The organism is Paenibacillus sp. V4I7 (genome assembly GCF_030817275.1).
In the GTDB taxonomy this organism is placed as follows: domain Bacteria; phylum Bacillota; class Bacilli; order Paenibacillales; family NBRC-103111; genus Paenibacillus_E.
This window is the reverse complement of the sequence record NZ_JAUSZD010000002.1, coordinates 4,783,851-4,841,521: the sequence shown is the minus strand read 5'-3', so window position 1 is coordinate 4,841,521 and position 57,671 is coordinate 4,783,851. Positions and strand designations below refer to the sequence as shown.

The 57,671-nt window shown below is 43.8% G+C and carries 45 protein-coding genes and 1 pseudogene (2 of these 46 cut by a window edge); 32 read left to right on the top strand and 14 right to left on the bottom strand.

The features are described from left to right. The 3 genes from QFZ80_RS23015 to QFZ80_RS23005 form a co-directional block, all read left to right on the top strand. On the top strand, window positions 1–607 hold the 3' portion of the coding sequence (locus QFZ80_RS23015; protein ID WP_307553799.1) for a phosphoenolpyruvate hydrolase family protein. Its footprint begins 224 nt before the window's first position; only the last 607 of its 831 coding nucleotides appear in the window; its start codon lies off the left edge, out of view; it ends in the stop codon at window positions 605–607. 90 nt (window positions 608–697) lie between these two features. Beyond that, window positions 698–1,636, top strand: a complete 939-nt coding sequence (locus tag QFZ80_RS23010) for a hypothetical protein (protein WP_307561237.1) — start codon at window positions 698–700, stop codon at window positions 1,634–1,636. A gap of 85 nt (window positions 1,637–1,721) precedes the next feature. Then, entirely contained in the window at window positions 1,722–2,279 is a 558-nt protein-coding gene (locus QFZ80_RS23005; protein ID WP_047675026.1) for a helix-turn-helix domain-containing protein, read from the top strand. Between the two features lie 203 nt (window positions 2,280–2,482). Here the strand turns inward: QFZ80_RS23005 and QFZ80_RS23000 are convergent, their stop codons facing one another. From QFZ80_RS23000 to QFZ80_RS22980, 5 genes are all read right to left on the bottom strand, one after another. Further along, window positions 2,483–4,096 carry a UDP-N-acetylmuramoyl-L-alanyl-D-glutamate--2,6-diaminopimelate ligase gene (locus QFZ80_RS23000; protein ID WP_307561235.1) on the bottom strand — a complete coding sequence of 538 codons (1,614 nt, stop codon included), beginning with the start codon at window positions 4,094–4,096 and terminating at the stop codon, window positions 2,483–2,485. Window positions 4,097–4,311: 215 nt separating this feature from the next. Next, the gene (locus tag QFZ80_RS22995) at window positions 4,312–6,171 is read right to left on the bottom strand and encodes an ABC transporter permease (RefSeq protein WP_307553806.1); all 1,860 of its coding nucleotides are present in this window, start codon (window positions 6,169–6,171) and stop codon (window positions 4,312–4,314) included. Continuing rightward, on the bottom strand, window positions 6,161–6,916 hold the full coding sequence (locus QFZ80_RS22990) for an ABC transporter ATP-binding protein (protein ID WP_307553807.1): 756 nt from the start codon (window positions 6,914–6,916) through the stop codon (window positions 6,161–6,163). Before QFZ80_RS22990 ends, QFZ80_RS22995 begins: the two co-directional genes overlap by 11 nt. 154 nt (window positions 6,917–7,070) lie before the next feature. Next, window positions 7,071–8,069: a sensor histidine kinase gene (locus QFZ80_RS22985; RefSeq protein WP_307553809.1), complete on the bottom strand. Its 999-nt coding sequence runs from the start codon at window positions 8,067–8,069 to the stop codon at window positions 7,071–7,073. Window positions 8,070–8,082: 13 nt separating this feature from the next. Beyond that, the gene (locus QFZ80_RS22980) at window positions 8,083–8,775 is read right to left on the bottom strand and encodes a response regulator transcription factor (protein WP_307553811.1); all 693 of its coding nucleotides are present in this window, start codon (window positions 8,773–8,775) and stop codon (window positions 8,083–8,085) included. A gap of 754 nt (window positions 8,776–9,529) precedes the next feature. Here QFZ80_RS22980 and QFZ80_RS22975 point away from each other — a divergent pair. Further along, window positions 9,530–10,057 (top strand): P-loop nucleotide/nucleoside kinase family protein, encoded by a 528-nt coding sequence (locus QFZ80_RS22975; protein ID WP_307553813.1) that lies wholly within the window; start codon window positions 9,530–9,532, stop codon window positions 10,055–10,057. Window positions 10,058–10,158: 101 nt separating this feature from the next. On the opposite strand, the gene QFZ80_RS39130 is transcribed toward QFZ80_RS22975, so the two are convergent. Continuing rightward, a complete protein-coding gene (locus QFZ80_RS39130) occupies window positions 10,159–10,389 on the bottom strand; it encodes a winged helix-turn-helix domain-containing protein (protein ID WP_373460430.1) in 231 nt (76 codons plus the stop codon). Between the two features lie 209 nt (window positions 10,390–10,598). After that, on the bottom strand, window positions 10,599–11,075 hold the full coding sequence (locus QFZ80_RS22970) for a YqeG family HAD IIIA-type phosphatase (RefSeq protein WP_307553814.1): 477 nt from the start codon (window positions 11,073–11,075) through the stop codon (window positions 10,599–10,601). 1,193 nt (window positions 11,076–12,268) lie between these two features. Between QFZ80_RS22970 and QFZ80_RS22965 the strand changes: the two genes are divergently transcribed. The 4 genes from QFZ80_RS22965 (at window position 12,269) to QFZ80_RS22950 (ending at window position 16,456) form a co-directional block, all read left to right on the top strand. Further along, a complete protein-coding gene (locus tag QFZ80_RS22965) occupies window positions 12,269–13,480 on the top strand; it encodes an MFS transporter (RefSeq protein WP_307561232.1) in 1,212 nt (403 codons plus the stop codon). 663 nt (window positions 13,481–14,143) lie between these two features. After that, window positions 14,144–14,584 carry a C40 family peptidase gene (locus tag QFZ80_RS22960; RefSeq protein ID WP_307561231.1) on the top strand — a complete coding sequence of 147 codons (441 nt, stop codon included), beginning with the start codon at window positions 14,144–14,146 and terminating at the stop codon, window positions 14,582–14,584. Between the two features lie 274 nt (window positions 14,585–14,858). Next, entirely contained in the window at window positions 14,859–15,425 is a 567-nt protein-coding gene (locus QFZ80_RS22955; protein WP_307561229.1) for a DUF4309 domain-containing protein, read from the top strand. A gap of 263 nt (window positions 15,426–15,688) precedes the next feature. Further along, entirely contained in the window at window positions 15,689–16,456 is a 768-nt protein-coding gene (locus tag QFZ80_RS22950; protein WP_307561227.1) for an SGNH/GDSL hydrolase family protein, read from the top strand. A 106-nt stretch (window positions 16,457–16,562) separates the two neighbouring features. Here the strand turns inward: QFZ80_RS22950 and QFZ80_RS22945 are convergent, their stop codons facing one another. Next, window positions 16,563–16,838 carry a hypothetical protein gene (locus tag QFZ80_RS22945; protein ID WP_307561224.1) on the bottom strand — a complete coding sequence of 92 codons (276 nt, stop codon included), beginning with the start codon at window positions 16,836–16,838 and terminating at the stop codon, window positions 16,563–16,565. 784 nt (window positions 16,839–17,622) lie between these two features. Here QFZ80_RS22945 and QFZ80_RS22940 point away from each other — a divergent pair. The 10 genes and pseudogenes from QFZ80_RS22940 (at window position 17,623) to QFZ80_RS22895 (ending at window position 29,946) form a co-directional block, all read left to right on the top strand. After that, window positions 17,623–18,957, top strand: a complete 1,335-nt coding sequence (locus QFZ80_RS22940) for a DUF2252 domain-containing protein (RefSeq protein WP_307561222.1) — start codon at window positions 17,623–17,625, stop codon at window positions 18,955–18,957. 378 nt (window positions 18,958–19,335) lie between these two features. After that, the gene (locus QFZ80_RS22935; protein WP_307553829.1) at window positions 19,336–19,425 is read left to right on the top strand and encodes a YjcZ family sporulation protein; all 90 of its coding nucleotides are present in this window, start codon (window positions 19,336–19,338) and stop codon (window positions 19,423–19,425) included. A 558-nt stretch (window positions 19,426–19,983) separates the two neighbouring features. Next, window positions 19,984–20,249: pseudogene (locus QFZ80_RS22930) on the top strand (hypothetical protein); the annotation flags it as partial. 224 nt (window positions 20,250–20,473) lie between these two features. Continuing rightward, complete coding sequence (locus tag QFZ80_RS22925) at window positions 20,474–21,454, top strand: endo-1,4-beta-xylanase (protein WP_307553830.1); 981 nt, start codon at window positions 20,474–20,476, stop codon at window positions 21,452–21,454. A gap of 155 nt (window positions 21,455–21,609) precedes the next feature. Further along, a complete protein-coding gene (locus QFZ80_RS22920) occupies window positions 21,610–23,217 on the top strand; it encodes a response regulator (protein WP_307561220.1) in 1,608 nt (535 codons plus the stop codon). Further along, window positions 23,189–24,976, top strand: a complete 1,788-nt coding sequence (locus QFZ80_RS22915) for a sensor histidine kinase (protein ID WP_307553834.1) — start codon at window positions 23,189–23,191, stop codon at window positions 24,974–24,976. The genes QFZ80_RS22920 and QFZ80_RS22915 overlap by 29 nt, the downstream gene beginning before the upstream one ends. Window positions 24,977–25,072: 96 nt before the next feature. Beyond that, on the top strand, window positions 25,073–26,758 hold the full coding sequence (locus QFZ80_RS22910; protein WP_307561218.1) for an ABC transporter substrate-binding protein: 1,686 nt from the start codon (window positions 25,073–25,075) through the stop codon (window positions 26,756–26,758). A gap of 99 nt (window positions 26,759–26,857) precedes the next feature. Beyond that, complete coding sequence (locus QFZ80_RS22905) at window positions 26,858–27,832, top strand: ABC transporter permease (RefSeq protein WP_373460142.1); 975 nt, start codon at window positions 26,858–26,860, stop codon at window positions 27,830–27,832. A gap of 35 nt (window positions 27,833–27,867) precedes the next feature. Continuing rightward, a complete protein-coding gene (locus QFZ80_RS22900) occupies window positions 27,868–28,788 on the top strand; it encodes a carbohydrate ABC transporter permease (RefSeq protein ID WP_307564203.1) in 921 nt (306 codons plus the stop codon). Between the two features lie 12 nt (window positions 28,789–28,800). Next, on the top strand, window positions 28,801–29,946 hold the full coding sequence (locus QFZ80_RS22895; RefSeq protein WP_307561216.1) for a family 8 glycosyl hydrolase: 1,146 nt from the start codon (window positions 28,801–28,803) through the stop codon (window positions 29,944–29,946). Window positions 29,947–30,049: 103 nt separating this feature from the next. Here QFZ80_RS22895 and QFZ80_RS22890 read toward each other — a convergent pair whose 3' ends face one another. After that, on the bottom strand, window positions 30,050–30,850 hold the full coding sequence (locus QFZ80_RS22890; protein ID WP_307561213.1) for a helix-turn-helix domain-containing protein: 801 nt from the start codon (window positions 30,848–30,850) through the stop codon (window positions 30,050–30,052). Between the two features lie 459 nt (window positions 30,851–31,309). Between QFZ80_RS22890 and QFZ80_RS22885 the strand changes: the two genes are divergently transcribed. The 8 genes from QFZ80_RS22885 to QFZ80_RS22850 all read left to right on the top strand — a co-directional run bounded on the left by QFZ80_RS22885 (window position 31,310) and on the right by QFZ80_RS22850 (window position 44,021). Then, window positions 31,310–32,239 (top strand): ABC transporter permease, encoded by a 930-nt coding sequence (locus QFZ80_RS22885; protein ID WP_307553842.1) that lies wholly within the window; start codon window positions 31,310–31,312, stop codon window positions 32,237–32,239. 66 nt (window positions 32,240–32,305) lie between these two features. Beyond that, window positions 32,306–33,127, top strand: a complete 822-nt coding sequence (locus QFZ80_RS22880) for a carbohydrate ABC transporter permease (protein ID WP_373460429.1) — start codon at window positions 32,306–32,308, stop codon at window positions 33,125–33,127. 109 nt (window positions 33,128–33,236) lie between these two features. Further along, entirely contained in the window at window positions 33,237–34,895 is a 1,659-nt protein-coding gene (locus QFZ80_RS22875) for an ABC transporter substrate-binding protein (RefSeq protein ID WP_307553846.1), read from the top strand. A 193-nt stretch (window positions 34,896–35,088) separates the two neighbouring features. Next, window positions 35,089–38,529: a glycoside hydrolase family 2 TIM barrel-domain containing protein gene (locus QFZ80_RS22870; protein WP_307561209.1), complete on the top strand. Its 3,441-nt coding sequence runs from the start codon at window positions 35,089–35,091 to the stop codon at window positions 38,527–38,529. A gap of 28 nt (window positions 38,530–38,557) precedes the next feature. Then, window positions 38,558–40,618 carry an alpha-glucuronidase family glycosyl hydrolase gene (locus tag QFZ80_RS22865; protein ID WP_307561207.1) on the top strand — a complete coding sequence of 687 codons (2,061 nt, stop codon included), beginning with the start codon at window positions 38,558–38,560 and terminating at the stop codon, window positions 40,616–40,618. 98 nt (window positions 40,619–40,716) lie between these two features. Continuing rightward, entirely contained in the window at window positions 40,717–41,511 is a 795-nt protein-coding gene (locus tag QFZ80_RS22860) for a Nif3-like dinuclear metal center hexameric protein (RefSeq protein WP_307561205.1), read from the top strand. A 248-nt stretch (window positions 41,512–41,759) separates the two neighbouring features. Then, entirely contained in the window at window positions 41,760–42,911 is a 1,152-nt protein-coding gene (locus QFZ80_RS22855; protein WP_307564201.1) for a Gfo/Idh/MocA family protein, read from the top strand. Between the two features lie 21 nt (window positions 42,912–42,932). Beyond that, entirely contained in the window at window positions 42,933–44,021 is a 1,089-nt protein-coding gene (locus tag QFZ80_RS22850; protein ID WP_307561203.1) for a Gfo/Idh/MocA family protein, read from the top strand. Here the strand turns inward: QFZ80_RS22850 and QFZ80_RS22845 are convergent. The 5 genes from QFZ80_RS22845 to QFZ80_RS22825 all read right to left on the bottom strand — a co-directional run bounded on the left by QFZ80_RS22845 (window position 43,999) and on the right by QFZ80_RS22825 (window position 49,375). Then, window positions 43,999–44,904, bottom strand: coding sequence for an AraC family transcriptional regulator (locus QFZ80_RS22845; protein ID WP_307561201.1), 906 nt, complete (start codon window positions 44,902–44,904; stop codon window positions 43,999–44,001). The two genes, QFZ80_RS22850 and QFZ80_RS22845, sit on opposite strands and share 23 nt — an antisense overlap. Before the next feature lie 80 nt (window positions 44,905–44,984). Then, on the bottom strand, window positions 44,985–45,839 hold the full coding sequence (locus QFZ80_RS22840; RefSeq protein ID WP_307553858.1) for an SDR family oxidoreductase: 855 nt from the start codon (window positions 45,837–45,839) through the stop codon (window positions 44,985–44,987). Further along, window positions 45,839–46,924, bottom strand: coding sequence for a mannonate dehydratase (gene uxuA, locus QFZ80_RS22835; protein ID WP_307553861.1), 1,086 nt, complete (start codon window positions 46,922–46,924; stop codon window positions 45,839–45,841). The genes QFZ80_RS22840 and uxuA overlap by 1 nt, the downstream gene beginning before the upstream one ends. Before the next feature lie 18 nt (window positions 46,925–46,942). Then, window positions 46,943–47,620 carry a GntR family transcriptional regulator gene (locus QFZ80_RS22830; protein ID WP_307553863.1) on the bottom strand — a complete coding sequence of 226 codons (678 nt, stop codon included), beginning with the start codon at window positions 47,618–47,620 and terminating at the stop codon, window positions 46,943–46,945. A 705-nt stretch (window positions 47,621–48,325) separates the two neighbouring features. Then, window positions 48,326–49,375: a LacI family DNA-binding transcriptional regulator gene (locus QFZ80_RS22825; RefSeq protein WP_307561199.1), complete on the bottom strand. Its 1,050-nt coding sequence runs from the start codon at window positions 49,373–49,375 to the stop codon at window positions 48,326–48,328. A gap of 324 nt (window positions 49,376–49,699) precedes the next feature. Between QFZ80_RS22825 and QFZ80_RS22820 the strand changes: the two genes are divergently transcribed. From QFZ80_RS22820 to QFZ80_RS22795, 6 genes are all read left to right on the top strand, one after another. Next, the gene (locus QFZ80_RS22820; RefSeq protein WP_307561198.1) at window positions 49,700–51,133 is read left to right on the top strand and encodes an L-fucose/L-arabinose isomerase family protein; all 1,434 of its coding nucleotides are present in this window, start codon (window positions 49,700–49,702) and stop codon (window positions 51,131–51,133) included. Window positions 51,134–51,189: 56 nt separating this feature from the next. Next, on the top strand, window positions 51,190–52,035 hold the full coding sequence (locus tag QFZ80_RS22815) for a transketolase (RefSeq protein ID WP_307553868.1): 846 nt from the start codon (window positions 51,190–51,192) through the stop codon (window positions 52,033–52,035). 2 nt (window positions 52,036–52,037) lie between these two features. Continuing rightward, window positions 52,038–52,973 (top strand): transketolase family protein, encoded by a 936-nt coding sequence (locus QFZ80_RS22810; RefSeq protein WP_307553870.1) that lies wholly within the window; start codon window positions 52,038–52,040, stop codon window positions 52,971–52,973. Between the two features lie 11 nt (window positions 52,974–52,984). Continuing rightward, window positions 52,985–54,493, top strand: coding sequence for a glycerol kinase GlpK (gene glpK / locus QFZ80_RS22805; RefSeq protein WP_307561195.1), 1,509 nt, complete (start codon window positions 52,985–52,987; stop codon window positions 54,491–54,493). Window positions 54,494–54,496: 3 nt separating this feature from the next. After that, window positions 54,497–56,236: a DUF5605 domain-containing protein gene (locus QFZ80_RS22800; RefSeq protein ID WP_307561193.1), complete on the top strand. Its 1,740-nt coding sequence runs from the start codon at window positions 54,497–54,499 to the stop codon at window positions 56,234–56,236. Window positions 56,237–56,386: 150 nt separating this feature from the next. Next, window positions 56,387–57,671: the 5' portion of a sensor histidine kinase gene (locus tag QFZ80_RS22795; protein ID WP_307561191.1), read on the top strand. The gene runs 461 nt beyond the window's last position; 1,285 of the gene's 1,746 nt are visible here — the first part of the coding sequence; it begins with the start codon at window positions 56,387–56,389; the stop codon falls past the right edge of the window.

Here is a 57,671-nt window from a genome sequence, read left to right as displayed (position 1 = left end):
AATGGGAGGCGAGGTTCTTCCTATTGTCGAGGATACACCTGTGCTGGCAGGGGTTTGCGGCACAGATCCGTTCCGTCTGATGGATGTCTATTTGAAGCAGTTGAAAGAAATGGGCTTCTCCGGCGTTCAAAACTTCCCGACGGTAGGTCTGATCGACGGGACGTTCCGGCAAAATTTAGAAGAAACCGGGATGGGATATAGCTTGGAAGTGGAGATGATCCGTAAAGCTCATGAATTGGATTTATTGACTACTCCATACGTTTTCAACGAAGAGGATGCCATCGTAATGGCTAGGGCTGGAGCGGATGTGCTTGTTGCGCATGTTGGTCTGACGACCAAAGGAAGCATAGGAGCGAAGACGGCATTATCGCTCGATGAATCGGCTGACCTCGTTCAGCGCATCTATGATGCCGGGAAAAGCGTGAATCCGGATATACTGGTTATCTGTCATGGCGGTCCGATCTCGGAGCCGGAGGACGTAGACTACGTTCTTAGCAAAACCAAAGGGATTGCCGGATTTTTCGGAGCATCCAGCGTAGAACGGCTTCCTACTGAAATAGCGATCACCGAGCAGGTGAAAAAATTTAAAAGTTTAAGCAAAAAATAATGGGTAGACATACCCGGAATCGTCGTCCTATATACTTTATGGGGCGATTTTTGTAATTTAAGTGGACAATTTGGTTAAGGAGGGTATTCGATGAATCTTGAAGAACAAAGTAAATTAAACAGAATAGTTCGTGATTTAGGCATTGAAAACATAGTGGACTTATTAATTGAACAAATTCCTGGGTCAGATTTAAATACTCTGTTACTCGAAGCATTTAGAAGAAAAACAAAGAAATCATCTGCCAGCGACTTACTAAGAAGATACGAAGCAAACACATTTGTGCAAGCAGCAAGAGTTAATCCAATAGAGTTAAAACAACTAGAACTAGATACACTGAAAATAGCTCAAAATCACTCATATATTCCTTTGCAAATGTCGCCTGTAGCGCCTTTGGGTTCTTGTTCAATAGTAGCTGCGGTGGACCAAAATAAGATCATATCAGCGCTGAGAGGTACGGAAGTAGTTGCGGATGCTACAAACCTCTTAGCCTTACATATCAGCGATTGCTTAAAGTCAGGAAAATTGAACAATGAAGATGATTTTATTAGATTTTGCACGACTCATAGACATGTAAGGGCACAAAATACTCATAAAGTCCCAGGAATATTATCCCATTTTCAATTGTTTTGTATGGTTACATCCGGTAAAGATAAGGGATCTTACTCCTTTGAAAAGCAATCATTTTGGGAGCACATTAACGTTTATAAAGACATTTTCCAAACGTTGTTTCGTTCAGATTTGGAAGTTGTACTTAGCGTTCGTAGTGGATATAAGGATTCTGAAGGGCTAGTTCAAAGGATATTGCTATACGGAGAAGAGAAATCGATGCATGTCGTTACATCCGAAGGCTCAACGAATACTGAAAATCAATACTACAAAGGACTACAGTTTACCATTATTGCAACTATCAATGGACAAGTACTCAAGATAGGAGACGGGGGAATCGTTGATTGGCCCCAACAGTTATTAGGAAACAAGAAAGAACGGATGATGATAAGTGCCATCGGTTTAGATAGATTGCTGTTATAGTGAATAAACTCCTCCTGTTGACGATTACACAGTGTATCGTTATGATAAACATAGTTGAACAATATGAAATAGGAGATCTCTGAAGATGCAACTTGGGGATAAAATTAAGAAGCTGCGGAAAGAACAAAATTGGAATTTGACAGAGATTGCCGATATTTGCGGGTTTTCTAAAAGCTTGTTGTCCAAAATAGAAAACGGGAAGACGATGCCGCCTATTTCAACCCTGATCAAGATCGCCGACGCATTAGGAACTACAGTCTCAATTCTTTTGGATGATCAACAGCAATCAGGCACGATTCATACAACAAAAGAAAAAAGCCAATCCAAATTAGTGAAAACGGAAAAAGGCTATTCCTTTTTCGCATTTGCCGTTGAGCGCGGAGACAAGCTTATGCAGCCGTTTCTATTTGTCTCAAGGAAAGATGAACATGACAGCAGACATATTTTCAGTCACAATGGGGAAGAGTTTATATTTATTCTCGAGGGCCAAATGAAATATAAAGTCGGAAACGTAGAATATACCTTGGGTCCGGGAGACAGTCTGTATTTCGATTCGATAGAAAAGCATACCATAAGTCCAATTACGAGCGAAGTAAAGTATGTAGCTGTGTTTACCCAATCCAAGTTGGGTACTAAGATGTAGCCTTGAGCCATGCAACCATCGGAAGACGTATTGGATTAGGTGCAGATCAATATTGAGGACAGTGACTTTTGTAAGAAACATGGGCATTCAATCCGTGAAGATGTGCTGGTTTTTTGCACTTCAAAAATATTATTTTGAAGTAACAAATAAAGTCTTGAAGTAGACAATAATGTTTTGAAGTAGACAATAATGTTTTGAAGTAATTAGGCGTTCACTCTACTGGGTGAACGCTTTTTTATAGCAGGGTGGAGGAGGTGTCTTTCTTTGTTAGGCGGGGTTGTCATATGACGGCCACCCCTTATTGCTTCAGCATGCTCATACCCGGTTGACGGGCACATTGTACATATCAATTCCACAGCAACTTCAATATCGTTAAATGGAATATGTTCATTTTTAATGATCTGATGTGTTTCGTGGCCCTTTCCTGCAATAATAATACAATCGTTTGCATCCGTGGCGAATTCAATTGCTTTTCGAATGGCTTCTCTTCGATCCGGAATCGTAATGTAACGGTCTTCTGATATGTTGTTTGACCTAAGGCCTTCAAGTATGTCATTGATAATGGTATTTGGGTTTTCCGAGCGTGGGTTATCCGATGTGAAAATAGCTTTATCCGAATAAGTAACTGCAATATTACCCATAATAGGACGTTTAAACTTATCCCGATCACCTTCGCAACCTACAACACAATACAATTTCCCCTTAGTAAGTTCTCTTGCAGTTTTTAATACATTTTCTAATCCGTTCGGATTGTGAGCGTAATCCACGATTAATGAAAAATTTTGTCCGGCAAATACGGGTTGGAATCTTCCATCAACCCCATGAAATGCTTCCAAGCTATTTTTAATACCCTCTAATGGAATATGTTCAACAATTCCTACGGATATTGCTGCAAGCGCATTATATACATTAAATTTCCCGAGAAGTTTCAAATGGATTGTCATACTTCCTATTAAAGTATCAACAGTCAAAAAGGTGCCTTCTGTTCTTAATTCGATATCTCTTGCTTGCACATCTGCTTTAGCTTCAATTCCGTAAGTTAAGACTTGAACAGCTGATTTTTTAGCCAAATTTTTAGAAGCAGGGTCATCGGCATTTAATACTGCAAATTTAGGTTCATCTGTGTAAGTATTTCCCATTTGGGAAAAAAGCAAAGATTTAGCATCAAGATAATTTTCTAAGGTTTGATGATAATCCAAATGATCGTGCGTTAAATTTGTAAAAACAGCTGTTTTAAAGTTACAGCCTCTAACCCTCCCCATTTCCAGAGAATGAGAGGATACTTCAAGGACGGCATACTGGGCTTTTAACTCTAACATCATGTTAAAATATCTTTGAATTTCAATCGCTTCTGGCGTTGTATTAACTGTTTTTTCAACAAAATCGCCAACTTTCGTATACAGAGTACCGATAAGTCCGGCTTTTTTTCCGTTGTCCGATAACATTTTTTCAATTAAATGGGTTGTAGTTGTTTTTCCATTCGTGCCTGTAATACCAATCAGCTTTAACGGATTCGAACATTGACCATAATAATAATCAGATATAATTGCCATCGCTCTCCTGGTATCTGGGACATGAATAAGCGTAACACCAGGAGGACATTTCACTTCAATTTCTACTAATATCGAAATAGCTCCATTGGAAATCGCTTCAGTGATAAACTGATGCCCATCCATTTGAGTTCCCGTCAAACAAATAAATAATCCGTCAGGTTTTATTTTTCGAGAGTCGATTGCGATATTTGTAATTTCTATATTAGTAGTGTCGCCTTTTATTTGCTTTACAAATAACCGTTCTAATAGAGCAGTGAGCTTCAACGAGGTCCCCCCTTATAATGTATCCATGTATATGTTTTGCAATTAGTTGAAAATAATTCATAATATTATATGGACAGCGGGGGCTTATTTGACGCGAGGCTTTATCTTCTCAGCTCTAATTTAATAGATTCATCATCAAAGTACTAAAATAAAACCAAGCAGCAAAAAAAGGCATCCAATTACTCCTAATGGATGCCTTTTAATATAAATCTGACTCAGCTAAAGGTTAGATGCTTTTTTATCACATTCAAATAATTCCTTCTAATGAACAAGAAATAAACGATCTGAAGGAGCAAGAAGATGCCCATAACGGTAACCGCTGCTGCGCCGACTTCTATTTTAAATAGCCTTTGCAGAGCTCCTAAAGCAACGGCGGAATGCATGGTTGCCACGATGTACGGAAACAAGAACAATACGCCAATTTCGATCGAAACAACTTTTTTTATTTCTTTAAACGTTACACCGATTTTATGCAATTGCTTATATTTCTGTTTATCGGTTTCCTGATCCATGTAAAATTTGTTGTAGATAAAGCTTCCTGAAGCCACGAAGAAGATGATGCCTAAGAATATCGATAAGAACATAATCGTGCCGTATGCTCTTTTTTCAGTTTCATAAATATGGGATTTGGACAAAAATAGCGAAGTCTGATTATCTCCATATTTCTTCTCATATTCGTCATAGACGACATAAGTGCCGGACCAATCCTTGACATGAAACTCATACTGAGGCTGGGATTCTTCTGTGGCTTCAATGCGATCAAATAGCCGATCGTCAACGACATATATCGCATAAAATTGATCATGCAATAGCTTCGCACGTATTTCTTCTGTTATTCGGATGCTATTTCCTTCAATCGCTAGGCGGTTTATGCCGTCGTTTTCCTCGGGGGGTACGATTATAATCGCTTCTTGTTCACGGATAGACACGGTTTTCAAGTTTAATTGCTTGGCGAATTGATTATAAACGCTTGCTTTCATTAAGGGTAAACCAGACCCGTCCTCTTGGATAAGATATTTAATGTCTACAACTATTTTTTCATATGGAAAATGGTTTTTCTTTAACTGATCTTCAATAAATCGGATCTCCTCAGCGGCGGAAGGATTTTTACCGAAAATTTGATAAGTAAAAGCCAGCGGATGTCGCTCTTCTATATCATTTAATGTATTCGTCCAAAAGGCATAGGAGGCGCCGCTCAATATTACAGCAGCTGTAGATGTGATGGTAATGATGAAAAACATCCTGGCATTGTCCCGTATTCGATAGAACAAATTGGATACCCAGATCAGATTGGTGTTTCTTAAATAATAGGACCTGTTCTTTTTTAATAAAGCGATCGCAAAAACGCTGAACTGCGAAAATAACAAATAAGTAGCTATGACGACCATGCCTATAATAAATAAAATAAAATTCCCTAGATTTCCTTTTATTGGAACAAATGATAATGCATATCCGGCAATTAGTAGAAGGAAGCCAAAAACCGCAATAAGTTGAGAAAATTTAGGAGCGGGCTTAGGGGCCTTCGTTGCTTTAAGCAGACGTAAGATATCTTTTTCCTTTACGATCCATGATGTGAATAATGAGACGAACATGCCGAGCAGCAAGAAGCATACAAGCGTAATAAGAATCGCTTTTATCGGAAAATAAAACGGCAAGGAAGGAAGCCTCAGCAGCTTCTCGATGATCGTCAAAAATAGTTTTGAGAACACCAGACCCGTAACGATGCCGCCGATTGTTGCCGCGACACTGATGATCATATTTTCAATGGAGATCATCTTGAGAAGCTGCCTCCTCGATGTGCCTAGCATATATAGGATGCCGAATTCCTTATACCTCTTTTTTAATAATACACTGATCGAATAAAAGACAAAGAAAAACAAAAATAAATAGGCAATCATTTCCGCACCCAAAAGGGATACCTTGATATAGGATTTGAATGTTCCTTTATCGGGGTGAAGAATAAACGTGGTCAGAGAGAAAAATAAGGTAACGGATATAATTGTACTTAAGAAATAAGCGAAATAGGCCTTTCCGTTGCGCAGGACATTTCTCGTCGCAAACTGTTTAAACTCCATGAGCAGCTCCTCCTAAAAGCGAAAGTACATCGATGATCTGTTGATAGAACAGCAGCCTGCTCCCTCCGCTATGAATTTCATTATAGATGGTGCCGTCTTTAATAAATATGATCCGGCCGCAATAACTGGCTGCCACAGGGTCATGCGTCACCATAATCGTGGTCAGCTGCTGTTCTTTATTGATCTTCTCAAAAAGTTCCATGACGGTTCTTGCTGTTTTGGAGTCCAAATTTCCGGTTGGTTCATCTGCCAAGAGGAGAGAGGGATTATGAATGATGGCTCTGGCAATAGCCGCTCTTTGAGCTTCGCCTCCGGAGACTTCATAGGTTCTTTTGTCCAGCAGATGCTCTATGCGCAGAGTTTTGGCGATTCTGTGCAGTCTTCTATCCTGCTCTGTAACCGAGATCCCATCCAAGGTAAGGGGCAAAACCACATTCTCTCCAATGGTTAAAGTATCGAGCAAGTTAAAATCTTGAAATACAAAACCAAGCTCCCTGCGTCTAAAGAGAGCTAGTTTATCTCCCTTAAAATGTAACGGATTGAGACCTTTAATCAGAATGTCTCCTGTTGTGGGTTGATCGACCGTAGAGATCATATTTAACAACGTAGTCTTGCCGCTGCCCGATGGTCCCATCACTCCGACAAATTCTCCAGGTTCAATGGAAAAGCTTATTTGATTTAAAGCATGATACATCACTTCTTTGCCGTAGGTTTTACTTAAATGGCTGACTTTTAACATTTCCATTACAACGACTCCTTTTTATTTGGCTTTCATATACACAATACTTCGTCACATCCCTTTAAGCGATTCATCTTTCTTACTCGATTCTTACATTGTTGTAAGGTTGGAAGTAAGCAAAAAGAACATGCATTAGGAATAAGGCACGTTCTTGATGGTATTAGTTATGATCCGTTTGGATATGTTCAAACAGAATACTGACTTTTGTACCTCGGTTCACTTCGGATTGAATATAAATCTTATGATTTAAGTTTTCGCATATCTTTTTTGCAAGATACAGACCCATTCCCGTAGATTCTCCCAAGATTCTTCCGTTTTCACCGGTAAAGAAAGGATGAAAGACTCTCCTAATATCCTTAGGATGTATGCCAATGCCCTCATCTACGACTTCCAGCACAGTATGATCTTCTGTTTTATAGGCGGAAACAGTCAAATATTTTCCTTTTCCCTTGGAATATTTGATGCCGTTTGTTATCAATTGCTCGATTACAAATTTTATCCATTTTACATCGGTGTAAACCTCAATGGTGTCGTCGACGTCTGCTTTAGGCAACATATGATTTTTAATGAACAGCTTTTTTTCTTGGCTGATGCTGTCCAAAATTAACGGCTTCAAGCGTATCCTTTCGATAACAAAGTCTCTTTCAAAAGCATCGATCCGCGCATAATATAAGGCCATATTCAGGCCCTTTTCCATTTTATAAACCTCTTCGCTCATACCGTGCGCATAAGGTTCGCCTGCGTGGGCTTCAAGCTGAAGCCGGATGACCGAAAGCGGTGTTTTCATTTGATGCACCCATTGATTGATAAAGGTTAAATGCTCTTGATGGTTTTTGTTGATTTGCTGCATGTTCCTTTCGTATAATCGGTATTGCTGCTTTAATAGAGCAGATATATGGTGGCCCCAAAAGGAATCACCTTGATCCAAGGAGGATTCCTCGATGGCATCGAAGTTACTATCTAGTAATACATAGACGTTTTTAGTATTAACATATTTCCAGCCTAAAAAAACAAGAAGAATAAAAGAATTGAATAAGAAAGCGTATAAAACATCTAAAAAAGTAAAATCGCTCGCAAGGAAACAATAAAAAGTGGTTAAACTCACGGAAAAATAATAAATAACGATATAACTCTTGTGCTCCTTTAAAAATAAACTCATATGACATCACCTCCTACCAGCTCTTGTTTAATTTGTAGCCCATGCCTCTTATCGTTTCGACCCCATTCTCAATATCAAGGTCTTGCAGTTTTTTTCTTAGCCTTGTGACATTTACGTTGAGCGTGTTTTCTTCAACAAAATCGGAGTGATCCCACATTTGTTCCAAGAGATAGTTTCGGTTAACCACCTTAGGGTAAGTCTGAATCAGACTTTCGAGCAAAATTGCTTCTTTTTTAGTCAGAATGGCAGTCTTTCCTTGAAACTCCAGATCTAATCTTTCCGGGTATAATTTTAATCCTTCCCATTCGATTACCCGCTCGCCTATAGCATGGGCATAATCTCCAAAGACCCGTCTAATATGGCTGTTTATTTTGGCCATCACTACCTCGTAAGAGAATGGTTTCGTAATATAGTCATCCGCACCGTTTTCAAGAGCTCTCACTTGATCTATCCCGCTCTCTCTAGCGGATATAAAAAGTATAGGAACCTTGGATGTTTCCCGTATCCTCCTACACCAATAAAATCCATCAAACTTAGGCAAATTAACATCTAGCAGGACGAGATGAGGTTTGAGGAGATGAAATTCTTCCATTATGCTTTCAAAGTTTTCCGCAACTGTTGCTGAAAGTCCATATTTTTCAATATGTTCTTTAAGTAGACGACTTATTGATAGATCATCTTCAATAATATAAATCGTATATTTCATAACAAACGTCGCCTCCAAGTTTAGGAACACTGATATTTGATTACTTGTAAAACAATGTCACTCCATTTTATCATTTTAACCAATCGACTTAACAATCTTAAGATCCTGCCTTTTTCCACCCATCCATTTTAAAATTTTGATTTACCATGAATGCTTCCCAAAAAGGGAGCGACAATCTGTGATGCACCGTGGTCGTTGGAGTCAGACTAATGGATGGACTCTAAGGCACTTAGTTCATCGACCTTCCTCTCCCAGCCATAGTAGCAGTATTGACGGATTTCTAAACATTTTCATCATCTATGGTTCAGCGTTTGCGCTGCATGGATGGCTAACGGGAAACTATAGCTAAATAAACATCAAGGGAAGGCTGCCACAGCATAGAACGGGTAGCCTTCTCAGCTATTGGGCAGGTTAGTTCCAATGACTGGGGGGAAAGCACCATTATTTGGTACAATCTTGCAAATTAGATATAATGATACCTAAGGATATTAAGGAGGCCCCCCACTTTACCCAACGGACCTGGCAAATTACTTAATGTCCTGCCCATCATGAAAAAGTCCGCTATCGATGATTTTAGCGGTGGACATACGCAACTGAGTTTTATGGTTATTCCGCGTCTGCCCGATAGTATAGAGAAGTTAAAATTCAGATTGATTCCACATGCTCATCCAATGGAGTCTCCGCCTAAAGACATAATTTTAGACAAAGAGATATCATTTGAATGAATACGCTAACGGGGGAGGGGATTATCCATATGCATTTCACCAAAAAATCAGTAACCGTCTATCTTATCTCTGGTCCACTTGGTGTAGGGAAATCAACCGTCTCCAAGACTCTGGCCAACACGATGAACCAATGTGTGTTGATTGAAGGTGATCTGCTTCTCCATGTTTACCGAGGGGAGACCGAGCCGACCTGGGAGGAACGACTCCGACTGGCTTGGCTTAATATTGCTGCGGTGACGCGGAATTTTCTCCTGGACGGGCTAGACGTGGTTATCGATTTCGTCGTCGAAGATGAACTGCAATGGTTCTTTGACCAACTATCGGACCTCGAGGCGACGCTACACTATGTTGTGCTGCACGCGGAACCGAACACCCTTACCGCTCGACTCCATCAGCGAGGAGATGCACAATATATCCACCGTTCGCTCTTCCTTCGGAACAAGTTGATGGCATCGCCGACCAATGAGCCATTTCTGCTGGATACCGATCGTAAGCAGCCGGATGAACTTGCTGAGGAAATCATTAATAATTCCAGATTTCGGATACACTTGAAGTGAGAAAATTATTTTGTGACAATTGAGGTAACGGATTACGTTTTGCTCATTAATGACACGAAGGCAGCCATCGAGATTAAAAACAAGCGCATTGCCATCACATCCTACCAGTTCTTGTTTAATTTGTAGCCCTTGCCTCTGTTCGTTTCGATCCCATTATCAATGTCAAGGTCTTGCAGTTTTTTTCTTAACATTGTGACATTTACGTTAAGGGTGTTTTCTTCAACGAAATCGGAGTGATCCCACATCTTTTCCAGAAGATAGTTTCTGTTAACAATCTTAGGGTTTATCTGAATCAAACTTTTGAGCAAGTTAGCTTCTTTTCTTGTAAGAATCGAAGTCTTGTCTTTAATTTCCTCCTGTTATCCAATTTATGGGGATGATTAATTCCAAAAGACCGTTCGACTCCTTAACATATCGCAGGAATGTCGGTTGTTGAAATCCCACGTTTTGCAGGCTAGGCATTAGTAGCCCCTGTACTACGTAAAAAGGCCGGTCAATTGACCAGCCTTACAGTAAGGAGTATTCCACTTCATTGTATCCTTTACACTCGAAGTACTTTTACCATTAACCGTTTAATTGCACCAATAAATCGGAATTTTGTCCATGAATGAGAAACAAAAATCGTATACATCCCTAGTCGATTTCCACCCCATAAATCAGTAATAATACCATTGCCAATAACGGCTGTCTCATTTTTTCGGGTCCCGAGTATATCCAAAGCAGCCATAAATGCTTTTTTCTTCGGTTTACTCGCTTCGAACAAAGCCGGAATCTCATTAACCAGCTCGGTTCCTTGAGCAGGAGGCTTACTGTTTGAGACAATAATTAACTTTATCGAATATCGGGACTTAAAGTCTTTCAACCATTTCTTCATCGAATCCGATGCAGAAACAGAATTCTTCGGAATTAATGTATTACTCCAGTTAAATATTATTCCTTTAATTCCTGCTCGCAGCAGCTTGTCTCCGTCTATGTCATAAATTGATCGCACAGTTTGTGAAGGCTTGAAAATAGGCATAAGCTTCCTCCGTTATATTTAATTACAAACAAAAGCTGGTCCAAGTCGTGTATAGTTTTCCTTTACCTTCACTTTTAATACCTTTTTCCGTCAGATCCTGAAATTGCTATTAAGTAAGTACAGAAGGGCCGGACTTGATGCCGATGCCTAGTTGGTGAAAACATTATTTGTGATTGCTACTACCATTGTTGATTCAGCTAACGGAAAACGATAGCTAATAATGATACGTTGGCAGCCGTCCAGAACGAATCGGCTGCCTTTATTCACCTCACAGGCAGAAGAGCGGAATAATCAAATTTATTTAAACTCACCCTTAAATCAGTTGGTTTATTACCCTTATAATATTTGGTAAAAGAAGAAAGAAGCGATGACTCAATGTTGACAGAAAGTCCTAGCAATTACGTCTACGATATCGGCTTGCCGTACAGTCCGCGAATACCTATTTTCAAGCAGGCTTTACAGTAGTAGTTCAAGACGTCGTGGTTGGACCAATGTTGAATGATTTTATATCCTATATCCAAAGCCGACCTTTTTATGTGGTGGTTCTTTGTCCAAATTCGTCAGTTGTCACACTAAGGGAATCTGCCCGTATTAAAAAAGGATATGGTGTTTGGACTGTTGAAGGATTGGATAGTCTGTTGCGAAATGAAACACCTCGAATCGGAATGTGGTTGGACTCATCTGAATTGACCCCTGAAGAAACTGTTAATGAAATTATTACGAGATTGCAAGATGAGGCACTTCTAAGTTAAGAGATGGAACTAACGGAAACGATAGTTAAACTTAAAGGGGTCCACATATAGAAAATAAAGTTCTAGACTGGAAATAGCCTGTTATCCTGTTTGTTGCTAACAACCGCTGAATATGGTTATGATACTGAATTGACAGTTAGAGCAGTCAATTCAACGTATAAATTATGAGGAGGCTCGTTATCTATGTTACACTCCATGCGTTTAAGATAAGCTGGCAATAAAAAAGCGGATTTTTTATCCACACTTGTGGGCTTTTTTTGAGCTGCTTATTTTTACGTATGTAGACATAGATCGCGATTTGGATAGCTGTTTTGCTATGCCTTCTATCGCCGTGTTCTCTCACGTGATAAATGCAGATCTAAGCCCGCATTTGTGGACTTGGATCTGTATTTTTTATTGCCAAAAAAGAATCAGACAATAAAAAATACGGGGAGAATGAACATGAAACAACAAAATTGGAAGCGAAGTTTCTTTACAATATGGGCAGGTCAGGCGGTTTCACTGATTACTAGCTCTGTCCTGCAAATGGCGATTATTTGGTATCTAACCGACACTACAGGATCAGCAATGGTGCTCTCGATGGCGACAATGGTAGGTTTTTTACCTCAAGCCATTTTGGGAACAATGATTGGCGTATTGGTTGATCGTTGGAATAGAAAACTGATTATGATCGGTGCAGACCTTATTATTGCTGCCGCAGGTGCTGCCTTGGCTGTGGTCGCAATCACAATCGACCTGCCAATATGGGTCGTGATGATCGTTTTATTTATCCGTAGTATCGGAACAGCATTTCACACGCCTGCTTTGAGTGCAGTAACACCTTTGTTGGTACCAGAGGATCAACTGACGAAGTGCGCTGGATACAGCCAATCGGTACAGTCGGTAAGCTATATTCTAAGCCCTGCAATTGGAGCTTTTCTATATGCAACATGGGAACTAAACGCAATTATTGCCATTGATGTGTTGGGTGCATTGATCGCCTGTATCACTGTGGCGATGGTTGTTATTCCAAAGCAAATGACGCAAGGTGAAAGTGTTAAAAGTAACTTTTTCGAAGAAGCAATAGAAGGTTATCGTACATTTAGGGAATCGAAGGGATTATTTGCATTGCTTTGGATTGGCGCGCTATATGCGTTTGTCTTTATGCCTATCAATGCCTTGTTCCCTTTAATGAGTATGAGCTATTTCGGAGGGACGGCGACCCATGCTTCTATTGTTGAAATCGTCTTTGCAGTTGGAATGTTGGTTGGAGGCTTGTTGCTTGGTGTTTGGGGCGGATTAAAAAACCGTGCACTGAGCATTATTTTTTCCATTTCCTTGATGGGGATTACATTATTCATTTCTGGCTTGTTGCCGATAAATGGCTTCCTTATCTTTGTACTGTGCAGTGCCTTGATGGGCTTTTCAAGCCCATTTTATAGCGGTGTACAGATGGCTCTCATTCAAGAAAAAATTCAACCTGAGTATTTAGGGCGGGTATTTGGGCTATTGGGCAGCATTACGTCCTTTGCCATGCCGATCGGTTTAATCGTTTCTGGGATTTTTGCCGATCGAATTGGAATTAATACGTGGTTTATGTTATCGGGGGTTTGCATCATAGCAATTGCACTTCTATGTGTGTTGCTGCCCTCTATCCGACATTTAGATAAATAAAAGGAGAAGCGAGCTAAAACTATGCGATATATGCATTGTTATAATCCTCACTTCGTAAATCGCAGGCTATCGCGCTTATCTTTTACAACAAAGGTTGGTTGGTCTACCACCATTGGAATCATTTTTTTATGGCTACATTGCGTTATTTAATGCCGCTGATTTTGATTATGTTGTACGACCGCTGGGAATCGGGTTAAACCAGATAAATCTACATCTCCAGAAACTATGTCATTAAGTTCTAACGGGACACTATAGTCGGATCAGGTAATGTTTAACTCCGAATTGTTGGACAGAATGGATTTGCAAAGCATCGGCAGATATTGAACATGTGGTTGTTAACCGATCCGATTGTAGGGTGGTTAACCCACGGCTCGACTTCATGGGAAAACCCCGCTCATTGAGACTCATTGAGTGGGGTTTTGAATTTTGTACGGCTAAATTGCAGAAGAAGTGTTATAAGAAGCATCGAAGGAATTGATATTTCTCTCGAGTTTTTTTGATGTATAGTAAAGAAACACTACGAATGATGTCGAAAAGGGGAATTGGCATGAGCTTCGTTCAACGGGCAGGATACTTTAGTAATAATAGCTTTTTACCATTATGTTCCTTGCGTTTTCGAGTATTATTAATTGTAGAGTTTAATCAAAAATGGAGGGTTGTTTATTGAAATTTGAGAGGGAAATTGAGAATGCTATTACTTGGGCAAGAAACCACATGGATTCGAAGGATTACCGGCTTCGGTGTCTCGCTTTCGTTGAAGACGCTTATGAAAGAAGCAACGGGATTGAGATGTGGGGAGGCGACGATGCTAGCGAGTCGGCTGAACTTTACGAAGTTCATAAGAATATGGGTTCTCCGCCTAAAGGAGCTTTTGTTTTCTATTACTGCTCAGGTTTAGTCGAAGGTGAGCTTAAAAATTGGGGACACGTAGCTTTATCTTTGGGGAATGAAGATGCAATACACGCTTGGGATAAAGTAAGAATAGATAACTATTTAGAAATTGAAAATCTCAAGCCAGCACCAGGATGGACCCAACCCAAGTTTATTGGATGGGCTCCTGTTGAAAGGGTATTAACTGGAATACAGAAGAAGCAGTGGGATTGAGATGTTTAAGCTGATACGACGGAGAACTATAGCTCGTCTAGAACGAAATGAGGTTGCGCATTTTACAAAGAAATTTAATAGGAAGTTCTATGAAGAGGCAACCTTTTTATCGTCATTGACGAATACATCAAACGGATGGAGAATGAGGTGCTTCTATTTTCTTCTATTTTCTTCTATTTGCTTCTAGGAAGACTGGGTTACCTATACGAAGGGTGCAAGCGGTCTGGATGAAATAGGTTACGCACTCTAAAAGGTAAACAATGGAGGCATTTATATGTTAAGCAAAGCGACTGGCGTATGCCTTTTAATGTCTATGCTGATGTTCACAGCCTGTACGAATGTCGAAGGTCCATTACAGTCGCAGGTAGCAGTAACAAATTCGCCCGCTAAAATAGGAACAGAAGAGGGGAAATCAAATTTGTTAGCTGTTACTGAAAACAAAGGGAATTCGTGTCAATTAATACTTGACAAAGAACTACTGAAGACAGCCGAAAAAGGACAACTTAAAGGTATTAAAGCAAATTTATCTTCTTCTAAGAATGAACTAGAAAAATCGTATGGAAAACCTGATGTAATAGGGTTTGAAAATGCGGAATATTTAAAATATGATAACTGCTATTTCTATATATGGGGTGAAAATAAGATCGGTGTAATAGATATAAAAATCAATTTTTCAGTAGAAAAGGTTAAAGAGGTTTTGGGAAAACCTGATTTCGAAGGTAGTCCTGATGCTGGATTTGACGAATATGGACTTGGATATAAAACAGAAGAATATTATTTATATTTTAAATATCACGACAAGGAATCAACCGTAGGGGTATTTCGATTTAAAAAGCTTTAATAACTTATTGCTGATTGTACTAACTGCTTCGTATAGAGGGCGGTTCCCATTGGAGCTGTCTTTTTCTTTTTTGCGAGCGCACAATAGTTTTTGCAGTGAGAGCTGTTCGGTCTACTGGCGGTGAAGTCTTACGAAAGCCCGGCAGAGGACACCGGAAGTATATGAAGGGACTTGCGCGGGGAACATTAGTGAGTGAGGAAACAGATTTACGTAAGGAATATAATGACATTTCAACTTTTACCTAGAAAGGAATGATCAGGATAATGCATATCAGAATGAACTGGGGGAAGCTCGGTTTAGCGTTCTTCTTGATCTTCTCGCTGCCGCTTCCTGATTCGTCCTTCGGGAAGACGGACGAATCGATTCAAACGTTCTATCAGAGCTCCAAATCAGGTAAACTCATCAACTTTGTCGGAGATAGTACGACAGAAGCGGCGCAGGGACTATTTGAACAGCTGGCAGAGATCTATGGGGCTCCCGGAGGCGTTCTGGAAGGGGCACGAATTCGCAACCGCGGCTCCAGCGGCAATACGCTGCATCATTTTGTTAACCAAATCGCTACCCACGGCAATACGCTCGACAATGTGATTCAAGACCAGGCAGACTTGTATGTCGTTTCTTATGGGATCAACGACATTCGGGAAAGCAGCCCTATGCAGATTAAAGCCGATCTGAAGCTTGTCGTGGACAGGCTCTTGAAGGAAACTCACGGTGGGGTGCTGCTGCGCATACCGAATCCATTCTTGTCAGTGAATCGCTGGAGCTATATTCATCTAGATATTGAGAACGCGCAGCTTTACTCCGATCAACTTTGGGATGTGTATTATAGCTTCCGGGACTATGATCCACGCGTCGATATTCTCGATATCCCCAGCCTCGTATTTGGACGTCAGGTTCGGCCGGAGCATCCTTTCATGCAGGATACAATCCATCCGAATGAAGCAGGCTACCGGGCGATCGCCGATGCAGTCGCTCAGAAAATATCCGGCCAGCTGGTCAAGCCGAATTCAGAGGCTTTAAAACTAAATTGACCGTTTCGCTAATTATGAATTCTGAAATACATGAGGCTGGCGATGACATGTGAAGTTGCCATTTGAGCATCGAGAGTAGACCAGATGCTCAAATGGACTTGGAGTATCATTTTAAGAATTTGGACCCTTCTGGTAAAAGAGCATCCTTATCGACCGCAATTACGCCCACCCCACCGGGGATATATACAGCCCTTGTATCTTCATCAACATTTATATAGCGGCCAGGAACATAAATGCCATGGACAAAGGTGTGGATTAAGTTATTTTTAAAAATGTAAGTGGGTGTAACTCCAGTTTCGGTTGCGGCGGCGCTTATGGCGCTCGGAGCCATTAAGCTAGAACATGCAAGAAGCAATGCTAACTTTGTTTTAAGGGATCTCATACTGCATCACACTCCCAACAGTAAGATTTGATGTACTGTAAAGATCATATGTAATTAATTGGGAATTCTGAACATCAAATCAAAAAAAGAATCATGCAGAATTAACGTTTAGGGTCTCATTCTGCCCACAAGAATTCTGTATCCAGTTGGAATGACGATAGAACAAAAACGGCCTAAGCTAACGCAGAACTTTAGTTCAATACTGAACGATCAATCGGATAGCCCTTCTGAGCTATCGGGTTATTTATGATGTCTACGTTGCTTCGTGTACACAACCCCAAAAAATTCGGCGAGAGCCTATCGTTAATAAAATCTTAACAATAAATAAACTGATTTTTATGACTATTCAGATATAATGTTGGTATGAACAGTATGTTTAGGAGATGTGGTTTATGTACTACTGTATTTCCTGTGAAAAAAAGCATGAATTAATGGAGATAAGTTTTCAGAACTGGTTTTATGTTTTATGAAGGTAAGAAAACCCCATTAGGTATCTGCTATTCCCTATTGATGACATTTCGTGGGCACACATTGATAACTCGAGACGATGTTGTGAATGAGGTACAGGAGCGTGGATAAAACATATCAACAAAGAGTGAATTGCTATTACAGGGTATGAGTCCTTGATCAAGCAGTAAAACAACAGGAATGATTGAATAGGTTAAGTAAAAAAGCCACTCTCGTTTCAAGCTGAAAGAGAGCGGCTTATTTCAGTATCTCATAGAATGTCTTTCTACGAAATAGTTCGTGTTACAATACTAGAGAAAGGAAAGGGGATACTTGAATGTCATTGAATTTGACTGAACGCGTAAAACATACGCAAAAAAAATTGAGGTTACTGACCATTTCGAGTGTACTTACAGAGTTTGACTGCCATATAATGGGGTTGGATGAGAGTAAAAGAAAGCTGAAATATGAAAAGATGGCAGTTAGTCCTTTTCAATTTTATCGCGGTAGTAGCTATTTATTTTATTTTGACACGGGCCGAGAATGGTTCCCTTATCATAGTTCACCACAGCGACCGACGTGGATCCAAGGAGATTTGCACTTCGAGAATTTCGGAGCTTTTCGCAGCGAAACAGGGCGTATTGTCTTTGATGTTAACGATTTCGACGAAGGCTATACGGGGTCGTATTTGAATGACCTGTTGAGGTTGTGTGTGAGCATTGCTTTAGTAAGCCGAATGAAGGAGTTTGGGCTCGATGTTCAAAAGGATCTTCTCGATGAATACTTATCGGCTTATGTGAAGCAAATTCGAAAATTTGCGAAGCGCAAAGAAGATCCGCATGACGTCGTCTACGATGAGAGAGTGACCAATGGTCCAATTCGCAAGCTTCTGAAAAAGATGGAGAAGCGAGTAGAAAGTCATCTTCTCGAAGGGCTAACTGTGTTACAAGAGGGAGGTCGCCAATTCATCTGGACGGAGGAAATTCAGCAGCCTACTGCTCAGGAGCGGGACATGCTCATATCGGGTTGGAACGATTATTTGAGTACCTTGAATTCAAAAACGAAGAAGCCGGATAGCTATTACCAAATCAAAGATATCGCAGTGAAGTACGGTTCAGGTACTGCCTCTATTGGTCTTACCCGTTTCTATGTACTGATTGAAGGAGCAGCAGGTCCGCAAGCACTCGACGATATCATCATTGAGGTGAAGGAAGTGCGGGCTCCAGTGCCGTCTTACTTTATGCCATATAATGAGCTCTTCTGGTCAGAGTACGCCCATCAAGGCAAGCGTGTGATTATGACGCAGCAGGCGATGCATCACGAAGCTGATCCGTTTCTTGGTTTTATGACGATGGAAGGCCGGCACTTCTACGCTCGCGAGCGTTCCCCATTCAAAAAGAAGCTAAAGCTCGAAAAGATTGAATCCTTTGATGATTGGCAGAGCGTCATCAGTTGCATGGGAGAGATTACAGCCAAAATGCACGCTCGCGCTGATGTCGATGTGCAGCATGGCATCTTGTCTCACCACAGCGAGGACGAGATCGTACAAGCGATTGGTGCAGATACAGATGCATTTCGTGAGTACTTAGCCAATTGGGCTATTTCTTATGCTCATCAAGTAGAAGATGATTATGTGCTGTTTATCGAATGGTTGGAGCAAAGGGCTACTTGAGCTCGTAATCCCGTTAACATACAGATATTTTGGCTAGCCAAACAGAACAATTTAACCTTAGGACATTCCTTGTAGACGGCACCGTATCCATTGAAGATACATTTTCATTAGTTGAAAAACATTTTCAGTTGAATAAAAAGAGAATTATCTCTTACGCAACATTATCGGTTGATGCACCTTTTGTCCGCAAATATTCCGACCATTAATCAATCCATTGTTCCAGGGCGTAACAAATCACGTATACATAAAGGCATTAATTTCGATACGTTTGCACTTTTCCTCGGCGGTTGCCTTCCAATGACATACGTCCAATCAAGTACTATGTACCGAGCGTATATTTATAACGTAGTGAAAAATCAATGAGGGGAATGAGAAAACATGAGCGGAGTAGGTTATGGCCAGAACGTAGCATTTATCTTGGTTCTTTTTATTCTTTTGGTAATCATCACAGCAGCTTTTGCAATTTAATCCAACTACAAAAAGAATATCGATAAAAAAACAAAGACGGCCCTATCGCGAGGATGTGAATACAGGCCGTTTTTTCTCATTGTTCTTATCATAAAAAAGTCACCCTTATCTTATAAATCTATTCCAAGAATTTAAGATATTTTGGGATTAATTAAAGTTGAAATATTCCGCTAACGGGGATCAATAGCAGAGGATTACAAAGGCGGCCTAACATCTGGATGTTGCTGGATTATTCGGGCCAGATAACGTACTGAGATTTCCCGGTGACTGGTCGATTGCCCACCTTTACAATTACTCAAACTCTAGTTAACATTCTGCTGACAAGCTATTACTATAGTTAACTAAGTATTACTAGACAATTTTCGACTCGATTTTGATCGATTAACCAGATTGGAAGGGAGGGATGAAGAGCTGAAGAGCTGTATTATAAAGCTTTAATGATTTACCGTATTGAAGTATTTCGGAGTGGTTAAACTCCCATTTCATTCTAAAAATTAGCACGAAAGGAAAAATAAAACATATGAATAAGTTTGTCAGCAAAGCAAGAAAAGCAACCCAGAGCATGGCAAATGGGAGAAGTTTTACAAGGCCGACTGGCTGACCAATATCGAGATACGGTTCATAATGTGGATACGCTAAGACGGTTTCTTCGGATGCACGGAGATAGTCCGGACTTTTTCTTATGGTATAAGGAATTCCTCATGCCTGAAACGGAAAAACACATTTATTTGGAAAATACGCACCGTAATCCTCTCTCAGACGACGAACTGGCCGCACGATTAAAGCAAAGATTTTTGAAGAATAAAGCAGGGGAGTTCCGTTAATATAGATGGCGGCAAAGGCGCAGCGCTGTAAAATAGTCTCGACGATATAGCCCTTTATTTCATGATGGAACTCATGAATAAAGGTTTTTTTCTATACTTTACAAAGGAAATGATTTAATTGTTTGGGTAATCAACTAGAATAATCACATTTATACTAGGAGTAGTGCTGTCGTGTTGTAAATTTAAATTTGCAAGCGTTTTCTTAAATAAGGAGGAACTTGACTGTGGGTTCATTATGCGAAAAGCATCAAGGTCTTTTTGATATCGGCGCTGCTGTCACACCTCAGACGATTCACTCTCAGCTTGACTTACTCAGAAGACATTATAATAGTGTAACCGCTGAGAATCAGATGAAATTCGCAGAAATTCATCCGGAGCGAGAGCGATATTCGTTTGATGAGGCGGATAAGATCGTGAAATACGCCCTAAGCGAAGGCAAGAAGGTGCGCGGTCATACGCTCGTTTGGCACAACCAAACGCCAGATTGGGTATTTGAAGGAGAAGACGGGGAATCGGCAACCCGTGAGCAGCTCCTGACAGAAATGGAGCGACACATACATAACGTTGTAACACGCTACAAAGGCGCCGTATATGCCTGGGATGTCGTCAATGAAGCGATTGAAGATTCTACGGACATCTACCTGCGCAAATCGAAATGGCTGGAGCTTATAGGAGAAGACTACATCGCAAAAGCATTCGAATATGCGCACCGTGCAGATCCTAATGCATTATTGTTCTATAATGACTACAATGAGACAAATCCAGTAAAACGCGAGAAAATTTATACGCTCGTCAAAACGTTGAAGGAACAGGGCACTCCTATACACGGAATAGGTATGCAGGGACATTGGAATATTCATGGTCCATCACTTGACGAAATTCGTGATACGATTGAACGTTACGCATCACTTGGTGTAAAGCTTCATATTACAGAGCTAGATTTATCTGTTTTCGAGCATAATGACAGACGTACGGATTTAACCGAGCCTACGGCAGAAATGCTCCTGATGCAAGCGGAGCGCTATGAGCAGATTTTCAATCTGTTCCGAGCCTACCGAGAATCTATTACTTCTGTTACTTTCTGGGGAGCGGCCGACGATCATACTTGGTTAGACCATTTTCCTGTGAAGAATAGGAAAAATTGGCCCTTTCTTTTTGATTGCAAGCAACAGCCAAAGAAAGCTTATTATCGTGTTATAAAATGAAGAAATCAAAAGAAGTTCTTTCATTTTAGAATTGCCTGATTGCTTGTATCGGGATACAATGAGATTTATCGGTCAACACGGTCGTTATGTTTGGCGAGCTCGGTGTAATCTCCGGGCTCGCCTTTCCATTTTTAACCAGGGGAGTGAACTTCTACATGTTGAAAGTCATGTTGGTTGATGATGAGGTTTACGTAAGGAAAGGTTTACTTGGTTTAATTGATTGGGGAAATATAGGTTATCGCGTCTCACATGAAGCTGATAATGGGCAGGATGCCTTACGCCTCATTGCATGTGAGCAGCCGGATGTTGTAATAACCGATATTCGTATGCCGATCCTAGATGGCTTGAAGCTCATTGAAGAAGTGAAAATTCAGAATATAAGCCCCTGCAAGTTTATTATATTAAGCGGTTACAATGATTTCTCTTATGCACAATCCGCTATTCGATTTGGTGTGAGCGATTACATTTTAAAACCGATTGATGAAGATGAGTTAGAAGTGATTTTGCGAAAATTGGCAGGGCAAATCAGACAAGAACGAAGCCAACAAATGTCTTATGGGCGACAAACGCTTCAAGACCTTTTCGAACAGGTTGCAAGAGGTGAACATGCAGAGTATGAACTCGAGGAGTTGTCACGCAAAGTTCGAGCCCCTAAGGGAACACTGTTTCGATATGGGATCGTAGAGCTGAATGCGGGTTGTTCCGTGGATAAAGAATCGTCCATAGATGAGGAGAGCGTTGTCAAAGAGGCACTTCACAGTCTTCTCGGCGAGGCCCCTGAGTGGGTTGTGAAATTAAGGAACCATCAATTCGCAATGATGATTACGAGTACCATGCTGCAATTGTTTGGCGGGAGTCTGGAGCGGTTTGCGGAAGCATTGAAGAACTTGTTAGTTCGTCGTTTGCAAATCGAGATCAACCTCTACATTGGTAAGGGTGTAAAGGAAATGAGTTTACTTGGAACTTCCGTCCAGAGCGTTACGGATTCTTTACAGTATAAATATGTGAAAAGCTTAAAAGGGCTATTGATTCACGAGAGTATTCAGAACGTCACCCTGAGCTACGTGGAGCCTGATGCTATTGTATTCCATACCATTAAGGAAGCCGTAGAGGAGCAAGAAATTCAGCAGTTAACCGCTTCGATTCAACGATTGTTTACGGAAATGGAAGTCAAATTACTGGCCAAGGATGCAATTCGCACCATCATTAACCGATATGTTCATGCCATTCTGGGAACATTGCAGCATTTGCAGGGACGGACCGATCTTCTCCTCACGCTAAAGCCGATGCTTAACTGGGATAATTATGCACTTTCGTATAACGAGCTTCAATCGTTGTTTACGGCCTTTATGACGGAAAGCTCACATATGATTGAGCAGCTTCGAGGGGAGCAGATAAAGGGTAACATTCATAAAATTAAAAGCTATATCGAGCATCATTATCAGGATAGCATTAATCTGAAAAGTATTGCAGCTGAGTTCTATATGAATCCTGTTTATGTCGGACAGTTATTTAAGAAAAAATATGGCATGTATTTTAATGAGTTTCTGTTATCGATTCGCATCGCAGAAGCTAAAAAGCTGCTTCGTCAAACCGACCTGCGTATTTACGAAATTGCCGGCAAAGTAGGCTTCAATAATGCGGATTATTTCGTAGCACAATTCGAGAAGCTGGAAGGGATGCCCCCTTCTGAATACCGTAAACAACATTTGATCAAACGAGGCGGTTGTGCGAATGAGAATACGATTCTTTCAACTCCATAATGTGAGGTTGCGCAACAAATTGTTGATGCTTTATTTCCTATGCGTATTCATTCCCATTTTATTAACGAATGTGATTTTCTATAATGTAACGACCCACAACGTGGAACAACAGAAAAAAGAGGATATCGCCAAGAATTTAGATAAACTGAAGGACGATTTTCGGGCGAGAATTGATAATGCAGTCGGTATTTCCTCTGTTTTTTATACAGACAGTCTATTGAATGATGCATTGGAGCAAAAGTATGCCGAAACGATAGAGTATGTACGAATCTATAACTCGCAAGTTTCGTTGATCATTAACAAGTACAACTCCGTCTATAATGAAATTCAGTCCATCCAGTTATATACGGACAATCCAACGATTATTGATTCCGGTGGCTTACATCCCATAACGGAAGTTATTCGTGAAATGGGGTGGTATCGCAATCTGCAGAAGCTGCAGCGCGAGGGCCAACCGTATCCACTTGTCATACGAAATGGCAATAATGAGATGAGTTTCAGTGGGATTAGTGTCATCCGTCAACTCAATTATTTCGACAATGCCAATTCCTTTAACAAAATGCTTAAAATCGACTTAAGCCCGGATCTGATTAAACAGTTATTCAGTAATCAGACGTTGCAAGGCAATCTCTATTTATTAAATGGTGCCGGAGATATCTTATACACCACAGATTCGCAAGTAGATTGGAATCGCGGTATGACGAATTTCAGCAATATAGTTATTCCGGATAAAGCAATGGTACTCGATAGAAGCTATTCGGTGAATTACTTGCAAGGCTGGCGTATCGTCTTGGTGTCAGATACTCATGTATTGGATGCTGTGCGTAAATCGAAGGAGTTCATCGTTTATTTGGCACTGCTCAATATTCTGCTGCCGACCCTGATTATTTTCTGGATATCCCATTCCTTGCATGCCCGTCTGGTACGGATTCTTGTCCATATGAAAAAGGTGAAAAATCAAAACTTCGAGCTCATCAATGAAACAGAATCAAAGGATGAAATCGGTCAATTGATACGTGAATTTAATCGTATGACTTGGCAAATCAAGAGTCTGATCGATGATGTATATATAGCCGACATTCAGAAAAAGGATCTGGAACTAAAGCAGCGGCAATCGCAATTGCACGCTTTACAGAGTCAAATAAACCCCCATTTCCTATTTAACGCTCTGGAAACAATCCGTATGCGAAGTCTGATGAAGCAAGAAAACGAGACGGCCAAGATCATTAAAAACATGGCGAAAATGTTCCGCCGTTCGTTGGAATGGGGGGATGATTGGGTGACTTTTCGCGACGAAATGGATCTCATTCTCTGTTTCCTGGAGATTCAGAAGTACCGCTTTGGTGACAAGCTTAGCTACCGTTTCGAGGTAGATGAGTCGATCTATGATTGTAAAATTCCGAAAATGACGCTTCTTCCTTTCATTGAAAACGCAAGTATCCACGGAATCGAACCCTTGCAAGGTCAAGGTGTGATTGAGTTAAAAGCGACAAGAATGGGCGAACATGTACGTTTCACAATTTCGGATAGCGGGATTGGCATGCCCAAAGAGAAAGTCGATTTGTTAAACGCCTATATGATGAACGGCGATGATGTGAGCAAACACGTTGGCATGAAAAATTCTTTCCTGCGTCTCAAATTGTATTATGGAAGTTCGATTGACGTGCAAATTCATAGTGAAGACGGATTGGGTACAATCGTGACAATCATAATGCCTGTAGAAGCGATCAGCAGCAGCCCCGTACCTATGCTTTACTAAGAAGATACTAAACTTTACTAGGTAATCAAGCAAAGATCGATTTTATATAATGAAAGTGCTTACAAATACAGCGTTGAGAGGGGAGTTTCACTAAGTATGAAGAAGTTAAAATTATTAACAGTCAGTACATTGTTAACGCTTACGTTAAGCGCTTGCAGCAGCTCAAATACAGAGGCGCCTGCCACTTCTAAAGCACCAAGCAGCACTGCTGCTGCAGTGGAAGATAACAAACCTGTTACTTTCAGCTTTTTCAATTTCGAGGCTGGTAAAAACATCAATACGAACGAAACACCTATTGGAAAAGAGCTTGAGAAACAAACCGGAGTCAACTTTAAGATTGAGAAACTTGTTGGGGAATCGAAGACGAAATCAGGCGTCATGATCGCCGGTAACGAGTTTCCGGACGTGATACAGCCAGGCGGCGAAATCGACAAATTTATGGATGCGGGCGTGTTCATCCCTTTGGATGATCTGATCGAAAAACACGGTCCTAACATCAAGCGAGTGTATGGACCCTATTTCAACAAAATGAAGCAAAAAGATGGTAAGATATACCACCTCCCATTCAGTGCGAATCAAGGCTTTATCGCGAACCCGAACGTAGACCAAGGTGCGTTTTGGATTCAGCGCGGTGTGCTGAAGGAAATGGGTTATCCGAAAATCACTACGCTTGACGAATATTTCGATGTTGTTAAGAAGTACAAAGAGAAACATCCGCAAGTCGACGGTAAGGACACGATCGGGTTCTCTATGTTGACTCACGATACGAACTTCTTTACGATTACGAACCCGGCATTTCATCTTGCGGGTTATCCGAATGATGGCGGCCTTCTTATTGATCTGAAGACAAAAGAAGCGAAAAGTAACGCAATTGACGAGGCTACGACCAAGCGTTGGGTGAAAAAGCTTAATGAGATAAACGCCACAGGCTTGTTCGATAAAGAATCGTTCACGATGAATAAAGACCAATATTTAGCAAAATTAACTTCCGGTCGTGTTCTCGGCTACTTCGCTTACGACTGGCAAGTAGGCGATGCCCGCAATAACTTGTCGAAAGCAGGCGTAGATGATAAAAGGTATGTTGCGCTTCCGATTGTGTTCGATAAAGGGGTTAAGGATCAATACCTCGATCCGCCTTCTTTCGTAAACAATCGCGGTATTTCCATTACGAAGAGCGCCAAAGATCCGGTTCGCATTATCCAATATTGGGATAACTTGCTGAAAGAAGAGAATCAGATTCTTTCGCAATGGGGTATCAAAGGACAAACGTATGAAGTTGACGACAAAGGGAAATTCTTCCGTACGGATGAGCAAATCGCGAAAATTAAGGATCCTAAGTTCTATGAAGATTTTGGTCTGAAAGAGCACGCTTATAACTGGCCTCGTTACGGTAACTTTTCTATCTTGAAAGACGGCAATGCGTTCGACCCGAACAAACAGCCTTCCGTTGCGGAGAAGAACTTTACCGAGGGCGACAGGACGATTCTGAAAGCTTACAATGCGAAAGTATTTACGGATATGTTCAGCCAGCCCGATGATCGTCCTTGGTATCCTGCATGGAGCATCAACAAAGGACAAGGTACACCAGAGCAGATTTTCGAGCAAAAAATGGGTGATCTTCAGAAGAAGGCATATCCAGAGATGATTCTCACTGCACCTGACAAGTTCGAAAAAACATGGAGTGATTATGTAGGTCAAGCAAGCAAACTGGATATTAAAGGATATGAAGCCTTTGTAACAAAAATCGTGAAGGCACGTGCATCAGGAGACTGGTCGAAATAAATCAAACGGGACGTAAGGCACAAATACGCGTGTTTTGTGTCATGCGTCCCTTCTTTTTAGATAAATAGTTATTAACTATTGGAGAGTGAGTGATTTTCTATGGAGAGCCTTACTACAAATTCCCAAACGGACAGAAAATCGCTGGCCGGAAAATCAACGGGATTAGCATTATTTTTCCACAAGCTTGGCAGACAAAAAGCATTGATGGCCATGTCAGTTCCATTTCTGATTTGGCTGTTCATTTTCAAATACGTTCCGTTATGGGGCTGGACGATGGCATTTCAAAATTATCGGCCTGCCAAAAAGTTCTCGGAGCAAGCTTGGGTCGGCTTTGATCAATTTAAATTTCTATTCCAGGATGAAGGATTTCTCCGCGTACTGCGCAATACGATCGCGATGAGCACGATCAATCTTGTACTGGGCTTTGTTACTGCTATTACATTAGCCATTCTTCTCAATGAACTGCGTCAAGTCATTTTCAAGCGAGTCGTGCAGACGATCAGCTATTTGCCTCATTTTATTTCTTGGGTTGTAGCTGCAAGCATTGTTTCGGGCGCGTTGTCTACGGATGGCGGTATTATTAATGATATATTGTTGAAATTACATTTGATTAGCGAACCGATCCTGTGGCTCGGCAAGGGCGAGTACTTTTGGGGAATCCTAGGTGTAACTGAAGTGTGGAAAAACGTCGGTTGGAACACCATCATTTTCTTGGCGGCCATGACGACGATTGATCCGGCCCTGTACGAATCAGCGGAAATGGACGGCGCAGGAAGGTTCCAGCGCATTTTCCATATTACGCTCCCAGGAATCAAACCGGTTTTTATCATATTGCTTATTATGAATTTAGGTCACATTCTGGAGTCTGGCTTTGAACCGCAGTACTTACTAGGTAACGGAATGACGGTAGATTTTTCGGAAAATCTCGATATTTTCGTGTTGAAATATGGGATATCCCTAGGCAATTTCTCTCTGGCAACAGCAGCAGGCATTTTCAAGACAGTGGTTAGCTTCATCTTCTTGATCAGTGCCAACCAAATCGCCAAGCGCGCTGGTGAAGCCAGATTGTTCTAGCTATTTAACTCAGGAGGTGAACAGCGTTGGAAGCTGTGGAACATACACGTTCGAGCAGGCGGAATACGGTAATAGGTGACCGCGTGTTCGACATCTGCAATATCCTATTTATGATCTGTTTAGTCATCGTTACACTATATCCGTTTGTTAATACGCTCGCTGTAGCGTTAAACGATGCGAATGACGCCGTTCGCGGGGGGATCTATTTGCTCCCTAGAATATGGACCTTTGATAATTTCAAATATGTGTTTAGCGAAGCATTGATCATTCATTCCTTTTTCATTTCGGTGTTGCGAACGGTGATGGGTACGATTATCACGGTGTTCTGTTCCGCGATGGTCGCCTTTACGATCTCCCGTCAAGAATACGTGCTCCGCAAGTTCGTATCGGTTTCTTTTATTTTCACGATGTATTTCAGCGGCGGACTGATTCCGGGGTATCTGCTAATTCGCGACCTTGGCATGGTTGGAAGCTTTTGGGTGTATATCATTCCAGGTATGATCGGCGTATTTAATCTGATTGTCATCCGCTCGTTTATTGAAGGACTTCCCGATGGGATATTGGAAGCAGCTCGTATTGATGGTGCAAGCGATTTTGCAATGTTTATGCGAATTGTTCTCCCCCTCATTGTTCCCGTGTTGGCGACAGTCTCTCTGTTTAGTGCGGTAGGTCAGTGGAACTCTTGGTTTGATGTGTTCTTGTACAATTCATCCAACGATAATTTGAGCACTTTACAGTACGAGTTGATGAAAATATTGCAGAATACGAATACGCAAACGTCCCAATCGGCGGCTGAGGTGTTTGCAGGCAGTGCAAACGCTGGCGCTGTGACCGTAACCCCGACGTCGATCCGAGCAACGATGACAATTGTCGTAAGCGTTCCGATTATTATTGTGTATCCGTTCCTGCAAAAGTATTTTGTTAAAGGGATGACCGTTGGCGGAGTGAAAGGTTAGGAGGAAGATAGGATGCAAAAGCAGCTTGAAGGAACGTTCCATACTGGGAATTATACGAATTTGTTTGCGGAATATGGGTTCTCTGAAACCGAGATTCAGAACAAACTGAATGATACGTGGAACCAAATGTTTCAAGGTCCTGAAGAGACGAGAATTTATTATGAAGCTGGGGATTCCGGCGGATATTTACTGGATACGGGTAATCTCGATGTACGAACGGAAGGCATGTCCTATGGTATGATGATGGCGGTACAACTGGATCGCAAAGATGTATTTGATCGCATTTGGTACTGGGCACATACGCATATGCTGCTGCGAGAAGGGGAGAATGCGGGATACTTCGCCTGGTCCTGCCATCGTGACGGCACCAAGAATTCCAACGGACCTGCGCCGGATGGCGAGGAGTTTTTTGCTCTTGCACTGTTTTTTGCTTCTCATCGCTGGGGAGATGGGCATGTGCCGTTCAATTACAGTGAGCAGGCCAAGGAGCTCTTGCGGATATGCATCCACAAAGGGGAGGATGGCATCGGAAAGCCGATGTGGAACCCAGATCATAAATTGATAAAGTTTGTTCCAAACTGCGAATTCTCAGATCCATCTTATCACCTCCCGCATTTCTATACGCTATTCGCCTTATGGGCTTATGAAGAGGATCGAGCGTTCTGGACGGAAGCAGCAGAGGCGAGTCGGAACTATTTGCAAAAGGCATGCCATCCCGTGACGGGCTTGGCAGCTGAGTACGCTTATTACGATGGAACGCCGAATGATGAGCGCGGCTATGGCCACTTCTTCAGTGATTCCTATCGCGTCGCTGCGAATATCGGGCTTGATGCCTATTGGTTTGGCGGTTCGGAGTGGCATACGGATACTGTCCATCGTATCCAAGCTTTTTTCACGGACAAATCACCAGAGGACTACCGTCGCTATTCGCTTGATGGGACACCTTTTGAGGAGAAGGCGCTTCATCCTGTTGGACTTCTCGCAACGAATGCTATGGGCTCATTAGCTGCTGCAGATAGTCCTCATGCCAAAGCATGCGTGGAATTGTTCTGGCAAACACCTATCCGTACAGGTGAGAGACGTTATTACGATAATTGTTTATATCTGTTTAGTTTGCTTGCACTAAGTGGTCATTTTAAAATTTGGATGCCAAAATAAGATCGATTAAGCCTAGAATGGATAACCGATGTACGTCAAACCTAAAAGAACCGCCAGGATTCCTGACGGTTTTTCTTACGTAACTATGGGCATGGTTTCGGGCTTATTCTGAAGTTCTTTTTTGCATGCTCGCCTTTGACGGAGGATAGCCTTTAATGGATCTGAATACATTGCTGAAATAGCTGATGTCTTTGTACCCGCAGCGTTCCGCCACTTCCGAGACGGAAAACCCGCCGCCGGACAGCATCATTTCCGCGTTGTTGACCCGAATGATGTTGATGAAATGCTTGACGCTGAAGCTCGTGCTGGTTTTGAAGAGCTTGCCGAGATACACAGGGTGCAGATTGACCACCTTGGCGACGGTCGCCAAATCCAGCTCATTCGAGTAGTGGTCGATGATGAACTCCTTGACCTTGTCGATCCGGATATCGGAATGGGAAGTCGGGGAATGGTGAAAGGAAATCGCCAGCAACCGGTGGAGAATCAAATGAAAGATCCCCCTCGCGAACATCCGATATCCGGGCTGCATGCCACTCCAAACGCGATTAAATTCAAGGATGTAGTTTAAGATTTCACTTGAGATTCGATTTTTGGTTACGGTTTCGAACGGAAACCGGATTTTACCAGAGGGCTGCAACAGAGTAAAGTTGAAGGCATAGGAATGCATGGGATCATCTTTGAAGGTATGTGCCTCGCGGATGCTTCCATGGGGAATGTAAAGCATATCCCCCGCTTCCACCGTGATTTTCTCACCGTTAACAAAATAATTCGATTTTCCTCCGACGATGAACGTCAGGTCGTGAAAATCGATTTCCTGTCGGATGATTTCCCATTCGGGGAAACAGCGTCGGTCGACGAATAAGAAAACCTCGGGGACAATTGATTCGAACTGCTCAAAGTCCATGGCAAAGATCATCTCCGGGATTATTCAGGATCGCTTCCTTTCTCGGCAAAAGGAGGCACTATGTCCATCATAACATGCCCATACGGCGCTTAAAAGATCTTTAATAATTACAAGTATTCTTGTATTCTTCTATGGTAAAAAAAAGGGCCATTTTGTAAAATAATATTATATAAATGGTGCTCATGCTACAAATTCAACCGCACCAATTTGCAATAAAAATGTTTAATAATTACAGGTTTTTATGACACGAATAACACGGGGAATGGCAATTGAGGTGAGAAGCGCATCTGTAATGATTTTGCAATGACGTAGGTAACATAACCGTTTTTTAAAGCATCTTGTATGCGATTTCTGAAAGCGCATACGAATCTAGGGGGCTGGTAATGAAGCGCGATTGCGAAGATTTTTTGTGTGTAGGATTAGGGGACAATTTTCCAATAGAAAGTGGTGGGTGATTGTATGTCAGTTGCGAATAAGGCGGTTTTACAGACCCCTCTTCTAAGACACGTCAGGAAGGAGTGGAAGTTGTATTCCTTTCTACTTATTCCCGTTATTTATTTTATCATTTTCAAGTACGTTCCTATGCTTGGTAATGTAATCGCTTTCCGCAAATATAGAGGCGGAACCAACTTGTTCGGGACGGAATGGGTAGGATTATCTTACTTTACCATGTTCATGAAGGATCCCTCCTTTTGGAGAGCCTTCCGCAACGATTTGTTTTTAAGTGTCTTGTATTTAGTTATTCGTTTCCCGCTCACTTTGATTTTTGCGCTGTTGCTGAATGAACTGGTGCGGATTCGCATTAAGAAATTCGTCCAAACCGTATCGTATCTGCCTCACTTTATCTCCATGGTCATCGTCGCGGGCATGACCAAGGAATTGCTATCCATGTCCGGGCCGATTAACACACTGCTCGCCAATCTGGGTTTCGAGAAAATTGCATTCATTTCCTTACCGCAATGGTTCCCGACGATTTATGTGACATCCGGCATTTGGCAAGGGCTCGGTTGGGGCACCATTCTCTACTTGGCGGCGATGACCAGCATCAATACCGATTTGTACGAAGCGGCCAAAGTGGATGGGGCTAATCGGTTACGTCTAGCATGGCACGTTACGATTCCAGGCATTTTGCCGACGATCATGACGCTGCTCATTCTCGATATTGGCAGCATATTGGGAGCGAATTTTGAGAAAATCCTGCTCTTGTACAATCCATTAACCTATGAGTCGGCAGATGTTATCTCCACTTACGTCTACCGGATGGGGATCACCGGCGGGAACTTCAGTTATGCCACTGCAGTTGGTCTGTTCGAAGGCGTCATCGGTCTTATTCTGGTCACGTCGGCGAACTACATTTCCAAGAAAACAACGAATTCGGGCTTGTGGTAGAAGGGAGCAGTTCAGGTGAAGGAGTCCACGTCCTACCGTGTGTTTCAGGTTTTTAACGGATTGATCATGGCCTTTGTCGTCGTCATGACTTTGTATCCGTTCTTATATCTAGTCGCCCAGTCGTTCAGCTCGGAGGCTGCCGTATATGCAGGGAAGGTCACCATATTCCCCGTTGACTTTACGGACCAAACGTACCGAGCCTTGCTAAGCAGGCCGGAATTCTTCAAATATTATGGCAATACGATCCTGTATGCCATTGTAGGAACGGTGATATCGGTAGCGGCGACGGCCGTTATGTCTTACCCGTTGTCGAAGGATAGGCTGCGCCTTAACAAATTTTTTATCCCTTTCGTCTTGTTCACGATGTATTTTGGCGGCGGACTGATCCCGAACTATATCTTGGTCGCCAAAACGCTGCACATGAGGGATACCATCTGGGCCATTATCATACCCGGCGCCATCAGCGCCTTCAATGTCATCCTAATGAAGACCTTCTTTGCAAGCTTACCGAACGAATTGGAAGAATCGGCTAAGGTTGACGGCCTAGGCGTCTACCGCATCTTCCTAAGGATTACGCTTCCGCTCTCCAAACCGATCCTGGCCACGATGGTGTTGTTCAGCATGGTCTCCATCTGGAATAACTGGTTCGGCCCGTCTCTCTACCTGGAATCGAAGGATAAATGGCCGGTCGCCCTCTATTTGCGGCAGATCATCGACAGCGCGATTAATCCGACCGAAGCCGGACTCAGCAGCGATGCGACCGCTCAGATCGCGGCAACCATTAAATCCACTGCGATGGTGTTGACCTCTTTGCCGATTATTTGCCTCTATCCTTTCGTGCAGAAGTATTTCGTGCAAGGCATGATGATTGGTTCCGTAAAAGGGTAATCGCGTTAATGTTTCGGAAAGGCTGCAATCGCGGGCTGTTACTAATTAGGCATCTACATGGCAGCGTTTCTGTTATATAAAATAAACACATTTGAAAGGGTGGCACTGAATGAAAAGATCTGCAAAAGCAGTAAGGGGCGCATTGGCGGTCATGATGGCTGTCGGCATGACAGCATGTACGGATAGCGGCACAAAAGAATCGTCCAGCAGCGCATCCCCAGGCACGAGCTCCGCAGCACCACAGAATTACACCTTTGGCGAAGGCCAATCATTCCGTTCGAATGAGCCTGTGAATTACTCGATCATGTTCAGCGATCAACCGACCTATCCGTATAAGAAGGAATGGCGGCTCTGGAGCGCGATCACGGAGAAAACGAACGTATCGTTTGACGTAAACGTAGTAGCGGCTTCTGAATACGAGAACAAGAAGTCGCTCTTAGTCAACAGCGGCGACGCTCCCTTCATTATTCCCAAAACTTATGACGAATCCGCTTACGTAGCCGGCGGCCAAATCGTACCGATCAGCGATTGGGTGCAGTACATGCCGAATTATCAGAAGGCTGTAACAGCTTGGGGAATGGAAAGAGACCTGCAGCAGAAGCTGAAATCGGACGGGAAATATTACGTGCTGCCAGGGCTGTGGGAATCGCCGGGTGCAGGATACTCCTATATGATTCGGAAAGACATTTTCGAAAAAGCGGGAGTCGACGTCAAAGGTCAGGAAGGCAAATGGACGTATGAAGACTTTTACCAAGCCCTCAAGAAAGTGAAAGAGTTTACCGGCGCGAAGTACGTAATGTCCGATGAATTCACCGGAAAATCGACGCTGAATATTACGGCAGCTCAATACGGCGTAACCGGCGGTTGGGGAGTTGCCAACGGCACGCGCTTCAACGAACAGACGAAACAGTTCGAATTCGCCAATTCGACCAATGAGTTCAAGGATTATGTGACGTTCTTAAATAAGCTGGTCAAAGAGGGGCTGCTCGATCCGGAGTCCTTCACCCAAGACGATAAAACCGCACAAGCCAAGTTCTATAAAGGCGATACTTATGTCATGAACGCCAACTACCAGATACTGGCCGATTCCAAGACCAAGATGCAGGTGCAGAACGCCGATCTGTATATGATCGTTCAACCGGGCGGTCCGAAAGGGATGCTTCAAATCGAAACGTCTCGTCTCGAGAACGGTGTTATGATCAGCCAGAATGCGCTCAAGAAGCTCGGTAAGGACAATTTTATCAAAATGCTTCGCTTTGTTGACTGGCTGTGGTATTCGGATGAAGGCCAAACGCTCAGTTTGTGGGGTGTCGAAGGCGAGACCTATACGAAGGATGCGAGCGGCAACATCACGCTCAAACCGGACATCTCCTTTAACGGCATGAACCCGACAGCAACGAAGAAATTAAACATAGACTTCGGCTTCGGCGGCGGCAACTTCGCATACGGCGGTTCCACTAAACTGCGGATGTCCAAAATGACCGAAGGCGAGAAAGACTATCTCAGCCGCATTCAGACTCATCGTAAACCGAGAACGATAGCTCCGCCAATCATGGGTACCCCAGACGAAAGCGAACAAATGAACCTGATCTCGAAGCCGCTGATGGACTATGTGGATACGATGACCCTGAAGTTCGTCACCGGCCAAGCTAACATTGCAAACGATTGGAATGCCTATGTGGCTCAGGTCGAAGCACTCGGCGCATCCCGCTATATCAAAATGGCGAATGATATCTTTAACAAGACGAAGAGCAAACTTGGATACTAATCATAACAAATAGTGCTTATAGGGATCTGAGACAATGTCCATTGTCTCAGATCCTGAATTTTAAAATATGACAATTACTCGTGGTGTTAGCCCGAGTCATCTATATATGAAACCGTGATAAGGATCAAGACTCTCTATTGCTTGAAAAGGCATTTTATAGATTTTGGGATAGCTTGGAGTGTGGGAGAAAACGATGAATAAGAAGACACTGTTTAATAGTGGATGGGAATTTGCCAAGAGCAGCCTGGATGTGACGGATGGTTTCGATTTGACATTTGAGCCGGTAGATCTCCCTCATGATTGGCTGATCTACAATACATTAAATCTGTATGAAAATAGTATCGGCTGGTACAGGAAGAGATTTACATGTGCCAAAGAAGCGGACCAGCAAATTCTATTAAGCTTCGATGGGGTCTATATGGACTCATCCGTTTATGTGAATCAGCGGTTAATAGGAGAATGGAAGTACGGATATTCTTCTTTCGAACACGAGATCACGGATGCGATCGTGGACGGAGAAAATGAAATCGTGGTGAAGGTCGTCCACCAAAGTCCGAATAGCCGGTGGTATTCGGGAGCTGGCATCTACCGAAATGTGTGGCTAAAGACGAGAGCTCGAGATCACATTGTAACAGATGGAATATATGCTGCTGCGAAAAGGGTTAACGATAGCTGGGAGGTAGAAGTCGAGACGGAATTGAGCCTCCATGAGGACAATGATGTCCGAATCTCACATACGATCCTGTATAAAGGCGAACTTGCTGCGACTGCGACAGACAAGATTGTTGCAGGCGGCTTTCTTCACCGACAGACGTTATCGATAGATCGCCCTCATTTATGGAGCACAGCAGAGCCGCACCTGTATCAGCTTGTCACCCAATTGCAGCGTGCTGCAGAGGGCCAGGAAGTCATAGTCATAGAGAGCATCACTCAAAATATCGGGCTTCGTGAGATCAAGCTGGACCCTCAGCTGGGTTTTTATTTGAACGGCACAAGAATGAAATTAAACGGGGTTTGCGAGCATCACGACTTAGGAGCCCTTGGAGCCGCCTTCCATAAAGAAGCACTGAGAAGAAGGCTTCGGATATTGAAAGAAATGGGCGTTAACGCCATTCGAACCGCTCACAATATGCCGGCGGTAGAACTTATGGATCTAGCGGATGAGATGGGGCTCTTGGTCGTCTCGGAAGCGTTCGATATGTGGGAAAGAACCAAAACCCCTTACGACTATGCGAGATTTTTTAAGGATTGGGCTAAGGCCGATGTGAAAAGCTGGGTCAAGCGGGATCGGAATCATCCGAGCCTGATGATGTGGAGCATAGGAAATGAGATTTACGACACTCATACAGATGCAAGAGGGCAAGAAATCACTCGAATGCTTAGGGATGAAGTGCTGAAATACGATCCGAAGCAAAATGGCCGAGTGACCATCGGTTCCAATTATATGCCTTGGGAGAACGCGCAAAAATGTGCGGATATCGTGAAGGTGGCCGGCTACAACTACGCGGAAAAGTATTACCATAAGCACCATGAGGAGCATCCCGATTGGATCATTTACGGCAGCGAGACGGCCTCTCTCGTTTCAAGCAGAGGCATTTATCGATTCCCATTCGAGAAGTCCATTCTTGCTGATGACGACGAGCAGTGCTCGGCTTTGGGAAATAGCGCGACGAGCTGGGGAGCCAAGTCAGTCGAGGCCTGTATTATCGCGGAAAGAGAGGCACCTTTCTCCTTAGGGCAATTCATATGGACCGGTTTCGACTATATTGGGGAACCGACGCCTTATCATACCAAGAACTCCTATCTCGGACAGATTGATACGGCTACATTCAAGAAAGATTCGTATTACATCTACCAATCGGCATGGACCGACTATAGGACGAATCCGATGGTCCATATTTTCCCCTATTGGGACTTTAATCCGGGCCAATTGATTGATGTTCGAGTGTGCTCGAATGCGCCGAAAATCGAATTGCAATTGGGTGGCGCTATCGTGGGAACTTTTGATATCAATCATGAGCATGGAACCCAGCTGGTCGGCTGGTGGAAGCTTCCTTATGAAGCAGGGGAATTGAAAGCAATAGCCTATGATGAAACGGGTCGTGTAATTGCGACGGATATAAGAAGGTCCTTTGGGGATGCGAAGAAGATTTGTCTGCTGCCGGATAAAGAGAGCCTGATGGCCGATGGTACGGACTTGATCTTCCTGGAAATTTACATGGAAGATTCATATGGCAATCCGGTGGAGAATGCAAGCAATCGGGTTCGTGTCGAGGTGACGGGGGCAGGCCGTTTGCTTGGTTTGGATAATGGCGACAGTACAGACTATGATCCGTATAAAGGGATTAGCAGAAGACTATTCAGCGGCAAACTTATGGCGATCATCGGGGCTACCCTGGAGCCCGGCAAGATTCGGGTTGTGGTGTCTTCCGTCGGTTTGGAGAGTCAGACGGTGGAATTTGATGGTCTTCCGGTAAGGGAAGAAAGAACCTTATCTGGGGTTTCCGCCCATACTAAGAATCAAGAGCTGCCACCGGTAATGGGAACCGTAGACGAAATCCCTTTACGCAAGATTGAAATCGTAAGCCCGTCCGGACAATTGTTCGATGAATCGAGAAAAGAGATGACGCTGCAAGCCTGCCTGTACCCCACAGATACCTCCTATCAAGAGGTCGAGTGGAGTGTAGTGAATGATGCGGGAATTGCCACGGGCCTTGCGAAAGTGGAAGCATTCGGCCATGAAGCGAGAATCACCGCATGGGGCGATGGCGATTTCCGGCTTCGCTGTATGAGTAAGAACGGTACGAACAAGACGAAGCTCATCTCCCAGCTGGAATTTAAAGCAGCGGGACTCGGCACAGCTTACAAGGATCCTTATGAGTTTATCTCTGCTGGCCTTTTTGATTACAGTAAAGGCGAGGTTGGAAACGGGAACGAGAGAGGCGTAGCTACAAGCCGGGACGGTGAAACTGAAGTCGGGTTCCGTGATATTGATTTCGGAACGTACGGGTCCGATCTGATTACGATTCCGATTTTCGCCTTGTCCAGTGAAGAGTATTCCCTGCAAATTTGGGAAGGCATGCCGGATGAAGAGGGCAGTGTACTCCTAGCGGATGTCATCTATCAGAAACCGTCCAAGTGGAATGTGTATCAAGAAGAAACCTATCGGTTATCCAAGCGTCTTTGCGGGATTACTTCCATTTGCTTCGTCCTTCAGAATAAGGTGCACATCAAGGGTTTTTCGTTCCAAAAGCAGAACAGAGCCTTCGAGAAAAATTACGCCACAGAATGCGACCGCATTTATGGCGATGCGTTTACTATCTCGGAAGCCAGCGTTAAAGGGATTGGAAATAATGTTTCCTTGGAATTCGACCAAATGGATTTTACAAGCCAAGGGGCAACGCAGCTTGTCGTCTATGGCCGATCGCTTCTTGATAAAAATACCATTCATATACGCTTCGCTAATCCGGAAGGTGAGGAAAATCTACTCATCGAGTTTACACAGTCCGATGGTTACGAAGAGCGAGTATTTGAATTAGAAAAAATGACAGGCCTCCAAAAAGTAACCTTCCTATTTTTGCCGGGAAGCCATTTCGATTTCGGTTGGTTCCGATTTGAGAGGTCGTTTACCTGAATGAACATAAACTAGCGGAGGTATCACGATGAGTCACATCACGAACGCATATGCCTGCTGGTTACGCAATGCGCCGATAAACGATGATAAGAGGGTAGAGGAATATCGGGAATGGGCACGGGAGATCGCCGTGCACGGTCCTTTATCAGAGGTGCTTCAAACTGCGGTCGCGGAGTTAATGGATGGTCTCGATGCCATGCTTGGAGTGAGGCCCCTCCGTTCAACGGCTTCCAATGGGAGTGCCTGCATCCTGATCGGCATTCGCGGGCAGTTACAGGATATTGATGCAGAGCTAGGTTGGCAGGATGAATCCGAAGACGGTTACGTGATCAGAAACGTATCCATTGATGGACAATCAAGGCTTGTGGTTGCCGGCCATTCGGCCAAAGGAGCCTTGTACGCGGTTTTTCATCTTCTGCGGCTGATGCAATGCGGCGAGAGTTTGGCTGATCTTGCGATAACGGAAACGCCCGCGAACGGATTGCGGATGCTAAACCAATGGGATAATATGGACGGTTCGATTGAACGCGGATATGCGGGGAATTCCATATTCTACCGAAATAACGAGATTGTTCGAGACATGTCCCGAATCCGTGATTATGCTCGCTTGCTTGCATCGGTGGGGATCAACGCCATTTCGATCAACAACGTGAACGTACACGCCGTAGAATCCTTGCTGATTACGGATAAGCTGCTACCGGATGTCGCCCGGGTCGCCGGCGTATTCCGGCGCTATGGAATCTCAACGTTCCTAAGCGTCAACTACGCCAGTCCGTTAGAGCTTGGAGGCCTGACCAGCGCAGACCCGCTTGACGAAAGCGTCAGGCAGTGGTGGAAGGAGAAAGCTGAGGAGATTTACCGGGATATCCCGGACTTTGGCGGCTTCCTGGTAAAGGCAGATTCCGAGGGGCGACCCGGGCCGTTCACCTATGGGCGTGACCATGCCGATGGTGCGAATATGCTGGCAGAAGTGCTTCAGCCCTTCGGCGGGATCGTCATTTGGCGCTGTTTCGTATACAATTGTCAACAGGATTGGCGCGATCGCAAGACCGACCGGGCGAGAGCGGCGTTCGATCATTTTACACCACTTGATGGTAAATTTCGCGATAATGTCGTTCTGCAGATTAAGAACGGACCCATGGATTTTCAGGTCCGTGAGCCGGTTTCTCCGCTTCTCGGAGCGATGTCCGCAACGAATCAGGTGCTGGAGCTGCAGATTACGCAAGAGTACACGGGCCAGCAGAGACATCTGTGCTACCTGATCCCCCAGTGGAAAGAGGTTCTCGATTTCGATACGTTTGCCCATGGGAGCGGAAGTACAGTTACGAAAGCGGCAAGCGGCCAGTTGTTCGGGAGACGGCTCGGAGGCATTGCGGCGGTATCGAATATCGGAGACAACCCGAATTGGACCGGACACACGCTTGCACAAGCCAATTTATATGGCTTTGGAAGGCTTGCTTGGAATCCGCAGCTATCAGCTGAGCAAATCACGCAAGAATGGATCTACATGACATTCGGTTCTGACCCTGATGTAGTACGCTGTGTGTCGAAGATGCTTCTCGATTCGTGGAGAATCTATGAAAATTACACAGCTCCTCTTGGCGTAGGATGGATGGTTAATCCGAGTCACCATTATGGTCCGAACGTAGACGGTTACGAATATTCGAGATGGGGGACATACCATTTTGCCGACTGCCACGGCATCGGCGTAGATCGAACCATCAAGTCGGGAACAGGGTACACATCCCAATACTTTGCGCCGCTTTCGGAATCGTACGAGTCGAAGGAGCTATGTCCGGATGAACTGCTTCTCTTCTTCCATTATGTGCCGTATACGCACAAACTGAAGACGGGTAAGACGGTCATCCAGCACATCTACGATACCCACTTCGACGGTGTTCTTCAGGCGGAGGAATTGGCCCAGATCTGGGGTTCGATAGAGGGGAAAATAGATGCAGAGCGCTTCGAAGATGTGAGGAGCAGACTGCGAGAGCAAGCGGCACATTCGAAGGAGTGGCGCGACCAGATCAATACATACTTCTTCCGCAAATCGGGCATTCCTGATGAGTACGGCCGCATCATAAATTAAAATATGGAAGACGGGACAAACGAGATGACGTGGTCACCGGTGTCTATCTACAGTCCCGTCTTTATTTTGCTAATCACTTTATATAAGGGATGGTTTGGATGACGATTACGATTGGACAGGTTATTGATCGATTGTTAGAGCAGGCTCCAGTAAACGAGCCTACTGTAGATTCATTGATAGTCGGATCGGCCCAAACGGTAGTAACGGGAATTGTCGTTGTTTTTTTGGCCACGCAGGCTGTGATCGAGCAGGCTGCGGCTTTAGGAGCCAACTTGATCATTTCACACGAAGGGACGTTTTACCGCCACCAGGAGGATATGAAGGGGGCGCAGGATGACCCGGTTATCAACGAAAAGCGCGAATGGCTTGATCGTACCGGAATTGCCATTTATCGGTATCACGATCATATTCACCGTTACAAAACGGACGGCATTATGATGGGGTTAATAAACGCATTGGGCTGGGCGCCTTACGTTGAAGAGCATTTGCCCGCCGCAACGGTTGTGCAAATTCCTTGCATGACCCTTGAACGAACGGTGCAATACTTGAAGGAAAAGCTTCAAATACCATTCGTGCGTGTTGTGGGGGAACTAGAGATGTCTTGCACCCGCATTGGACTATTGGCAGGCTACAGAGGGGGGGCAGCCTTGGCACTCCCATTGCTGAAAGATTACAATCTCGACCTGGTTATCGCCGGAGAAGGGCCGGAATGGGAAACGCCGGAATATATTCGCGACGCTGTTCGTCAAGGCAAGAACAAGGCATTCATCGCATTGGGCCACGCGGAAAGCGAAGAGCCGGGCATGAAGGAATTGGCGGAACGACTGCGGGAACAGTTTCCCGGCTTTCCCGTTCATTTTATAAGGGAAAAGCCTCTATTTCTTGTTTTGTAGTAGAGCGTCCTCCTGGATGATGGAACTAAAGGGTTTTTGATCGTACACGGAGGCGCTCGCGAAATATCGACTTCTCCACTTATTATAGTGGAGAAGTCGTTTGCATTGAGCTGTAGATGGATTCTCCTAGAATAGTGATGTCATTTTTACACCCGCAAAGTAGTGGTATTTTTGAACAAAGTAACGGCACATATGAAAGCGCGTTCTTGATATACTTGAACCAACTAAGAGGGTGGAGAGTGAAGAGAATGTTGAAGGTAGCGATTATTGGAGCAGGAGCGATTTCAAGAGCGCACATTGAAGGGTATTTACAATTTCCGGAACGATGCCAGATTGTTGCGATTAGTGATATTTATGTGGATAAAGCGCAGGAGCGCATTGACCAATTTCAGTTAGCTGCCAGGGCGGTTAAGGATTATAAAGAACTGCTGCAGGAGGATATAGATCTCGTTTCCATCTGCACACCCCCATATACGCATGCAACCCTTGCAACTGAGTTTCTTGAGGCGGGCTCTCATGTTATGGTTGAGAAACCGATGGCTTCTTCACTTGAAGAGTGCGACCTGATGAACGACGTTGCCAAGCGGACTGGCAAGATTTTATCGGTGGTGGCGCAGAATCGTTTCAAAACCCCGATGATGAAAATGAAATCTGTTCTGGAAAGCGGACTAATGGGGAAAATTGGTCACGTACAAGTTGACTCCTTCTGGTGGCGTGGGCATTGCTATTATGATCTCTGGTGGCGTGGTACATGGGAGAAAGAAGGCGGCGGTCCAACACTGAATCACGCTGTTCATCATATCGATGCGCTGCTTTGGATGATGGGTAGTCCAACGGAAGTCCAAGCTTTCATGAGCAACGTTTCCCATGATAATGCGGAGGTCGAAGATCTGTCCATCGCCATGTTGCGCTTTGCGAACGGTTCTTTGGGGCAAGTAACTAGTTCAGTAGTTCATCATGGAGAGGAGCAGCAACTGATATTCCAGGGTGCGAGAGCGCGAGTTTCTACTCCATGGAAGGTGACGGCATCAAATTCAACAGCCAATGGCTTCCCTGAGCCGAATCATGAGCTAGAAGCTCAGTTGATAGCTTTCTATGATGAACTTCAGGAAGTTGTACATGAAGGACATATTGGGCAAATCGATGATGTATTAACCTCTATTGAAACAGGCGTTCCTGTACTTATTGACGGCATCAGCGGACGTCAAACGCTAGAGCTTATTACTGCTATATATAAATCAGCAAGTACTGGGGAACTCGTGAAACTCCCACTGACGAATGAAGATGCATTTTACACAAGAGAAGGAGTGCAAGCGAATGCGACCCATTTCTATGAAAAGAAGACATCCATCGAAAATTTCGTTTCACAGACGATTACGACTGGCAGCAACTATAAATAGTAGAAAAGGAGTCGTTCAACGATGCAGAAGAGTGATGGTATGAATTACGCACCTAAAGGAAATTTCAATAGAGTATGTCAGCCTGGAGAATTTATTTTTGCGGCTGTGGCATTGGACCACGGTCACATTTATGGCATGTGTAATGGTTTGCTAGAAGCAGGAGGGCAATTAAAGTGGGTGTATGATCCCGATCCTGCGAAAGTGAATAAATTCGTCAGCACTTATCCTGAAGTTAGGGTGGCTAACTCGCCTGAAGAAATTTTGCGTGACGAAGAAGTCATGCTAGTGGCGGCAGCGGCAATTCCTTCTGATCGGGGACCTTTGGGTCTGCAAGTTATGGATAGTGGCAAAGATTACTTCACAGACAAAGCGCCGTTTACAACACTTGTGCAGTTGGAAGAGGCTCGTGCAAAGGTCATCGAGACAGGTCGTAAATATGCTGTATACTACAGCGAACGCTTGCATGTGGAAAGCTCAGTTTATGCGGAGCAGCTAATTAAACAAGGTGCAATTGGTCGCGTTCTGCAAGTCATTGGTTTGGGACCGCACCGGATTAATGCGAAGAGCAGACCGGACTGGTTCTTTGAGAAGGAGAAGTTTGGCGGCATTCTGTGTGACATCGGAAGTCATCAAATTGAACAGTTCCTTCAGTTTACGGGTGCAAAAGATGCGAAGGTTGTGCATAGTAAAATCGCCAACTATAACTATCCGCAGTACCCGAACTTTGAAGACTTTGGCGATGCGACTTTGATCGGAGATAATGGAGCCACCGGCTACTTCCGTGTGGACTGGATGACGCCGGATGGTTTAAGCACATGGGGAGATGGCCGTATGACGATACTGGGGAGCGAAGGATATATTGAACTTCGTAAATATGTGGATATTGCCCGTGATCAGACGAGTGATCATGTTTATCTTGTAAATCAGGATGGCGAGCAGCATTTTGCTGTGAATGGAAAAGTTGGCTTCCCGTACTTCGGTCAGTTGATCTTAGATTGCCTTAATCGTACAGAGGAAGCTATGACGCAAGAGCATGCCTTCAAAGCAGCAGAACTGTGTTTGATTGCACAGCGTGATGCGATATCGATCACTGCTTCGGAGAAACAGTGATGTCAAACTGACGCTGCCATTGTTTGCGGTATTGATGCGGCGTGACCCCAATTAATGTTTTAAAAGTCTTGCAAAAATGTGAGCAATTGGGCATACCAATGGTTTCACCGATATGAGCAACAGATTGCTCTGTCGAGATTAACAGCTTAACACCCTCCTGCATGCGTCTTGCAATCACGTAATCAGAAATGCTGGAGCCGGTGCACTCTTTAAATAAATGGGATAAATGGTGTGGAGAAAGGTGAAGCTCATTCGCAATTTTCTCCAAACGTAAAGGTTCGGTGTAATGCCCCTCCAGCCATGCGAGAATTCGCTCTGCTTGGTGGGGCTTTCTTGCTGAACTTGTATTAATTTGGCCTGATTTTTGTTCCCAGATATGCTTGAATTCGTGAAAAAAAGCAACCAAAAACAAAGAGTATTCTTCGGAGAAATCGTTCTTACTTAAAGTGGATTGTTTATGATCCAACATTTGAAAAAGAAGGTGAAATTGTTCTTTCTCACAAAGGTTATATAAGCAAGGGTAGGGTAGCTTGCTTGAATGAATATGCCTAAAAAAAGCCAATAAACTTGGCCATTTTTCGAAATAGGCTTCGTAAAGATAAGGCTCGAACTGAACGATAGAACGAACAAAGGGTGCTCCTGGACTTAGTTCCATCTGGATATGGTGCAGTTGATAAGGTTGGAAAACACACAACATACCGGGCTTAACTTCGTAACTTTTCTGATCAACGATAAGGGTTCCATTCCCTTCATGGACGATCAGAATTTCAATGCCTTGATGGGCATGGAAAGTTCCTTGAAATTGTTCTTTTCCTGTACTTTTTCGTTGATATGCAAAATACAGCATGATTTCGTTCAAACCAATAGATTGAATATAAGACATCAGGCTCACATCCTTTATATCATATTAGTTTACAGGCAAGGACCCCCAATTCCTAGAAGGAGATGGAGGTCCATTTTTCATTAAACGCCTGAATATGCCATAAATCCGCCATCAACGGGAATGGTTGTGCCTGTTACGAAGCCAGACATATTTTCATCGGTTAGCCAAAGTAGAGTACCAAGGAGATCTTCCGGTTTGCCGAAACGCCGCATGGGCGTGTGAGTAATAATTTTATGCGATCGATCTGTAAGAGACCCATCTTCTTTAAGTAAAAGCTTCTCATTTTGCTGTGTCAGGAAAAATCCTGGAGCAATTGCATTGACACGAATTCCACTCTCAGCTAAATGTACAGCAAGCCATTGAGTGAAGTTGTTAATGGCTGCTTTGGCAGCACTGTAAGCAGGCACCTTGGTCATAGGTGAAGGTGCGCTCATGGATGAAATATTGATAACGCTTGTGCCTTGCTTGCCGAGCATCTGCTTTACAAATATTTGTGTTGGAATCAAGCTGCCAACGAAGTTCAGATCAAGCACATTACGAAAGCCAGTGACGCTTAAATCGAAAAATGTTGTTAAGTTCGGATTGTTTAGATCTTCCGAATTAAAAATCTCATTTGTTGTATTTGCACTTGGATGGTTACCGCCGGCTCCGTTTATTAAGATATCACAGGATCCGAGTTGCTGAAGGACGACTCCAGCTGCATGATGCATGCTGTCTACGTCTGTGACATCACAAGCAATAGCAATGGCATTACCGCCAATTGAATGGATTTCGGCCACAACCTCTTGGCCTTTTTCAAGAGTACGATTCAAAATGGCTACTCGAGAGCCTTGACGAGCAAATTCTAATGCCATGGAACGACATAACACACCTGCCCCGCCTGTAATGACGATTACTTTATCTTTCAGTGAAGGATGGTTAGTTAATGTACTCATTAGTTACCTACCGCCTTTTCAGTTAGTGAATCTTTGGAATATGCATCCCAAAGTCCCCAGAGATACATAATGCCAAGAGCGCGGTCGTATAGGCCATAGCCTGGACGACATTGTTCGTTCCATATATGTCTGCCGTGATCTGGTCTGCAAAAACCATCAAAATTATTTTGATGCAGTGCTTGAACGATTCCAGACATATCAACTGTTCCGTCCAGCGTACGGTGTGAGGTTTCGATGAAATCCCCATTTTCGTAAACACGGACATTACGCAAATGTACAAATGGAATGCGATCAGCAAATTCATGCACCATCGCAACTATATTATTGGAAAGGTTAGCTCCAAGAGATCCGCTGCAAAGTGTGAGGCCGTTATACGGACTAGCGTGCAGGTTTAAGAAGCGTCGAATGTTTGTCTGGTTAGTCATGATTCGCGGGAGTCCGAATATCGGCCATGGTGGGTCATCCGGATGAATGGCCATTTGAATATCGTGTTCGGCAGCAACTGGAATAATAGCATCAAGAAAATATTTGGCGTTATTGAACAATTCTTCTTCGGTCACATCGCGATAGGCATCAAACAACTCGGTTAAGCGACCCAGGCGTTCTGGCTCCCAACCAGGCATTGTAAAATTCGGGTTTGCATTTATTCGTTGAACTTGCTCGTCTAAATTTAGATTGGCTATTTTACTTTGTTCATAAAATAAGGCTGTAGACCCGTCTTCAAGGACTTTATGTAAATCTGTTCGTACCCAATCAAATACAGGCATGAAGTTATAGCAAATCACTTTGACGCCAACAGCTGCAAGTTTAACGATTGTTTTCTTATAATTTTCGATATATGTATCTCGAGTAGGAAGTCCTAGTTTAATATCCTCATGAATGTTTACACTCTCCACGACTTTCAAATGGAGACCTGCATGATCGGCTTTTTCTTTTACCACCATGATTTTATCCATCGGCCATTCTTCACCCACCGGGATGTCATGCAGTGCCCAGACGATGCCCTCTACGCCGGGGATTTGCTTAATTTGATCAAGACTGACGGTGTCATTACCTTCGCCAAACCATCGGAATACCATTTTCATACCCGTTGTCTCCTCTCGTTATTTGAAGTATGTGGGGAACTTTTGCTTGAGCAATGCTTGATCTAAAATGGTCAAATGCATGTGCTCACTCATTACTTTTTCTGCCCATACTACGTTGCTTTCTTGAATGGCTTCCACCATTTGTTGATGCTGAGTAAAAAGATCATCCCAATGATGGTCAGCAGCAAGCCTTAGCATTCGGGTCCTGTTTAGGTGTACATTGATTTGTTGAATAACCGCCCATGTATTGAGTTTGCTACAGCCTTTAAAGAGAGTTCTATGGAAGGCTTCATCATATTCAAACATTTTTTTATAATCCTGCTCGGCGACACATTTTCTTTGCAAAATAAGGTTGGTTTGAAGAGCATCCAATTCTTCAGAAGGAAAGCTGAGACAAGCCAATCGAATGACAGCGCATTCTAGCTGTTCGCGCATGAATCGTGCTTCTTCCACAAGCTCTAAGTCGATGAGCGAGACAACCGTTCCGCGTTGCGGGTAGATATCCAACAATCCTTCCTGAGATAGTCGAACAAAACTTTCTCTTACTGGCGTTCGGCTAACACCAAACTGAATCGACATTTCTTTCTCCGAAATACTTGTACCAGGAAGTAGCTCGTTACTTAAAATTTGCCCCTTAAGTGTGTGGTAAACAGCTTCACGCGCGGAATGAATCGGTGGTTTGATTGTATAGTTCATTGAGCAACTCCTTCGTATCATTACTATTACTACCATACTACCATACTTGTATGGTAGTATGGTAGAGAAATCTAATTGCTGATCTGTCTGTCAAAAGCAATGGAGTCGTTCAAATACCCTGTCATGACCCCAGCCAATACTGGAACAATCTTGACGATTCGTGTAATCGAAAAAGCTGCCTAATGAAAGGCAGCTTTTTCTGATAACGATTCTTTTCCATGATCGTTTCCTGATATTCCTCTAGAATTAAGTTAACTTCAAAGCCAATATGAGACTCTATGGGCATTTCCCAATTGTTTTTCACTTGCTGTAGGTGAGCTCCAAAAAATTTGACATTCCAATCAAACATAGGAAGCAAACTCGAGAAAAAGTAGCTAATGGTGGGTAATAAGAGTCTCTAGAGGCTCTTATTTGATGCCGAGTACTCCATACGGGTCATTCCACGAAAATAAGAGCCCCTAGAAGCTTCTATTTCGAGAAAAAGTGGCTAATGTTGGGAAATAAGAGTCTCCAGAGACTCTTATTTGATGCCGAACACTCCGCATACGGAACATTCCACGAAAATAAGAGCCCCTAGAAGCTTCTATTTCAAGAAAAAGTAGCTAATGGTGTGTAATAAGAGTCTCTAGAGGCTCTTATTTGATGCCGAATACTCCGCATATGGGTCATTCCACGAAAATAAGACGCTATCGCACCCTTTTTGGCCTAGTCTATCGATGCATGATTCGCTCGCGAGGATAGTCTCTCGATGAAATGCGTATCGACCTTGATCTTAGTGCCAGCACTTTGCTCTAACTCAATCGATTCAATAAGCAGATCCACAGCGAGATAAGCCATTCTCTGCTTTTCCACATGGACAGTCGTTAATTCTGGCGAAACAATGACGGCTTCTGAGATATTGTCAAAACCGATAACAGACACGTCATCTGGTATTCGGTATCCGAGTTCTTGAAGGGTCTTCATTGCGCTGATAGCGATATAATCGCATTCGCAAAATAGAGCGGTCGGCAAACGATGTCCTTCTTTCAGGAATGCGGTCAACTGAGCTTTGAGCGAATCTTGGGAGGATAGAATGGTAGGCGCTACGGAAAATCTGTGGGTATTCAGAATCTCCCTGCCATGTTCTTGAATGGCTGAGGTAAAGCCGCGCTTTCTCTCCTCGAAATTATGAATTCTTACATTCGATTCAATATAGCCAATATCGGTATGCCCTATCTCACAGAGATGAGTGCCAGCCTGATAAGCGCCCATAAAATTGTTGATTTCTACAAAATGAATCGGCAGGGTATCAAAGCAGGTGTCCAAAACAACGAGATGCGATTGAAGTTTATTGGCAATATCTGCGATTTGCTCCCTATTTAGGTTCGTTCCTAAAAGGACGATGCCATTGCTTTTCTTTTCCTCTGCAACAACCCGAATGTCCCTCTCCAAAAACTCCATATCGATGGAGGAAAAAAGTAAGGAATAGCCTTTCGTACGGCATCGTTCCTCAATGAATTGGATAAGTTCCCTAAAGAATGGTTGTTGATAAAACTGCTCTAGTACGATTCCAGAGTTTGAAATGACTAAAAAGGTAAGTGATTTAGCTGTATGGTCAATGGATGGGGATTTTGCTCTAGGGAAGTATCCGCTTTCCTGTGCGATTTGCAGGATGCGTTCACGTGTTTCTGGACTGATTCCAGGCTTTCCACTGAAAGCAAAGGATACGGCAGATTTTGAAACGCCTGCTAATTTTGCAATATCTTCCATCTTCATTAATCGGATTCCTCTTTTCATGTTAACTCATTCGTTAAGTAAGTTTAGTTTACAACGATTGATAAACATATACAAGTTGAATCTAATTAGTTTATTTAAGTTTAGTTAATTTACAACTAAATTTTATTTAAAATAGCTAAAATAAGTCGTTGACACCTGAAATACAGGGTGTTAGGATGATTTTATAAAGACGGTTAAGTAAAAAGTTTAGATCGAAATATACTAAAATTTAATTGTTGTTTAGTTTATTTATTAAGTTCTTCCTTACTATGTTTAGTTGTTTATTTATCCATTTATCATTTGATTTTAGAGGAGAGATCTGACATGAAGAAATTTAAACTGGGTTACGCACCTACCCGTCGTTTTGTATTTAGCGCTGAAGATGCTTTCAAGTACAAGGTTCAAATCCGTGAGAAAATCGAGAGCTTCGGTTTGGATATCGACATCGTGGACTTGGAGGGATTGAATTCCGAGGGGCTGCTTTATGACGATCATATCAATGCGGACGCTATTATTGAACGCTTCAAAGAGGAAAAGGTGGACGCCGTCTTTTTTCCGCATTGTAACTTTGGTACCGAGGACACCGTAGCCCGGGTTGGAAAAGCGCTTGGAAAGCCCGTGTTATTATGGGGACCTCGTGATGAATCACCTCTTGAGGATGGTATGCGTTTGCGGGATACCCAATGTGGGCTATTCGCAACAGGTAAAGTGCTGCGCCGTTTTAATGTGCCTTTTACTTATGTGACTAACAGTCGGGTGAATGATCCGGTATTTGAACGTGGATTTACCAATTTCATTGCCGCTGCGAACGTAGTTCGTCAAATGCGTAATTTGCGTATTTTGCAGATTGGACCTCGGCCGGCTTCTTTCTTAACGATGATGTGCAACGAAGGGGAGCTGCTGGAGCGGTTCGGCATCGAGATTCATCCCATTACGCTGATCGATATTCAGCGGACATCGAAACAGATTGAAAAGGGAAGCAGCGCTGAGTTGAATGAAGCTATTGCCTACATAAAAGAAAAGCTTGATTATAGCGAAGTTACCGAGGATGACGTGAAACGTATCGCAGCCCTGAAGGTAGCCATGAAACAATACGCAACCAAAACCGGCAGTACAGCTATTGCCATCCAGTGTTGGTCTTCTCTTCAAGATGCGATGGGAATCATGCCTTGTTTGGCCAATGCGATTCTAACGGATGAGCAGATTCCGGTAACCTGCGAAACCGATATTCACGGAGCGATTACCTCTATCATGGTGCAGGCTGCTTCGATGAATCAAGCTCCGACGTTCTTCGCCGACTTGACGGTCCGTCATCCTGAGAATCCGAACGGAGAACTGCTCTTTCACTGCGGCAATTTCCCTGTCTCTCTCTCGGTTGAGGATAAGCCGAAACTGCGCAAGCACTTCTTGTTCGATGATCATGCTCCAGGCACACACGAAGGGGAAATCAAAGGCGGCGGAATAACGCTGGCCCGCTTTGACGGCGACCATGGGGAATATCAATTATTTTTAGGGCGCGCAAAAGGTATCAAAGGTCCTTATACACGCGGTTCCTATGTTTGGGTGGAAGTAAATGACTGGCCGTTATGGGAAGAGAAGTTGGTGAAAGGTCCTTACGTTCATCATGCTGTTGGTATTCATGCTAACGTAATTCCCGCACTATATGAAGCATGCCAATATATACCAGGTCTTTCCCCGGATCCAGTTGATCCGACTGTACAAGAAATCCAGGCGTGGCTGCGCGGCTCAGATCTATAAACCAAGCGTATGCTTACGAAGCTAGTTTTCCTACGGAAAACTCTAAGGAGGATATTATGAACCATATAGAACTGAAAGCAAAAGCCATCCAGATCCGAATGGATCTGCTAAAGATGATACACGGAGCCAAGACAGGTCATACCGGCGGTTCCCTCAGCAATACGGATATTTTGACGGCCTTATATTATAAAATTATGAAAATTGATCAACAGAATTCGAAATGGGCCGAGCGGGACCGTTTCATCGCTAGCAAGGGCCACTCTGTGGAATCACTGTGGTGCATCCTCGCAGACCTAGGATTTTTCCCGAAAGAAGAATTAGAGACCTTCAGTCAGTTCGGTACACGTTTAATCGGCCATCCTAACAATAAGGTGCCTGGGATTGAAATGAACACGGGTGCTCTTGGGCATGGGCTTGCTATTTCGGTAGGAATGGCACTTGCGGCTAAACGAGATGGTAAGAGCTATCGGGTATTCTGTCTCATGGGTGATGGCGAGCAGGCGGAAGGCTCTGTCTGGGAAGCCGCTATGGCGGGTCCTCATTTCAAACTTGACAATCTCGTAGGTATTATTGACCGAAATCGACTGCAAATCAGCGGCAGCACGGAAGAAGTCATGGGGCTTGAGCCTCTTGAGGAGAAATGGGCGGCATTCGGTTGGAACGTTGTTTCCATTGACGGAAACGATATGGAATCTCTGGTTGAGGCTTTTGGGGCGGTACCAACCGTACCTGGGAAACCTACCTTGGTCATGGCCAATACGGTGAAAGGCAAAGGCGTTTCCTTTGCCGAAAATAATCCTGCATGGCACCATCACGTGCCGAACGATACGCAGCTTTCGCAAGCATTGGCAGAACTTTCTGCCGCGCTTGAGCTATTACAACAAGAAGGGAGGGTGCGCTAAACATGAATACGATCCCTAACCGTCAGGTTATTTGCGAGACACTATTGAAATTGGCTGAAACCGATCCGGATATTATGGTTCTCACCAGCGATTCCCGAGGTTCCGCGGCTATGGCGCCTTTCGCCAATGCGTTTCCTAATCAATTCGTTGAGGTCGGAATTGCCGAGCAAAATATTGTCGGCATATCGGCTGGTCTAGCCCATAGCGGGAAGAAGCCTTTTGTCACTTCGCCGGCTTGTTTCCTTAGTATGCGCAGCATTGAGCAGATCAAAGTGGATGTGGCCTACTCTGGAACCAACGTGAAGCTTGTAGGCATAAGCGGAGGAGTCAGCTATGGCGCCCTCGGTATGTCACACCATTCTGTTCAGGATATAGCTGTAGCGCGAGCAATTCCGGGACTTGCGGTCGTATTGCCTGCCGATCGTCATGAAACGAAGAGAATGACAGAAGCTTTAGTTAAGCACCAAGGCGGCGTTTACGTTCGTATTGGAAGAAACGCTGTAGAGGATGTCTATGAGTCCGATGACTATGAATTCATCATTGGCAAAGCGGTGACGTTACGTGATGGAACGGATCTTACGATCATTGCTACTGGGGAAACCGTTCGGGTAGCCCTCGATACGCAGAAAGCTCTCCAAGAGGTTGGCGTATCCTGCCGTGTCATTAATATGCACACGATTAAACCGTTAGACGAAGAAGCAATTATTCGGGCTGCCAGGGAAACTGGGCATATCATTACGGTTGAGGAGCACAGTATCTTCGGCGGACTCGGCGCCGCAGTCGCAGAGGTAGTCGTCCAGCATCAACTTGTTCCGATGCGTATTATCGGCATTCCGGATGAGCCGGCCATCGCGGGCAAAAGCTCGGAAGTATTCAAGCATTACGGGATCCACACAGATAATCTTAAGCGTGTAGCGCTTGAGATGCTTGGCAAGTAGGAGGGTAGCTCATGATTGAAACCTATATCCTAGCCATAGACCAAAGCACATCGGGTACAAAGGCCTTGATCGTAGATCGTTCCGGAAGTATCATCGCTCGAAGTACGGCCGAACATAAGCAGAGTTATCCGCAACCTGGCTGGGTGGAGCACGACCCTCTTGAAATTTATAACAATGTGAAAAGAACAGCTCATCTTGCCATGGAGTTGGCCGGTATTGACGCCGATCAATTAGCCGGTCTTACCATCACCAATCAGCGAGAAACGGCCGTGGTTTGGGATCGAACATCAGGTTTGCCTGTCTATCCCGCTATCGTTTGGCAGTGTCAGCGGACAGCGGATCGATGTGCGGAGCTTAAGGCTGCCAACATGGAAGAAATCGTTCGAGCCAAGACAGGTCTTGTCCTCGACCCTTACTTCTCTGCCACCAAGTGGGGATGGATATTGGAGCATGCAGAAGGTGCTAGGGAGAAACTCGAACAAGGGAAGCTTCTTGCCGGTACTATAGACAGCTGGCTCCTGTGGAAGCTCACAGGGGACAGTGTTCATGCCACTGATTTTACGAATGCTAGCCGAACTTCATTATTCAATATTCATACGCTGGAATGGGATGTTGAATTATGTGAATGGTTCCAGGTTCCGTCGGCCATACTGCCGGAGGTTAAATCGTCAGATGAGATATTCGGCTATACAAAGGATCCTGAGCTATTCTCAGCAAAGATTCCTATCTCTGGCATCATAGGTGACTCTCAAGCCGCATTATTTGGCAATCAATGTTTTGATATCGGTATGGCCAAAGCAACTTACGGAACCGGTACCTCCGTACTCATGAACATTGGCGAGAAACATGATCAGCTTGGAAATGGCTTGGTGACTACAATTGCTTGGGGGATGAGCGGCAAGATCACCTATGCACTTGAAGCTATCATCCGTACCTCCGGCGATACGATCAAATGGGTTCGCGACCAATTGGGTCTCTTTAGCAGTTTTGAGGAGATGGAGGAATTGATTGCTCAAGCTCCGAATAACGAAGGTGTATATGTCGTTCCGGCTTTCGTTGGATTAGGTGCTCCTTACTGGGATCCCTATGCCAGGGCGGCGATTATGGGGATGAGCCGTGGAAGTGGAAGGTCGCACATTATTCGTGCAGCGCTAGAGAGCATTGCCTACCAAGTAAATGATGCGGTAAAGTTGATGCAATCTGAATCCGGCATCCGGTTGAAAGAACTGCGCGCAGATGGAGGCGCTTCCGATAATACCACGCTTATGCAGTTTCAAGCAGATGTGCTGGAACGTAGGGTCATTAAATCGGAGGTTGCCGAGCTTTCTGCGATGGGTTCTGTTTATTTGGGAGGGCTAGGGGTTGGGTTTTGGTTATCGCTTGATGAGCATAAGAACCCAGGCCAAGTTTATTCTATTTATGAATCAAAGATGCAGGAAAACATACGTGATCAGCATATCGCCGGATGGAATCGTGCGGTTACTTCGGTACTATACACAAACAAGAAGGCGGAGGCCTAGAAAATGATGTTAAATGAAAATTCGAAAATAGGTCAAATTTGGGAGAATCCAGCAGGTCGAGCGGTACTTTTGACATATTTACCTCACCTCAAGGATTCCCCTTTTCTTTCGTTCATCAAGAAAAATACGCTGCTATCGTACAATGCGTTCAATCCGGCTTGGTCTATAGCACCGGAATTGCTGGAGACAATCCTCTCGGAGTTATCTACGATTGAAGTTGAAATAGAGACGGATGAAGAGATCTTTCCAGCGCTCGATTATGAGAACGAATCCGTAGCTCTGGGGTCGGCAAAAACCAAAGCGCCCACTCAAATTGAAAAATGGGGCGTCTACGAGCTAACACTTCAAGGTCCGCAACACGGAAATCCGTTCGTAGATGTAAGCTTGGAGGCCGAATTCAGCTTCGAAGGCCGAGTTGTCCGAACCCAAGGTTTTTATGACGGGCAAGGTATTTATCGGATCCGTTTTATGCCGGATATGGAAGGTACGTGGACATATAGAACCAATAGCAACGCGCGCTCCCTTAGTGGACTGATCGGGCAGTTTATATGTATAGCCCGGGCCGAGGGGAACCATGGACCGGTACGGGTCAAGCATACTTTCCATTTCGCTTACGAAGACGGGACTCCTTATATTCCGATCGGGACCACAAGCTATGTCTGGACCCATCAAGGCGATGAGTTGGAGGAGGAGACGTTAGCTACGCTTAAATCCGCCCCATTTAATAAGATGCGTATGTGTGTCTTCCCTAAATCCTACCAGTTCAACGCGAATGAGCCGGTGTATTACCCTTATGAGGGTTCTATGGAGGAAGGTTGGGATTATACGCGATTCAATCCTGCCTTCTTTCAGCACTTGGAAAATAGAATCGCTGATCTTGGGAAGCTTGGCATCGAAGCAGATCTGATTTTATTTCATGCGTATGACCGTTGGGGCTTTTCCGAAATGTCCAAATCCGCAGATGACCGCTACCTGCGTTATCTGACAGCACGGTTATCGGCCTATCGTCATGTCTGGTGGTCGCTCGCCAACGAGTATGATTTGATGTGGAAGAAGGAGCTACATGACTGGGAACGCTTCGCGAAGATCGTGACGGAGAATGATCCGAATCATCATTTAATCTCCATTCACAACTGCTTCGGTTTCTACGATTACCATCGACCTTGGATCACTCACTGCAGCATACAGCGGGTCGATGTTTACCGGACTGCGGAAAATACCAACGATTGGCGGGAGCAGTGGCAGAAGCCGATTGTCATTGACGAATGCGCGTATGAAGGTAATATTGATCAGGGCTGGGGGAACATTTCCGGACAGGAAATGGTACGCCGCTTCTGGGAAGGCGCCATTCGTGGCGGATATGTCGGTCACGGTGAAACCTATTTGCATGACGAGGACATCCTTTGGTGGTCCAAGGGGGGGAAACTATACGGAAGCAGCCCTGAACGTATCGGCTTCCTGCACAAAATTATGGCAGAGGGACCTACAGAAGGTCTGAATCCGCTAAAGTCCGAGTGGGATGCTCCGTCTGCGGGCGTTCCAGATGAATATTACTTGTATTACTATGGCTTTAACCAGCCTAGTTTCAGGAAGTACAGTATGAAGCCAGGCATCCGATACAAAGTGGATGTTATCGACACATGGAATATGATCATCAATGAGCAGCCTGGAACTTATGAGGGAGACTTCCGGATCGAGCTGCCTGGGACACCGTATATGGCTGTTAGAATTAGGAAGATATAGCGTTTAGGTGAAAACAATAAAGACATGCAAGCTGACAACAGTTTGGCATGTCTTTTTTCTCAATGAAAAGAGGTTACACCGCAGGGTGATTTTGTTCCTGTCTTCGTTGTACAATAGGGAGACCTTACACCTATAGAGGAGAGCGTCTTCATGCGAAAAATGAAATTATGGCTGAACTCCTTACGTTTCAAGCTTTTCTCTGGATTATTATTCACGATTGTTCCACTTATCATCGTTCTGCTTGTTATCAACCATTACTCAGCTCAAGTCGTTCGCAACCAAGTGGCTCAGTCCAATAAAAACATGCTGAGCTTATACATGGGGCAGATTGACCGCAATTTGCAAGAAGTGGACAACTTTTTGATCAACTTATCACAAACGAATTTGGATTTACTTGATTTGGATACGGACAGGGTTACAAACGAAAATAATTATATGAAAGCTAAACTTCGTCTGTTTCAAACGATCAATAACAGTATCAGCTATTACAAGGGAATCGATTCGTTCTTTATATATTCCAGCCTAAACAAAGATCTGCTTATGACGCAAGGTTTCGGAAGCAGCTTTGAGGAGCGTAATCAGGTGGCAAAAGAAATTGAAAGGATGCTGCAGGATAGCTCGGTGACTCCAAATGTTTATCGATGGTATACTTGGCAATCGGAAGGAAATCATTATGTATACCATCTGATCAAAACCGGCGATGTCTATGTTGGGGCATGGGTAGATGCAAAGAAGCTGATGATCCCTCTTCAACTCATTAACCTGGGATCTAACGGTGCGGCGCTTTTAACCTCGGATCAATTAGAACCCATGAGTCACGGAGAATTAATTGAACAAAAAGGCATTCAATTAGCTCTAACCAATCAGGCATACACACTCTCGGGAACGAATGCGGATTATTTAGTGATGGGGGAGCCGTCAAAGAAAGGAAACTTTTATTTATTCGCCTTAATCCCCGAGGAAACCGCATTAGAGAATTTACCTTATCTTCAACGTATTTCTTCCATCATATCGATGGGAGCCATCGCATTTCTGCTGATGTTTGTCTTTTACATGAGAAAAGTTTTCTTGCTGCCGATCAACCGAATCATCCTAGCGATGAGAAAATTAGGCGATGGCCGTTGGAATTCGCAAATCGAGCATTACCCGACATCTACTGAGTTTAGTATGATGAATGAAACTTATAACCGAATGATCTCTGAAATTCAACATTTGAAAATTAACGTCTATGAAGAGAAATTAATGCATCAGCATGCGGAACTTAAGCATTTGCAGCTTCAGATCAACCCTCACTTCTTTTTGAATTCGCTGAACATCGTCTACAACTTGGCAACGGTAAAGGATTTCAAATTAATCCAGGAGATGACCAAGTGTCTTGTTGCTTACTTCCGGTTTATGTTCCGAAGTAATTCCTATTTGGTAACACTTAAGGATG

Bases quoted from the DNA above. Each gene is read 5' to 3' on its own strand.
- QFZ80_RS23010 (WP_307561237.1), top strand. From the start codon at position 698: ATGAATCTTGAAGAACAAAGTAAATTAAACAGAATAGTTCGTGATTTA.
- QFZ80_RS23005 (WP_047675026.1), top strand. From the start codon at position 1,722: ATGCAACTTGGGGATAAAATTAAGAAGCTGCGGAAAGAACAAAATTGG.
- QFZ80_RS22995 (WP_307553806.1), bottom strand. From the start codon at position 6,171: ATGGAGTTTAAACAGTTTGCGACGAGAAATGTCCTGCGCAACGGAAAG.
- QFZ80_RS22990 (WP_307553807.1), bottom strand. From the start codon at position 6,916: ATGGAAATGTTAAAAGTCAGCCATTTAAGTAAAACCTACGGCAAAGAA.
- QFZ80_RS22985 (WP_307553809.1), bottom strand. From the start codon at position 8,069: ATGAGTTTATTTTTAAAGGAGCACAAGAGTTATATCGTTATTTATTAT.
- QFZ80_RS22980 (WP_307553811.1), bottom strand. From the start codon at position 8,775: ATGAAATATACGATTTATATTATTGAAGATGATCTATCAATAAGTCGT.
- QFZ80_RS22975 (WP_307553813.1), top strand. From the start codon at position 9,530: ATGCATTTCACCAAAAAATCAGTAACCGTCTATCTTATCTCTGGTCCA.
- QFZ80_RS22970 (WP_307553814.1), bottom strand. From the start codon at position 11,075: ATGCCTATTTTCAAGCCTTCACAAACTGTGCGATCAATTTATGACATA.
- QFZ80_RS22965 (WP_307561232.1), top strand. From the start codon at position 12,269: ATGAAACAACAAAATTGGAAGCGAAGTTTCTTTACAATATGGGCAGGT.
- QFZ80_RS22955 (WP_307561229.1), top strand. From the start codon at position 14,859: ATGTTAAGCAAAGCGACTGGCGTATGCCTTTTAATGTCTATGCTGATG.
- QFZ80_RS22950 (WP_307561227.1), top strand. From the start codon at position 15,689: ATGCATATCAGAATGAACTGGGGGAAGCTCGGTTTAGCGTTCTTCTTG.
- QFZ80_RS22945 (WP_307561224.1), bottom strand. From the start codon at position 16,838: ATGAGATCCCTTAAAACAAAGTTAGCATTGCTTCTTGCATGTTCTAGC.
- QFZ80_RS22940 (WP_307561222.1), top strand. From the start codon at position 17,623: ATGTCATTGAATTTGACTGAACGCGTAAAACATACGCAAAAAAAATTG.
- QFZ80_RS22935 (WP_307553829.1), top strand. From the start codon at position 19,336: ATGAGCGGAGTAGGTTATGGCCAGAACGTAGCATTTATCTTGGTTCTT.
- QFZ80_RS22920 (WP_307561220.1), top strand. From the start codon at position 21,610: ATGTTGAAAGTCATGTTGGTTGATGATGAGGTTTACGTAAGGAAAGGT.
- QFZ80_RS22915 (WP_307553834.1), top strand. From the start codon at position 23,189: ATGAGAATACGATTCTTTCAACTCCATAATGTGAGGTTGCGCAACAAA.
- QFZ80_RS22910 (WP_307561218.1), top strand. From the start codon at position 25,073: ATGAAGAAGTTAAAATTATTAACAGTCAGTACATTGTTAACGCTTACG.
- QFZ80_RS22905 (WP_373460142.1), top strand. From the start codon at position 26,858: ATGGAGAGCCTTACTACAAATTCCCAAACGGACAGAAAATCGCTGGCC.
- QFZ80_RS22895 (WP_307561216.1), top strand. From the start codon at position 28,801: ATGCAAAAGCAGCTTGAAGGAACGTTCCATACTGGGAATTATACGAAT.
- QFZ80_RS22890 (WP_307561213.1), bottom strand. From the start codon at position 30,850: ATGGACTTTGAGCAGTTCGAATCAATTGTCCCCGAGGTTTTCTTATTC.
- QFZ80_RS22885 (WP_307553842.1), top strand. From the start codon at position 31,310: ATGTCAGTTGCGAATAAGGCGGTTTTACAGACCCCTCTTCTAAGACAC.
- QFZ80_RS22880 (WP_373460429.1), top strand. From the start codon at position 32,306: ATGGCCTTTGTCGTCGTCATGACTTTGTATCCGTTCTTATATCTAGTC.
- QFZ80_RS22875 (WP_307553846.1), top strand. From the start codon at position 33,237: ATGAAAAGATCTGCAAAAGCAGTAAGGGGCGCATTGGCGGTCATGATG.
- QFZ80_RS22870 (WP_307561209.1), top strand. From the start codon at position 35,089: ATGAATAAGAAGACACTGTTTAATAGTGGATGGGAATTTGCCAAGAGC.
- QFZ80_RS22865 (WP_307561207.1), top strand. From the start codon at position 38,558: ATGAGTCACATCACGAACGCATATGCCTGCTGGTTACGCAATGCGCCG.
- QFZ80_RS22860 (WP_307561205.1), top strand. From the start codon at position 40,717: ATGACGATTACGATTGGACAGGTTATTGATCGATTGTTAGAGCAGGCT.
- QFZ80_RS22855 (WP_307564201.1), top strand. From the start codon at position 41,760: ATGTTGAAGGTAGCGATTATTGGAGCAGGAGCGATTTCAAGAGCGCAC.
- QFZ80_RS22850 (WP_307561203.1), top strand. From the start codon at position 42,933: ATGCAGAAGAGTGATGGTATGAATTACGCACCTAAAGGAAATTTCAAT.
- QFZ80_RS22845 (WP_307561201.1), bottom strand. From the start codon at position 44,904: ATGTCTTATATTCAATCTATTGGTTTGAACGAAATCATGCTGTATTTT.
- QFZ80_RS22840 (WP_307553858.1), bottom strand. From the start codon at position 45,839: ATGAGTACATTAACTAACCATCCTTCACTGAAAGATAAAGTAATCGTC.
- uxuA (WP_307553861.1), bottom strand. From the start codon at position 46,924: ATGAAAATGGTATTCCGATGGTTTGGCGAAGGTAATGACACCGTCAGT.
- QFZ80_RS22830 (WP_307553863.1), bottom strand. From the start codon at position 47,620: ATGAACTATACAATCAAACCACCGATTCATTCCGCGCGTGAAGCTGTT.
- QFZ80_RS22825 (WP_307561199.1), bottom strand. From the start codon at position 49,375: ATGAAGATGGAAGATATTGCAAAATTAGCAGGCGTTTCAAAATCTGCC.
- QFZ80_RS22820 (WP_307561198.1), top strand. From the start codon at position 49,700: ATGAAGAAATTTAAACTGGGTTACGCACCTACCCGTCGTTTTGTATTT.
- QFZ80_RS22815 (WP_307553868.1), top strand. From the start codon at position 51,190: ATGAACCATATAGAACTGAAAGCAAAAGCCATCCAGATCCGAATGGAT.
- QFZ80_RS22810 (WP_307553870.1), top strand. From the start codon at position 52,038: ATGAATACGATCCCTAACCGTCAGGTTATTTGCGAGACACTATTGAAA.
- glpK (WP_307561195.1), top strand. From the start codon at position 52,985: ATGATTGAAACCTATATCCTAGCCATAGACCAAAGCACATCGGGTACA.
- QFZ80_RS22800 (WP_307561193.1), top strand. From the start codon at position 54,497: ATGATGTTAAATGAAAATTCGAAAATAGGTCAAATTTGGGAGAATCCA.